The organism is Gluconobacter potus (assembly GCF_015244705.1).
GTDB classification, from domain to species: Bacteria; Pseudomonadota; Alphaproteobacteria; order Acetobacterales; family Acetobacteraceae; genus Gluconobacter; species Gluconobacter potus.
In genome coordinates this window covers 1-57,458 of the sequence record NZ_JABCQF010000011.1, presented here as the reverse complement: position 1 = coordinate 57,458, position 57,458 = coordinate 1, and the positions used below count along the sequence as shown (strand labels likewise).

At 57.5% G+C, this 57,458-nt stretch carries 53 protein-coding genes, 1 tRNA gene and 2 pseudogenes (1 of these 56 running past the window's edge); 22 read left to right on the top strand and 34 right to left on the bottom strand.

Going from position 1 to position 57,458, the window contains the following annotated elements:
* The 7 genes from HKD31_RS13085 to HKD31_RS13055 form a co-directional block, all read right to left on the bottom strand.
* A protein-coding gene (locus tag HKD31_RS13085; RefSeq protein WP_194265466.1) for a TonB-dependent siderophore receptor crosses the window boundary here: on the bottom strand, positions 1-702 show its start. It extends 1,512 nt beyond the left edge of the window; the window shows 702 of its 2,214 coding nt (coding positions 1-702); it begins with the start codon at positions 700-702; its stop codon lies beyond the left edge, outside the window.
* 230 nt (positions 703-932) lie between these two features.
* The gene (locus tag HKD31_RS13080; protein ID WP_194265465.1) at positions 933-1,712 is read right to left on the bottom strand and encodes an AraC family transcriptional regulator; all 780 of its coding nucleotides are present in this window, start codon (positions 1,710-1,712) and stop codon (positions 933-935) included.
* A gap of 200 nt (positions 1,713-1,912) precedes the next feature.
* Entirely contained in the window at positions 1,913-2,233 is a 321-nt protein-coding gene (locus HKD31_RS13075; protein ID WP_194265464.1) for an antibiotic biosynthesis monooxygenase family protein, read from the bottom strand.
* A gap of 16 nt (positions 2,234-2,249) precedes the next feature.
* Entirely contained in the window at positions 2,250-3,059 is an 810-nt protein-coding gene (locus tag HKD31_RS13070; protein WP_194265463.1) for a heme ABC transporter ATP-binding protein, read from the bottom strand.
* Positions 3,056-4,084 (bottom strand): FecCD family ABC transporter permease, encoded by a 1,029-nt coding sequence (locus tag HKD31_RS13065; RefSeq protein ID WP_194265462.1) that lies wholly within the window; start codon positions 4,082-4,084, stop codon positions 3,056-3,058. Before HKD31_RS13065 ends, HKD31_RS13070 begins: the two co-directional genes overlap by 4 nt.
* Positions 4,081-5,013, bottom strand: a complete 933-nt coding sequence (locus HKD31_RS13060; RefSeq protein WP_194265461.1) for a heme/hemin ABC transporter substrate-binding protein — start codon at positions 5,011-5,013, stop codon at positions 4,081-4,083. Before HKD31_RS13060 ends, HKD31_RS13065 begins: the two co-directional genes overlap by 4 nt.
* The gene (locus tag HKD31_RS13055; RefSeq protein ID WP_194265460.1) at positions 5,013-5,345 is read right to left on the bottom strand and encodes an antibiotic biosynthesis monooxygenase family protein; all 333 of its coding nucleotides are present in this window, start codon (positions 5,343-5,345) and stop codon (positions 5,013-5,015) included. Before HKD31_RS13055 ends, HKD31_RS13060 begins: the two co-directional genes overlap by 1 nt.
* A 212-nt stretch (positions 5,346-5,557) precedes the next feature.
* Here HKD31_RS13055 and HKD31_RS13050 point away from each other — a divergent pair.
* Positions 5,558-6,283, top strand: a pseudogene (locus tag HKD31_RS13050) (transposase); the annotation flags it as partial.
* A gap of 211 nt (positions 6,284-6,494) precedes the next feature.
* Here the strand turns inward: HKD31_RS13050 and HKD31_RS13045 are convergent.
* The 5 genes from HKD31_RS13045 to HKD31_RS13025 all read right to left on the bottom strand — a co-directional run bounded on the left by HKD31_RS13045 (position 6,495) and on the right by HKD31_RS13025 (position 13,370).
* A complete protein-coding gene (locus tag HKD31_RS13045) occupies positions 6,495-7,784 on the bottom strand; it encodes a Zn-dependent hydrolase (RefSeq protein ID WP_194265459.1) in 1,290 nt (429 codons plus the stop codon).
* 33 nt (positions 7,785-7,817) lie between these two features.
* Positions 7,818-8,243 carry a VOC family protein gene (locus tag HKD31_RS13040; RefSeq protein WP_194265458.1) on the bottom strand — a complete coding sequence of 142 codons (426 nt, stop codon included), beginning with the start codon at positions 8,241-8,243 and terminating at the stop codon, positions 7,818-7,820.
* 141 nt (positions 8,244-8,384) lie between these two features.
* Complete coding sequence (locus HKD31_RS13035) at positions 8,385-9,701, bottom strand: CapA family protein (RefSeq protein WP_194265457.1); 1,317 nt, start codon at positions 9,699-9,701, stop codon at positions 8,385-8,387.
* A 21-nt stretch (positions 9,702-9,722) separates the two neighbouring features.
* Positions 9,723-11,018, bottom strand: coding sequence for an MFS transporter (locus tag HKD31_RS13030; RefSeq protein ID WP_194265456.1), 1,296 nt, complete (start codon positions 11,016-11,018; stop codon positions 9,723-9,725).
* Between the two features lie 84 nt (positions 11,019-11,102).
* Entirely contained in the window at positions 11,103-13,370 is a 2,268-nt protein-coding gene (locus HKD31_RS13025; protein ID WP_194265734.1) for a TonB-dependent receptor, read from the bottom strand.
* Between the two features lie 420 nt (positions 13,371-13,790).
* On the opposite strand from HKD31_RS13025, the gene HKD31_RS13020 reads away from it, so the two are divergent.
* The 3 genes from HKD31_RS13020 to HKD31_RS13010 all read left to right on the top strand — a co-directional run bounded on the left by HKD31_RS13020 (position 13,791) and on the right by HKD31_RS13010 (position 17,074).
* The gene (locus HKD31_RS13020; RefSeq protein WP_370543929.1) at positions 13,791-15,191 is read left to right on the top strand and encodes an amidohydrolase; all 1,401 of its coding nucleotides are present in this window, start codon (positions 13,791-13,793) and stop codon (positions 15,189-15,191) included.
* Between the two features lie 97 nt (positions 15,192-15,288).
* Entirely contained in the window at positions 15,289-16,158 is an 870-nt protein-coding gene (locus HKD31_RS13015) for a LysR family transcriptional regulator (protein ID WP_062493673.1), read from the top strand.
* 34 nt (positions 16,159-16,192) lie between these two features.
* Positions 16,193-17,074 (top strand): LysR family transcriptional regulator, encoded by an 882-nt coding sequence (locus tag HKD31_RS13010; RefSeq protein WP_062493663.1) that lies wholly within the window; start codon positions 16,193-16,195, stop codon positions 17,072-17,074.
* A gap of 35 nt (positions 17,075-17,109) precedes the next feature.
* Here HKD31_RS13010 and HKD31_RS13005 read toward each other — a convergent pair whose 3' ends face one another.
* From HKD31_RS13005 to HKD31_RS12985, 5 genes and pseudogenes are all read right to left on the bottom strand, one after another.
* Positions 17,110-17,868: an IclR family transcriptional regulator gene (locus tag HKD31_RS13005; protein WP_194265453.1), complete on the bottom strand. Its 759-nt coding sequence runs from the start codon at positions 17,866-17,868 to the stop codon at positions 17,110-17,112.
* 201 nt (positions 17,869-18,069) lie between these two features.
* The gene (locus HKD31_RS13000) at positions 18,070-20,289 is read right to left on the bottom strand and encodes a pyrroloquinoline quinone-dependent dehydrogenase (RefSeq protein ID WP_194265452.1); all 2,220 of its coding nucleotides are present in this window, start codon (positions 20,287-20,289) and stop codon (positions 18,070-18,072) included.
* On the bottom strand, positions 20,289-20,693 hold the full coding sequence (locus HKD31_RS12995) for a glycerol dehydrogenase (RefSeq protein WP_370543928.1): 405 nt from the start codon (positions 20,691-20,693) through the stop codon (positions 20,289-20,291). The genes HKD31_RS13000 and HKD31_RS12995 overlap by 1 nt, the downstream gene beginning before the upstream one ends.
* A 126-nt stretch (positions 20,694-20,819) precedes the next feature.
* Positions 20,820-22,184: pseudogene (locus tag HKD31_RS12990) on the bottom strand (carbohydrate porin); the annotation flags it as partial.
* 622 nt (positions 22,185-22,806) lie between these two features.
* Positions 22,807-25,227 (bottom strand): membrane-bound PQQ-dependent dehydrogenase, glucose/quinate/shikimate family, encoded by a 2,421-nt coding sequence (locus HKD31_RS12985; protein ID WP_194265451.1) that lies wholly within the window; start codon positions 25,225-25,227, stop codon positions 22,807-22,809.
* A 619-nt stretch (positions 25,228-25,846) separates the two neighbouring features.
* Between HKD31_RS12985 and HKD31_RS12980 the strand changes: the two genes are divergently transcribed.
* The 8 genes from HKD31_RS12980 to HKD31_RS12945 all read left to right on the top strand — a co-directional run bounded on the left by HKD31_RS12980 (position 25,847) and on the right by HKD31_RS12945 (position 37,971).
* Positions 25,847-27,370 carry a DHA2 family efflux MFS transporter permease subunit gene (locus tag HKD31_RS12980; protein ID WP_194265450.1) on the top strand — a complete coding sequence of 508 codons (1,524 nt, stop codon included), beginning with the start codon at positions 25,847-25,849 and terminating at the stop codon, positions 27,368-27,370.
* Between the two features lie 120 nt (positions 27,371-27,490).
* Positions 27,491-28,557, top strand: a protein-coding gene (locus HKD31_RS12975; RefSeq protein ID WP_194265449.1) for an IS630 family transposase whose coding sequence is annotated in 2 segments (ribosomal slippage) — positions 27,491-27,977 and positions 27,977-28,557 — 1,068 coding nt in all. Because the reading frame shifts where the segments join, the coding sequence is not laid out codon by codon here.
* A 210-nt stretch (positions 28,558-28,767) separates the two neighbouring features.
* The gene (locus tag HKD31_RS12970; RefSeq protein WP_228120710.1) at positions 28,768-29,439 is read left to right on the top strand and encodes a TetR/AcrR family transcriptional regulator; all 672 of its coding nucleotides are present in this window, start codon (positions 28,768-28,770) and stop codon (positions 29,437-29,439) included.
* Entirely contained in the window at positions 29,436-30,530 is a 1,095-nt protein-coding gene (locus tag HKD31_RS12965; RefSeq protein WP_228120708.1) for an efflux RND transporter periplasmic adaptor subunit, read from the top strand. The genes HKD31_RS12970 and HKD31_RS12965 overlap by 4 nt, the downstream gene beginning before the upstream one ends.
* On the top strand, positions 30,508-33,618 hold the full coding sequence (locus HKD31_RS12960; RefSeq protein ID WP_194265448.1) for an efflux RND transporter permease subunit: 3,111 nt from the start codon (positions 30,508-30,510) through the stop codon (positions 33,616-33,618). The genes HKD31_RS12965 and HKD31_RS12960 overlap by 23 nt, the downstream gene beginning before the upstream one ends.
* Positions 33,615-35,051 carry an efflux transporter outer membrane subunit gene (locus HKD31_RS12955; protein ID WP_194265447.1) on the top strand — a complete coding sequence of 479 codons (1,437 nt, stop codon included), beginning with the start codon at positions 33,615-33,617 and terminating at the stop codon, positions 35,049-35,051. Before HKD31_RS12960 ends, HKD31_RS12955 begins: the two co-directional genes overlap by 4 nt.
* On the top strand, positions 35,048-36,964 hold the full coding sequence (locus HKD31_RS12950; RefSeq protein ID WP_194265446.1) for an esterase/lipase family protein: 1,917 nt from the start codon (positions 35,048-35,050) through the stop codon (positions 36,962-36,964). The genes HKD31_RS12955 and HKD31_RS12950 overlap by 4 nt, the downstream gene beginning before the upstream one ends.
* Positions 36,961-37,971, top strand: a complete 1,011-nt coding sequence (locus HKD31_RS12945; protein ID WP_194265445.1) for an Lnb N-terminal periplasmic domain-containing protein — start codon at positions 36,961-36,963, stop codon at positions 37,969-37,971. The genes HKD31_RS12950 and HKD31_RS12945 overlap by 4 nt, the downstream gene beginning before the upstream one ends.
* Positions 37,972-38,004: 33 nt before the next feature.
* Here the strand turns inward: HKD31_RS12945 and HKD31_RS12940 are convergent, their stop codons facing one another.
* Both HKD31_RS12940 and HKD31_RS12935 read right to left on the bottom strand, forming a co-directional pair.
* Positions 38,005-39,177 (bottom strand): low temperature requirement protein A, encoded by a 1,173-nt coding sequence (locus HKD31_RS12940; RefSeq protein WP_194265444.1) that lies wholly within the window; start codon positions 39,175-39,177, stop codon positions 38,005-38,007.
* 104 nt (positions 39,178-39,281) lie between these two features.
* Positions 39,282-40,145 carry an N-formylglutamate amidohydrolase gene (locus HKD31_RS12935; RefSeq protein WP_338085582.1) on the bottom strand — a complete coding sequence of 288 codons (864 nt, stop codon included), beginning with the start codon at positions 40,143-40,145 and terminating at the stop codon, positions 39,282-39,284.
* 108 nt (positions 40,146-40,253) lie between these two features.
* Between HKD31_RS12935 and HKD31_RS12930 the strand changes: the two genes are divergently transcribed.
* Positions 40,254-40,328: transfer RNA gene (locus HKD31_RS12930), tRNA-Val, on the top strand.
* 191 nt (positions 40,329-40,519) lie between these two features.
* Here HKD31_RS12930 and HKD31_RS12925 read toward each other — a convergent pair.
* From HKD31_RS12925 to HKD31_RS12885, 9 genes are all read right to left on the bottom strand, one after another.
* Positions 40,520-41,623, bottom strand: a complete 1,104-nt coding sequence (locus HKD31_RS12925; protein WP_194265442.1) for a tyrosine-type recombinase/integrase — start codon at positions 41,621-41,623, stop codon at positions 40,520-40,522.
* A 186-nt stretch (positions 41,624-41,809) separates the two neighbouring features.
* Complete coding sequence (locus HKD31_RS12920; protein WP_194265441.1) at positions 41,810-42,052, bottom strand: hypothetical protein; 243 nt, start codon at positions 42,050-42,052, stop codon at positions 41,810-41,812.
* On the bottom strand, positions 42,024-42,626 hold the full coding sequence (locus tag HKD31_RS12915; protein ID WP_194265440.1) for a Rha family transcriptional regulator: 603 nt from the start codon (positions 42,624-42,626) through the stop codon (positions 42,024-42,026). The genes HKD31_RS12920 and HKD31_RS12915 overlap by 29 nt, the downstream gene beginning before the upstream one ends.
* Positions 42,623-42,910 carry a hypothetical protein gene (locus HKD31_RS12910; protein ID WP_194265439.1) on the bottom strand — a complete coding sequence of 96 codons (288 nt, stop codon included), beginning with the start codon at positions 42,908-42,910 and terminating at the stop codon, positions 42,623-42,625. Before HKD31_RS12910 ends, HKD31_RS12915 begins: the two co-directional genes overlap by 4 nt.
* On the bottom strand, positions 42,907-44,040 hold the full coding sequence (locus tag HKD31_RS12905; RefSeq protein ID WP_194265438.1) for a hypothetical protein: 1,134 nt from the start codon (positions 44,038-44,040) through the stop codon (positions 42,907-42,909). The genes HKD31_RS12910 and HKD31_RS12905 overlap by 4 nt, the downstream gene beginning before the upstream one ends.
* 42 nt (positions 44,041-44,082) lie before the next feature.
* A complete protein-coding gene (locus tag HKD31_RS12900) occupies positions 44,083-44,340 on the bottom strand; it encodes a glycosyltransferase family protein (protein ID WP_194265437.1) in 258 nt (85 codons plus the stop codon).
* A gap of 262 nt (positions 44,341-44,602) precedes the next feature.
* Positions 44,603-44,953, bottom strand: a complete 351-nt coding sequence (locus HKD31_RS12895; protein ID WP_172493346.1) for a hypothetical protein — start codon at positions 44,951-44,953, stop codon at positions 44,603-44,605.
* The gene (locus HKD31_RS12890; protein WP_228120705.1) at positions 44,950-45,633 is read right to left on the bottom strand and encodes a phage antirepressor KilAC domain-containing protein; all 684 of its coding nucleotides are present in this window, start codon (positions 45,631-45,633) and stop codon (positions 44,950-44,952) included. The genes HKD31_RS12895 and HKD31_RS12890 overlap by 4 nt, the downstream gene beginning before the upstream one ends.
* Before the next feature lie 81 nt (positions 45,634-45,714).
* Positions 45,715-45,897 (bottom strand): Arc family DNA-binding protein, encoded by a 183-nt coding sequence (locus HKD31_RS12885; protein WP_194265435.1) that lies wholly within the window; start codon positions 45,895-45,897, stop codon positions 45,715-45,717.
* Positions 45,898-45,991: 94 nt separating this feature from the next.
* Between HKD31_RS12885 and HKD31_RS12880 the strand changes: the two genes are divergently transcribed.
* The 3 genes from HKD31_RS12880 (at position 45,992) to HKD31_RS16370 (ending at position 48,347) form a co-directional block, all read left to right on the top strand.
* Positions 45,992-46,450, top strand: a complete 459-nt coding sequence (locus HKD31_RS12880) for an Arc family DNA-binding protein (RefSeq protein WP_194265434.1) — start codon at positions 45,992-45,994, stop codon at positions 46,448-46,450.
* Between the two features lie 130 nt (positions 46,451-46,580).
* Complete coding sequence (locus HKD31_RS12875) at positions 46,581-47,444, top strand: DUF4238 domain-containing protein (protein WP_194265433.1); 864 nt, start codon at positions 46,581-46,583, stop codon at positions 47,442-47,444.
* A 684-nt stretch (positions 47,445-48,128) separates the two neighbouring features.
* Positions 48,129-48,347 (top strand): KTSC domain-containing protein, encoded by a 219-nt coding sequence (locus HKD31_RS16370; RefSeq protein WP_194265432.1) that lies wholly within the window; start codon positions 48,129-48,131, stop codon positions 48,345-48,347.
* A gap of 54 nt (positions 48,348-48,401) precedes the next feature.
* Here HKD31_RS16370 and HKD31_RS12865 read toward each other — a convergent pair whose 3' ends face one another.
* The 5 genes from HKD31_RS12865 to HKD31_RS12845 form a co-directional block, all read right to left on the bottom strand.
* Positions 48,402-49,046: a hypothetical protein gene (locus HKD31_RS12865; protein WP_194265431.1), complete on the bottom strand. Its 645-nt coding sequence runs from the start codon at positions 49,044-49,046 to the stop codon at positions 48,402-48,404.
* Between the two features lie 472 nt (positions 49,047-49,518).
* Complete coding sequence (locus HKD31_RS12860) at positions 49,519-50,082, bottom strand: hypothetical protein (protein WP_194265430.1); 564 nt, start codon at positions 50,080-50,082, stop codon at positions 49,519-49,521.
* A gap of 207 nt (positions 50,083-50,289) precedes the next feature.
* Positions 50,290-50,619, bottom strand: coding sequence for a hypothetical protein (locus tag HKD31_RS12855; protein WP_194265735.1), 330 nt, complete (start codon positions 50,617-50,619; stop codon positions 50,290-50,292).
* Positions 50,620-50,806: 187 nt separating this feature from the next.
* Positions 50,807-51,091: a hypothetical protein gene (locus HKD31_RS12850; protein WP_172493339.1), complete on the bottom strand. Its 285-nt coding sequence runs from the start codon at positions 51,089-51,091 to the stop codon at positions 50,807-50,809.
* Between the two features lie 84 nt (positions 51,092-51,175).
* Complete coding sequence (locus HKD31_RS12845; RefSeq protein WP_194265428.1) at positions 51,176-51,832, bottom strand: XRE family transcriptional regulator; 657 nt, start codon at positions 51,830-51,832, stop codon at positions 51,176-51,178.
* Between the two features lie 83 nt (positions 51,833-51,915).
* Here HKD31_RS12845 and HKD31_RS12840 point away from each other — a divergent pair, with 83 nt between their 5' ends.
* Positions 51,916-52,137: a helix-turn-helix domain-containing protein gene (locus HKD31_RS12840; RefSeq protein WP_194265427.1), complete on the top strand. Its 222-nt coding sequence runs from the start codon at positions 51,916-51,918 to the stop codon at positions 52,135-52,137.
* Here HKD31_RS12840 and HKD31_RS12835 read toward each other — a convergent pair.
* Positions 52,131-52,406: a hypothetical protein gene (locus tag HKD31_RS12835; RefSeq protein ID WP_194265426.1), complete on the bottom strand. Its 276-nt coding sequence runs from the start codon at positions 52,404-52,406 to the stop codon at positions 52,131-52,133. The genes HKD31_RS12840 and HKD31_RS12835 overlap by 7 nt on opposite strands.
* Positions 52,407-52,528: 122 nt before the next feature.
* Here HKD31_RS12835 and HKD31_RS12830 point away from each other — a divergent pair, with 122 nt between their 5' ends.
* From HKD31_RS12830 to HKD31_RS12810, 5 genes are all read left to right on the top strand, one after another.
* Entirely contained in the window at positions 52,529-52,822 is a 294-nt protein-coding gene (locus HKD31_RS12830; RefSeq protein WP_194265425.1) for a hypothetical protein, read from the top strand.
* A gap of 118 nt (positions 52,823-52,940) precedes the next feature.
* Positions 52,941-53,807: a helix-turn-helix domain-containing protein gene (locus HKD31_RS12825; protein WP_194265424.1), complete on the top strand. Its 867-nt coding sequence runs from the start codon at positions 52,941-52,943 to the stop codon at positions 53,805-53,807.
* A complete protein-coding gene (locus HKD31_RS12820; protein WP_194265423.1) occupies positions 53,804-54,373 on the top strand; it encodes a hypothetical protein in 570 nt (189 codons plus the stop codon). Before HKD31_RS12825 ends, HKD31_RS12820 begins: the two co-directional genes overlap by 4 nt.
* Positions 54,370-55,878, top strand: a complete 1,509-nt coding sequence (locus HKD31_RS12815) for a replicative DNA helicase (protein ID WP_194265422.1) — start codon at positions 54,370-54,372, stop codon at positions 55,876-55,878. The genes HKD31_RS12820 and HKD31_RS12815 overlap by 4 nt, the downstream gene beginning before the upstream one ends.
* Positions 55,879-56,473: 595 nt before the next feature.
* Positions 56,474-57,379, top strand: a complete 906-nt coding sequence (locus tag HKD31_RS12810; RefSeq protein ID WP_194265421.1) for a sulfotransferase family 2 domain-containing protein — start codon at positions 56,474-56,476, stop codon at positions 57,377-57,379.
* Positions 57,380-57,458 lie beyond the last annotated feature (79 nt).

Here is a 57,458-nt window from a genome sequence, read left to right as displayed (position 1 = left end):
GTTGATGGTGCCGTACACACGATAGCGGACCATTCCATCATCCGTCGCAAAGCCCCCCACATCCGCATCGACACGATAGAGATCGAACATACCGCCCGTCGCATTTACGCCGCCATAAAACCGCTGATCCGTCGGCAGCTTGCTGGACAGCGCGGTAAGGCCGCCAGGGCTGGACTGACCGTAAAGCGCGGATGCCGGCCCCTTCAGAAGCTCGACGCGATCCAGACGGAACGTGTCAGTCTGAGCCACCGCGAAACCTGTCGGACTGTCCTGAAATTTCAGGCCATCTAGAAAAGTCGGGACCGTGAAGCCACGCAGATCGAAAAGATCATAGCGCGTCCCTTCTCCGCCGCGCGTATCGGCCGTCACGCCTGCGGCATACCGGACAGCCTGATTGAGGGTCAGCACGCCGCGCGCATCCATTTCGTCGCGGGTAATCACCGTTACCGACTGGGCCGTCTCGATCAGGGGCGTGTTCGACTTGGTTGCGGAGGACGCAACGGTCGAGGCCAGATGCCCGCGAACCCTGACCTGTTCGACGTCTTTTGTATGTGTTTCCACGGATTTGTGTGCGACGTGGCCAACTGCTGTTTTCCCGGTTTGCCGGTCCGTGTCGGCTTTCCTGTCCTGATCGGCAGCAAACGCCGTATCGCTCAGAACGATCGAAAAAAGCGCCGTGTAGATGATCCTGTTACGCTGCATACCCCACCCATGTGTCGTTACCGGCTTCTGCACCCAGAGGGTCGGCGGTCTGTCTTTTGTATTGAGAATGACTCTTAGTTGCGCTCCTAACCACATTCGTAGGTCGCATCAACCGACGCGACGGCCATTGGCCCGAACGCGAACAAACTCTGCCTGATCGCCGAGGATGGAAGTCGCTGCGGTGTTGCCTGAATGGGAGCGGATGGGAGATTGGGGCTGAGAAAAGCCAGTTACAGGGGCGGCGTCAGCGTGCCTACGCGCACCATACGGGGCGAGACGCCGAAGGTTCGATGGAACATCGTGCTGAAACTGCTGGGGTTCTCGTAACCGAGGTCGAATGCGACTTCGGAAATCGACTGTCCCGCGGCAATGCGGGAAGCCGCCTCGACCACCCGGACACGCCGGCGCCAGGCGGCGAACCCCATGCCCATTTCCTGCTGGAAAAGTCGGGTAAAGGTCCGCCGGGCCATGCCCGCTTCCCGCGCCCAGTGGTCGATGTCGTGGCAGTCTCCGGGCTGGGCGGCAATCGCCTCACAGACGCGAAGGAGGCGCGGATCGGAAGGAAACAGCAACCGGTCCGCAATTGGGGGCGCGCGCCTGATTTCACCGACAAGAAGCCGCGCAATAGACGTCATGCGCTCATCCATGGAGAACTCGTAGCGCATGGCGATGATCTCATCCACGAGCCCCCGCATGAGGGATGAGGCGTCGAACATCTTGCACGGAAGGTCTTCGGCTTCCGGCAGTGTCGGATCAACGTAAATGACCTGGAATGCCAGATCGGTCCGGCAGTTTGCCTGATGAAGCGTGTTAGCGGGGATCCACATCCCCTGCCCTGACCCGAGTACGAAACTGCGCCCCAGCGTACTGATGGTCACCGTTCCGCCGAGAAACAGCGAAAGCTGGGAGCGGTCATGCGTGTGATATCCGTCGACGAAACCGCCCAGATAACGGTCTGCAAACCCCACGACCGGCGGCGGACGGTCCGGCAGATCGGCCGTCCGCTTCATGGTGCGATGACCCAGTTCATGTTTCTTCAAAAGAGACCCAGCAAAATGATCCTGCCCGATGTTCCGTGCGTCGGCGCCAACACATCAGAATGATGCGTCATAGAACACTGACGGACATTCCGCGTCCATTTTTTGAAGAACCTGAGCGGGATTGGTGAGACTGCAGCCTCACCAATCCCGCTCCATCCGAAGAGCTCCTCTCAGGCCGGGATGTTCTGAAGGACCAGAAAGCCTTCAAAAACAGGGGACCCAACCATCAGCGTCCGTCCCTGCCCAGCGCCCGTATGCGCCTGTCGGAACTGTTCGGACTGGGTCCATCCCACGAAGGCGTCATGGGAGGCCCAGACTGTGTGGGATGCATAAAGCGTCAGGCCATCCTGCACCGGGCCTTTCAGGAACTGGAAGCTGACGAAGCCGGGCACCGTCTTCAGTAGGATTTCCCGATCCAGCCATCGTTTTTCAAAAGCTTCGGCATCGTCCTGGGCCACCCTGAAGCGGTTCATCGCAATATACTGGTGCATCTGTTTTCCTCTTTGCTCAGTTGAAAATGATATCGTGCGGCAGGATGTAGGGCTTGCCCGTTCGCTCATGGGTTTGGACGCGCCCCTCTTCCAGCCCGAACACCGTCTGGGCCAGAGTGTCTGTCAGAACGTCCTGTGGCGGTCCCTGCGCATGAATGGTGCCCTGATGCACGACCACGATCCTGTCGGCACAGGCCACGGCCCAATTGAGGTCATGCAGGACCAGTACGACCCCGCCACCCCTGCGGGCATGCTTACGGGCGAGATCAAGCACCAGATGCTGACGCGCCGGATCCTGCGCGGAAATCGGCTCGTCGAGCAGCAGAAATCCCGGCGCATTCCCCTTGTCTGACACCGCGGCCTCAAGCTGCATCAGGACGCGGGCCAGATGGGCACGCTGGTGCTCGCCGCCGGAAAGATCCATGACATCGCGATCCGCAAAGTGCTCCAGCCCCACACGACCGAGCAGGTCTTCCGCCAGCATTGTGCGCTCCTGACCGGTCAGACGTGGCGCCGAGACACGCGCCCCCATCACAACGAGATCCTGCAATGTGAAACGTGCTCGCAGAACAGTCTCCTGTGTCAGCATGGCCCGCATCGCCGCGAGGCGTGCCGGAGCAAGGTGGTTCAACTCCGTACCCTGCAACGTCACCGTTCCGCTCGTTGGCGACAGCAATCCGCTGGCAATCCGGAGCAGCGTGCTTTTCCCTGCGCCATTCGGTCCGACAATGGCCGTCACCTGTCCCGCCTCGAAGCGAAGCGAAGCCCCGTGCAGGATCGTTTTCCCACCCGCGCGCCAGACGACATCCTGAAGAGCAAGGCTCATGAGACCACCTCGCGTCCGTGGGCTCCGGACAGCAGCCAGACGAAGACCGGCGTTCCCAGAACAGCCGTCACGATCCCCACTGGCACGTCAGCGGGGATGGCAATCACGCGCGCTAGCGTATCGGCCACGATCATGAGGCTTGCCCCTAAAAGCGCACTTCCCGGCAGAACGAGGCGATGATCCGGGCCCGTCACCAGCCGGACAAGATGCGGCACGATGACGCCCACGAACCCGATCGCCCCCACGAAGGACACCGTTGGCCCGACGGCACAGGCTACCGCCACCATGGCCAGACGCTTGATCCGTTCGACCGGATACCCGATCAGGTGGGCATCGCTTTCGCCCAGCAGCAGGGCATTGAGCGGCGTGGCCAGACGTGCCGTCACGGCAGCCGCAACGCACAGGAACGGACATAACAGCCCGATGCGGGACCATGTCGCACCGGCGAAGCTACCCATGGTCCAGAATGTCAGGTCACGCAGGGCCGTATCGTTGGCACGGAAAATAAGAATACCCGTCAGCGCCCCGGAGAACGCCCCGAGCGCCACGCCAGCCAGAAGGATCGTGCTGACGGAGGTCACGCCCCCGCGCGTCGCAAACAGATACAGTAGATAGGCAGCGGCAAAGCTGCCGCACATCCCCGCAGCAGGAATGGCCCAGACACCCCATGTACCCGAAACAAGCCATGGTCCCCCCAGAACGATCATGCAGGCCGTCGCCAGTGCCGCACCCGATGACACGCCAATCAGCCCCGGATCGGCCAGGGGATTGCGGAAAAGCCCCTGCATGACCGCTCCAGCAACCGCCAGCGCCGCCCCGGTCAGGCCCGACATCACCACCCGTGGCCCGCGGATGCGAAGCAGCACGATCCGGTCTACCCGGATGTCAGAATCCGTTGTTCCATGCCAGAAAGCCGACAGGTGCACGCCCGTCGCACCGATATTCAGCGCGGCGATGACGGCCAGCAGCAGCAATGGTATGAGAGCGATCAGAAAGATCAGGGCCTGACGCCGGGATGATGTCATACGGGATGACCCGCCGTTTCAATCAGGCGCGCCAGATCAAGCGCAGCCAGGGGCGTACGCGGCCCAAATCCAAGAAGACGCTCCCCCTCCATGGCAATGATCGCCCGGTTCTTGCCTGCAGGGGTCAACTGGAACCCCGGATCAGCCAGAAGCTCATTCCGGATCGCATCCCCACCCTGTTGCATCGTCAGGATTACATCCGGCCGGAGCGCAACAAGGTTTTCCTGATCCACGATCTTGTAGCCCCGCATGCCCGCTCCGGCATTGATCGCCCCCGCAAGACCGATCACGGCATCCGCAGCCGTTCCTGCCCCAGCGGCCATGGGACGGTTGTTGGTCATGCGCATCACGAACAGCACACGCCTCATCTGCGGATGGGCCGCGCGCCATAAGGCGAGGCTCCGGAACTGGTCCGAAATTGTGCCGCACAGGCGCTCACCTTCAGGCTTCGCATCAACGATTTCGGCCAGAAAACGGGTGCGTCCCTCGATCGCTTCCGGCGAGTGCGTTGCATCCACGAACACGACCGGCACGCCCGAAGCTGCAAGCTGATCCATCGCAGCGGCCGGACCGGAATCATTCATGGCCAGAATCAGGTCCGGCCTGAGAGACAGAACCCCTTCGGCGGAAATCGCCCGCATGTAGCCTAGGTTTTTCTTTTCCCGCTGCGCCTGTTCCGGCCATGTAGACGTCAGATCAACGCCAATGATGCTTTGCGAGCGTCCAAACGCATAAAGCGTTTCCGTAATAGTACCACCGATACAGGCGATCCGCTGTGCCGCCGGGATCACAACATGACGCCCGCGGCAGTCCGTTATTGTCCGCACAGAGGCCGCATGAGTTGTTTCAGGCAGAATACCGGCCGCCACGCTCATGGCGACGAGGGACAGGCCCAGCTTTCGCCGGGAAAGAGCGGAATTCTGAGTCATCACGCGGCCTGCTCCATCCCTTCGACAGTCCGGAGCACTTCAGAGGCACTGAACGCCCGTTGCCCGATCGTCAAATGCTCGCCCTTGCCGGCGTTCTTATGCGCTGTCTGGAACAGGTCCGATCCACCACGCCATGCCTCGAAGGCCTCGCGCGACGCCCAGAACGCATGGGAAATGTAAGCCACAGGGTTAGGATAGGCGCTGCCTTTCAGGAACGGGATCATGAGGCAACCCGGGGCAGTGTTGAGAAGCACCTCCCGATCCAGCCAGCGGCGCCGGAAATCGGGGTGCCAGTCCAGCCGCACTTTGAAACGGTTCACAACAACAAACATCTGGCTCTCCTCGCTTCCGGGATATGGTCCAATCCGATGTGACAAGGCTGCCATATGTGAAAATGAGAATCAATCTCAACTTAACCGAAGGTATCACCTTGGCATCTTGTTGCGACACATTTTCAAAAAGAACGTGAGGGTTCGAAAAACCCGTTGGTTTTGTGTGCGTCTCTGTAATTCTATTTTCCCTGCGTGGATTAGGGATAGATGACATGAAGCAGCCGGGTTTCTTTGATGTTGAAGAGCGGCTTGCACGGTTGAGTGGGCCTGGTGATCAGTTCGAAGTCTTTTCCCGGACTGTGGATTTTGAGGTGTTTCGACCTGATCAGGAGAAGGCTCTTGCCTATTCGGATGGACGCAAAGGTGGCCGTCCGCCGTTTGATCCGGTGTTGATGTTCAAAACCCTGGTGATCCAGACACTGAACAAGCTCTCCGACGAGCGGAGGGAAGACCTGATCAATGACCGTCTGTCTTTTATGCGCTTCTTTGGTCTGGGTCTGTCGGATCAGGTGCCCGATGCCAAAACGATCTGGCTGTTTCGTGAGCGGCTGACGCAGGCCGGTGCGATTGAAAGACTGTTCAACCGCTTCAATACCACATTACGGAACGCCGCTTATCTACCGATGTCGGGGCAGATCCTGGACGCAACGCTGGCGGCGCCAAAGCAGCGCAATACAAACGCTGAGAAGACGGATCTCCGGGAAGGACGGATCCCACAAGACTGGCAGGACAAACCCTCAAAGCTGTCTCATAAGGACAGGCATGCGCGCGGGACGCTGAAGTTCACCAAAGCAAAGCGACAGGATGATGGAACATTTCCGGCAACGGATCTTACCCTCTCGTCCTTTGGCTATAAATCCCATGCCTCCATCGACCGGAAGTTCAGGCTGATCCTTCAATGGAATGCGACAGATGCCACCTCTAATGATGGTGCGAGATTCAGCCAGAACCATTGATGCCTGCCCGTTGCAGCCGAAAATCAGGCCGCAAAAATTTCAATCAACGGTTCTTCGATCCGTCCAGGTTCTGGATTAGATCCTTTGTCAACACTGCCTCACTTCTGCCCCTACAAAGTTAGGAGCAGGATTTCCTGCGACAGGCAGTGCATGCGACATTACATCAAGCGCTGCCCCGCCGAGATGTCCCGTTTCAGGATGCCCGCTTGCGCAGAAGTCTTTCCAGCAGGCTGGCACCCAGAAGAAAGTCTTCCATTTCCATGCTTTCGTCTGGGTTATGGCTGCCATTCTCGTTTCGGACGAACAGCATTTCAGTCGGAACGCCCTGCCCTGCGAATGTTGCCGCGTCATGCCCGGCCCCGCTGGCCATTGAAACGACCGCGATACCCATTTCCGCTGCCAGCTCTTTCACCTGCGCCTGAATCGTTTCATCCATGACAGCCGGCGTGCTCTGGGTACGCGGGCCCAGGTCAACACGGACTGAGAACTCTGCTTCCACCCGACGGGCCTGCTCGATGACCCGTGTGTTCATGCGTTCCAGCAGAGCTTCGTCACGTGAACGGATATCGATGACCAGATCGAGTTTGCCCGGAACGGCAGCAAAATTGGCCTGTGCCGGATCCGTCTGGCACACCCCGAACGTCAGGGTCATTTCCTCGCCGGCGGCTTCAACCGTTTTCCAGTCTTCATGAAGCGCCATCATCATGCTCGCACCGGCCATGACAGCATCCGAGCGGAAACGCCGCGGCGTCGCGCCAGAATGGGCGTACTGGCCGTGAATGACTGCGGAGCGATATCGGGTACTGCCGCAAATTCCGGTCACGACCCCAACGGGAACATCCGCCTCAAGCAATACTGGCCCCTGCTCGATATGGAGTTCCACAAAGCAGTCGATTTTTGCCGGGTCCAGAACGGGCGCCTTGCCACACAGTTCGGGATGTGCACCGCAGGCCAGCATATGATCGCGCAGTGTCACGCCATCATCACTACGCGGTGTCTCAAGGGCTTCTGCAGGCAGCAGGCCAAAAGCCGTGCGGCTGCCCAGATAGGACACCGGGAACCAGACGCTTTCTTCCGCACGGGTCACGATCAGCGTCGTATCGCGCTCAGGCTGGAACGCCGCTCTGGCCCAGGCGCAAAGGATCAGAAGCCCTGCGATCGCCCCTGCTGCACCGTCAAAATTGCCACCGCACGGGACCGTATCCACATGTGATCCGGTCATGACCACAGGCAGATCACGGTTGCGGCCCGGAAGCGTGATGAACAGGTTCGATGCCCAGTCCCTGCGGATTTCCAACCCATGCTCTCTGGCGATGTCTTCAAACAGGGCGTGTGCCCGGTTCTCGCCCTCGCCATAGGATGGGCGGGTCATTCCCCGCCCGTCAAAGCCGATATCATGCAGGCGATCGAACACCCGGTTTGCCAGTTCCGGATCAAGAACAGGGGCAGCAGCCGTATTGGAAGAGGTCAGGGAACTGGACACGGAAACTCCTTTTAGAACCGGATGGGTAGAGACTTACTGCTTGGTAAAAAGCTGCTTCATGTCGGCCAGCGCCTTGAATTCCAGCGCATTGCCTGCCGGGTCACAGAAGAACATCGTCGCCTGTTCACCGGGCAGTCCTTCAAAACGGATCTGCGGCTCCAGCCCGAAGGTAATGCCGTGACGACGGACGCGCTCCGCGAGGGCTTTCCAGTCATCCATGTCCAGTACGACGCCAAAATGGGGAATCGGCACGTTGTGTCCGTCCACCGCCCCGCTTCCAGCGTCACCTTTATGGCATGCGTCGGGAACAAGATGGGTTACGATCTGATGGCCGTACAGGTCGAAATCAATCCAGCTGTTCGTGCTACGTCCTTCCGGGCAACCCAGAACTTCACCATAGAAGACACGGGCAGCATCAAGGTCGTCGACCGGAAATGCAATGTGAAACGGATTAGGCATCTCTACACCAGAAATTAAGAAGGAATATCAGAATAACATGCAGAAACCGGCATATTATAGAACGAATATATGTCTTCTGATGAAAGCAAAGGTTACCTTTGCGGATGATCTCTTGCGACTCTCCGCAAAGGTGGGGGCATATCAGTCCTGTTTCAGGACAAGTTTTCCCTTTTCACGCGTGAAGCGAACGCCATAGGGCTCACAGAGGATCTCGAAGCGAGACAGGATGCTCTCACCTTCTTCCCCTTCAGCGAGAAAAGGCAGGCCGCGCGTATGGGCGCTTTTGCCCAATCCAAGCGAGACGGGATGAATTTCCATGGAGGACAATGTTCCGTCTTCTGCGAATTCGCAGATCGGCAGCAGGGTTTCCCAGAAGCGCCGATCGGCCGGGAAGCCCTTCGTGTCATTCAGGGTCCGGGTCTTGTAGACCTGATGCGGCGTCACATCCGTGCTGACCTTGTAGAAGGTATAGGAATCCTCCGGCAGCATATCGACAAGTTCGTTCTGACCAATGAAATTACCGAGGCTATAGAAGATCGGTTTGCCCTTGTAGAGTTCCATTCCCTTCAGAAGATGCTGGCCGTGGCAGACCACGATGTCAGCCCCCTGATCGATGGCATCCCGGGCAAAGGCTTCCAGAAACTCGCCCGGCTTTTCCCAACTGATGGTTCCATCGGCGTCATACCCGACTTCATGGGTATGAACACTGACGATGACCACGTCAGAGACAACCCGGGCTTCACGGACCCAGCGCCCGATTTCCTCCAGATCCCGCGCATTCGGGGCGGTGGTGATGCGGGTTTCACTGCCCTCGACAAAACGGGTTCCATCCAGCGTCAGCGTGTCTTCCGGAGCGGGATAGCCGAAGCCCAGCTTGATCTGCTCCTGCTTGATTTTCTCCAGACCAAGACCTGCCGAAATTGTCTGCAGAACCGAAAGCTCTTCCGGCTTTACCTGATACGTCGTGCTGAAATGCAGCGGATTGAGACCGGGGCGTCCCTGCATGCTCCGGGTCTGATCGGCAGCTTCCTGTCCGCGCGCGAATGTCGAACAGCACGACAGCATCGAGACCGTGCCTCTGGGATGGCTGAAATAGGCCGGACGACGCGCTTCCTCGAGGGTCAGCCCCACACCGGAATACAGGATTTCGCGCTTTCTCAGTTCTTCGATTGCAATGCGAAGACCGGAAATGCCGTAATCAAGACAGTGATTGGTAGCGGCTGCGAACAGGTCGAAACCTGCGGTGCGGAGTTCATCCAGGATCCAGGGATGGGCGCTGAAATGAGATCCGCCATGATCAAGGGCGGGATCGCCCTGATAGTCGCTTGGCATGATCTCAAGATTTGTGAAGGACGCATCGCAATCCCGGATCATGTCAAACAGCGGGGCGCAGACCGGATCGATATCCGTGTTCAGCCGACGCAGGACAATGCTGTCGCCCGTGAGGCAGACTTTCATATACAGGTCTTTCAACTACAGTTACAGAATTTCAGAAGGAATAGAGGGGCCGGAAGGGGCCGTGATCCTGCGTGTCACGGACCAAAGGATGACGGCCCCGACCGCGACCGTGATGGCCATGCACACCATCCCGGCTGAGAGGGTTCCTGTAAGGGATGTCAGTTTTCCGACGACCATGGGGCTGATGACGCCGCCCCAAAGTCCGATGGCGTTGATCAGCGCAAACCCGCCGGTTGCAGCGCTTCCCTGGAACACATTGGCGGCCATCGCCCAGAAGACGACGTAGGATGCGTAGATCCCGGCCGTAGCTCCTGCCAGAACGATCATCTTCAGGATAAAAATATCCGGAATGATGGTTGTCAGCAGAAAGCACAGGCTGGCCAGAAGCGCCGGAGCGTAACAGTGGAAGCTCCGTTCCTTCAGCCTGTCCGAACGGGCACTCCAATAGGCCATCGAAGCGACGGAAATCACGTAGGGAAACGAGGAGTACAGCCCGACCGCCAGGGACGAATGAACGCCGGATTCATGAATGATAGACGGCAGCCAGAAATTCAGCATGTACATTCCGGCCATGAGTGCGAAGAAGCCGAGCCCCAGGAAATAGATCGCCGGGTCCCGGATGACAGCGGAAAATTCCACATGGCGTACGTTCTGCCGGACGCTCCATGCCTCGATTGTCTTGCGTTCCTGTACCGACAGCCATGCAGCGTCCTTTGGTGCGGTGGGAAGGACGAAAGCGACGATGACGCCGAGCACGATGGACGGTAGCCCTTCGAGAAGAAACATCCAGCGCCACCCCGCCAGACCGGCGACCTGATCGAAGTGAGACAGGATCAGCTCCGAGATCGGGCCGATAATTATCCCGGCCAGAGGCAGTGAGAGTTGGTGCCAGAAAATGACGGCCGACATCCGGTTCTCAGGATACCAGCGAGCCAGATAATAAGTGCAGGTCGGGGCAAAACCTGCTTCGAACACGCCCAGCAGAAAACGCAGGACATAAAAGCTGTCGCGGCTGTGAATGAAGCCAGTCGCCGCCGATGTCATGCCCCACAAGACCATGATTCTGGCAAATGTCTTGGGTGCCCCCACCCGCGATGACCAGAGGCTGATCGGAATTTCGAACAGGACCAGGCCGACGAAGAAAATCCCGGCCGCAAATCCGAACTGTGCCGCAGTTAGGTCCACATCCTGGGAGATATGGCTGCGTGCAAACCCCAGATTGGTTCGGTCGATACTATCCATCAGGTAGATCACAATGATCCACGACATGATCCGCCAGTTCAGGCGATGGTAAAGTCTGGTCTGTATCTCGTTCATCAATACCCTCTCTCCTGCGGCACCGGGGCGCTTCCTGTAGGAAAATATTCCGGCACGTTAAAATGGTTCCGGAATATTCCGTAATCAGAAATCATAGGAAAAACGGCCGCCCACAAATCTTGGCTGTCCGGAAATGCCCATGTTGACCGTTGTCGCAAGCGTACGGCTGACGATGTAGTCGCGGTTGAGAATGTTCGTGGCGTAAGCCGTAACAGCCCAGCGTCCCTTGACCGGCTTGAAGGTCACACTGCCGTTCATGAGGAAATATGCAGGCAGCAGGTAGGTTCCGGTTCCACGCGGGACAGTATCCTGTGCACCACGATATGAGTAATCCCCCTGAAGCGTGACGGTATATTTCCTGAAAACGGGTTTCGTTTCATAGGAAATACTTCCGTTCAGCGTCAGTTTAGGGATACCCATATCTGCGCCGTTATAGCTGTCAGTTATCGACTTGTACTGTCCGGTCTTGGCGTAATAGGCGGTCACGGCCTGCACGTTCAGGACCTGGAAGTCATCATAGGTTCCGCGCTGATACCCTACGTTCTGAGAGATTGTCAGGCCGCGGAAAGGATGGGCGCTGATCGAGAGTTCCGTTCCGAAGATATGCGAACGGGGCACATTGACATAGGAACCGACCGTCCCCCAGCCGGGAACCAGAATATAGGAGAAATACTGCTGGTCGTGGTAGGAATCCCAGAATGCCGCGCCATTGATCCGAAGACGGTGATTGAAGAATTCACTCTTGAAGCCGACTTCGTAAGCCATCAGCCATTCAGGTTTGAAGCCCGCAGCCTGCTGTTCCGTCAACGTCGTGTTGGCCGTAAAGCCACCCGGTTTCACGCCACGCCGGATATCGGCATATAGCATTGCATTCTGCATCACCTGATAGTTGATGCCGACCTTGCCCGAGAACTGGTTTGTCAGGGCGCCGTGATTGGCGAAAACCTGACTGTAGGTCTTTGCCAGCGTCACAGGGTTGTAGCGGTAGACGGCGTCGTCGAGAAACTGGCGGTCGTCACTCTGATGCTCCAGACCGAAGATCAGGTGCAGTTTGGGCGTCAGGGCGTATTTCAGGTTCACGAACTGTGAAAAATTCTGCTGTGGCTGCACATGGGTGCTGTCCTGAAAGTAATACTTTCCGGAGCGATCCGTGTAATCGAACCAGTTCTCGCCCGAGGCCCGAACGCGGTTGTAGTACATGCCCGCCACCCATTCGAGCCGGTTGTGGAGCGCCATGCCCGAAAGGCGTACTTCCTGCGAGAACACATTCATGCTTCCCGTCAGATAGCTGTCACCGGAACGATAGGCTTCCGCGTCCCGATCGATATATTCATGGCGCTGCTGCTGCTGGAACGAGGAGATCGTTGCCAGGTGCGCCCAGCCCAGATCCCGGTCCGCGTTGAGATTGATGCCCCACTGCATGTCGTTATAGGACGGCTTGCTGTTAGGGGAGATCCCGAGAATCTTGGCGTACTGGGGATTGAGATTCCAGCCCGTCGCATAGATGTCCTGATCGCGCGGGAGGATGTTGTTGCTGTCGGACAGGACGAAACCGGCCTGCGCTTCCGAAGAATCCTGCGACCAGTTGGCGGTCAGTTTGATGTTCGTTTTATCGTCGGGCTGCCAGGCCAGTTTGCCGCGTAGCGCGCCCTCATTGGCGCGCCCGATCGACTCACCGTTGACCCGGTTGTAGCGGAAGGCCCCGCCCTGCAGCATCTGCCCGGCAAGACGAAACTGGAGCCGGTCCGTGATCGGTGCGGACACATAGAAATTCGTCTTGCTGCGCGCGTAGCTCGCGATGTCTTCCGATGCACCGTAATGAAGGGTTTTGGTCGGATCATTGGTCGTGATGCGGACTTCGCCGCCCGTGTCGGCAATGCCATGCTCAAAACCGACCGGGCCGGGCTCGACACCGACGGAGGCCACGTCGAACATCTGGCCGGAACTCATCGCCGTGATGGTGTACGGTACGTCATCGAAATAGGTCATGACCGAGGACATGTTGTTCTGGGTATAATCCTGCATACCGATGCCGCGCAGGTAATAGTCCGGAACGTTCGAACCGCCCTCAGTCTGGATCGTGAGGTTCGGCACCAGATTCTGGATATCCTCGACGGTCGTGACGTGATGCGTCACGAGGTCTTCAGCGGTCAGATTGGTGATGTTGCCAGCGCGGTGCTGATCGGCTCCGAACCCGAACGCCCGACGCTTCGTCGTGACGCTGATGACTTCGGGATGATCCTGCTTTGCCACCGCATGATGTACGGGTGCGACATGAGCATCCGCATGTCTGGACGGGACTGTCCGACGGGCTTTGTCGTTTTTTGAAGTAGCGGCATATGCCCCTGCCATCGAAAGGCATCCCGTACAGACAGACAGCATCAGGAAGCCGCGGAATGCGTTTTTCATAACAGAACCCTGCCGTTCAGCCCGAACCATAATCATCCTGAACTCCTGCTCATAAACCGATCATCCCGCAGACCGGCAAACCTTATGTTTCATATTCAGAACATATTTCGGTTTCAGGACATAGCTGTTCCTGTTTGATTCAAAAGATAATAAAACTATCTCATGAGATGCTTACAGTGAGATAAATCAGCAGATATCCTTAAATTTCAGGGATCGAGATTTCCATAGAAGATGAAAAAAACATTTTGTTGCTGGTTTTCATCAGGAGATGTCGTTAAATTTTTACAGGAATGATCGCCTTCAACAATATTCCAGATTCGTTCCAAATGGATCCTTGTCCAACCTCAGGAATGCTTCATGCCAATACGAAACACGGAAAAGATCTGGGATCATGTCGACACCCTGGCGGATGAAGCCATTGCCCTGAGCGATAACGTATGGGCCGTTCCCGAACTCTGTTACGAAGAGCATCACTCCTGTGCGCTGCACACGCGGATGCTGTCTGATCATGGCTTTGTCCTTACCTCCCATGTTGCAGGCATCTCGACGGCTGTGATGGGCGAAAGCGGAGAGGATGGCCCGGTCATTGCTTTTCTGGGGGAATACGATGCCCTGCCCGGTCTCGCGGCGGCTGCAGGCTCCTTCGATCATACTCCGACGACCGAAAACGGCCATGGATGCGGACACAACCTGCTTGGCGCTGCATCCCTTCTGGCCGCTGTTGCTGTTCGGGACTGGCTTGCGGTCATGCAGATCCCTGGCCGCGTCCGGTATTATGGATGCCCGGCAGAGGAAGGCGGAGCGGGAAAAGGTTTCATGGTCAGAGGTGGGGCATTCACAGGAGTGGATGCCGCGATTTCATGGCACCCATCCCCGTTCTGCGGGGTTCTCCCACCGTCTTCCCTGGCAAATGTCCGGATGGATTTCACATTTACCGGCCGTTCGGCTCACGCAGCGGCCGCACCACATCTGGGGCGGTCAGCACTGGATGCGGTCGAACTGATGAGCGTGGGCGTTAACTATCTGCGTGAGCACATGCTTCCCACCTCGCGCATTCATTACGCTTACATCAATGCCGGTGGGACTGCGCCCAATGTCGTGCAGTCTGAAACGACAGTCCGTTATTCCGTTCGGGCAGAAGGTCTTTCCGAAATGCTGGCACTGGCCGAGCGGGTACGGCAGGTGGCTCAGGGAGCGGCCCTGATGAGCGGAACTCAGGTTCGGAGCATTGTAACCGGAGGCGTTGCGAACCTGCTCCCCTGCCCGCCCCTTGAAAAAGTGATGCAGGAAAGTTTCGAGCAACTCGGGCCACCACCTTTCAGCGCCGAAGATCAGGTTTTCGCCGCAAGGATACAGGAGACCCTGTCAGCGGAGGATATTGAGTCCGCTCTTCAGCAGGTGGGATGCTCCGCATGTGATGCGTCGCTGTCCGACTTTGTCCTGCCTGCTGGAAGCCGGTTTTCCCTGGGCTCCACGGATGTCGGGGATGTCAGCTGGACCGTCCCGACGGTTCAGGCTCTGGGAGCAACCTGCGCCATCGGGACTCCCCTCCACTCATGGCAGATGACGGCTCAGGGTGTTTCCCCGGTAGCACATAAGGGCATGATCCATGTCGCAAAGGCGATGGCCATGACCGCCATTCGATTATTCCGGTCCCCGGATGTCTTGAAAAAGGCTCAGGACGATCACGCACAACGCCTTCTTCGCACTCCTTATGTCTCTCCCATTCCTGCGGATACTTTTCCGCCTCAGGGAAAGTTCTGAAAAAAGAACCGGAGATCCTGTTCTGATATCGTGGCGCTTGCCATACCATGAAGTCCGCGGAAATCATTTCCAAGTCAGAAACGAGAGACAGCGCATCTTGGACACACGCTTTCTGGAAAGCTTCATCGCCATCGTGGAACGAGGTTCCATCGCCGATGCCGCGCGTCAGCTTTCACTCACCCCTGCGGCCGTCTCCCAGCGCATCAAGGCTCTTGAAGACCAGATCAGACAGCCTCTGCTGATCCGTGCCGGCAGGACCGTGACACCGACTGCTGCAGGCCTGGCCATCATTGAGAAGAGCCGACAGCTCATCAAGGGTGTCGAAGAGTTGCGGTCCCTCGCCTTTCAGGAAGAATTTGCCGGCGAACTGAAAATCGGCGCCATTTCCACTGCCCTGACCGGCATCCTTCCCTTCATGCTGAAAAAATTCTTCATCGAGTATCCACAGATCGACCTGCATGTCACACCGGGTCAGTCGATCAAGCTGTATCATGAGGTCCTGGAAGGACAACTGGACTGCGCAATTATCGTTGAGCCTCCTTTCGGTATTCCCAAGACATGCGGCTGGAAAAGGCTTCTGTCGGAGCCTCTGATAGTTCTGGTTCCGGAAAACTGCGCTGAAACGGATCCTCTGAAGATCCTTAAAAATAATGTTTTCCTCCGGTATGACCGCAATCAGTGGGGCGGTCGTGTCGCCGATACCTTCCTCAAGGACAACAGGATTTTCCCCAAGGAACAGCTGGAGCTTGATTCCCTTGAAGCCATCGCTCTGATGGTCAGCCAGGGCATTGGCATTTCCCTGCTTCCGGACTGGCTCCCGCCATGGCCGGAAGGGCTCAAAGTCCGGAAGATTCCTGTCTCCAGTACACCACCCCAGCGCCATATCGGCCTGCACTGGCTGCACGCCTCACCGCACGCCCATCTCATCAAGACCATGGAGCCATTCCTCACCCTCAAGAAGGCCTGAAGGCTCTCACTTTCCCCATTCCGGATAACCGTTCATGGACACACGCTTCCTTGAAAGTCTGCTCATTGTTATCGAGCAGGGCTCCATCGCAGGAGCCGCACGCCAGCAGCACCTGACCCCCGCAACCGTGGCGCAGCGGCTTCGGACACTGGAAGAGGAGATCGGCTGCTCCCTTGTCCAGCGGAACGGACGCCATGTGCGTCCGACCGAACATGGCCTGGCTATTCTTGAGCAAAGCCGTCGGATCGTCACTTCCGTCCGTGAACTCTGCGTGATTGCGACAAGCGACACTCCGGTCGGAAAACTCAGGCTGGGGGCCATTTCCAGTGCCGCAAACGGCCTTCTGCCTCCTTACCTGAAGCGCTTTTTCGAATGTTTTCCTGAAATCGAATTGCACATCATGCCGGGGTCGTCTTCCGCGCTTTACAATGCCGTTCTGGATGGGGCACTGGATGCGGCCTTCATCGTCGAGCCGCCATTCAACATTCCGGAAACCTATGTCTGGGAGACGCTGCGCTCAGAGCCGCTCATCGTTCTTGTTCCCGGCGATGTAACGGAGACCGACCCGCACGAAATCCTGCGGAACTATCCCTTCATCCGTTATGACCGCAACCAGTGGGGTGGACGCCTGGCGGATGACTATCTGAAACGTACCGGAATCTGGCCTCATGAACGGCTGGAACTGGACGCACTCGATGCCATCACGACCCTCGTCAATCAAGGAACCGGCGTCTCACTGATTCCGGACTGGGCCCTCCCCTGGCCGGACGGCTTCCATCTGAAAAAAGTCTCACTCCCTGCTCCGGCACCGTGCAGGAAACTGGGATTTCTTTCCCAAAGGAATACTCCCAGAAGACGCCTGATTAACCGCCTCCTCGATATCCTCCAGTCTCCACTCGGGTCTGCCAGCATGTGAAGGTCATTACGTGCGAAGGCGATCCCGGAGCCCTGTCAGATCGTTTTTCCAAACACGCTTCTGGAACCTTCCAGGTTGGCACTTGCGACATGCTTCATCATCATCCAGGCAAGCTGGATCAGGCGTTGCCGGGGTAGTTCCGCCGCCGGTCCTGACAGGGCAATGCTTGAACGGACTTCACCACTGCTTTCCCGCCAGGGAATGGCAACGGCATTGATACCAGGCCGATAGGATTCAAGATCCAGGGCATATCCCTTGACCCGGACATTCTCGATTTCCAGAAGAATGTTTTTGCTCAGGGCATTTGCGCGCGTGGCAAGCACACGTTTCCCCAGCCCCGGCACAAACGCCAGAAACACCAACCCGACCGAGGAGCCTTCGAGCTTTTCCCGGTCATGCAGACGGGACGCGGCGAAGAGCGGGTCCTTCAGATCCACGATATCGACGTAAGCAGCCTTGTCTCCGCTGGGAACCGCAAAATAGACCGTGGCGCCACTCTCCCGGGCGATCTGCTCCAGAACAGGCCGCATCTTGTCGCGAAAAACGTAGTCATTCCCCACGATGCGGGAAAGATTGAGGATACGTCCTCCAAGATAATAATTCATGTCCCCCAGACGGCGGTGAACATAACCAAGCTGCTCCAGCGTCTGAAGAATGTTGTGGGCCGTCGTCTTGCCCAGACCGGAGATGATGGCCAGATCCCGTAGTCGCGCGGCACCACCCTGATGCGCAATGATTTCAAGCAGAGCTACGGCGCGTTCGATGGATTGAATCAGTTTTGGAGTTTTCGACATAGAACCTTTTCTCTTGAATGGCCGAAATGATCGAAACGCAGCCTGATAGCCCTGTTTAGCCGAAATGCTTTCTCCGACGGATCAGGAAAACATTTGGCCGCTTTGCTCGCAGGCAAAACGGCCATTTTCATGTCCCCCACCAGGCAGGGTTCGCGCCTCGACGTTTCCCGGAGACCGCACTTCATGCGGCCCCCGTTTTTTTCAGTTCGTTCCCTTGGGAAGGGCGAAAACAACCATCTGGTCAGAGATCGGCGTCATCATGAAGTGGTGACCACCAGCCATGATCGCAACATACTGCCGTCCGTTGGCTTCATAAGTCATCGGATTGGCCTGACCGCCGCCCGGAAGAACATGCGACCACAGGACCTTGCCTGTCCGCTCGTCGATGGCCCGGATCAGGTTGTCGGTTGCCGCACCGATGAAGACCAGACCACCCTTGGTAATGACGGCACCGCCATTGTTAGGTGTTCCGATTTCCCAGGGCAGTCCTGTCGGCAGTCCCCACGGACCGTTGGCACGCGCAGTTCCCAGCGGATGCTGCCATAGAACCTTCTGCCCATGCTTCATGTCGATGGCGGTGATCATCCCGTAAGGCGGCTTGTGGCACAGCATGCGGGTGAACGGGTCCCAGAAAGGTGCAATCGTGATCGCATAGGGCGTCCCTTCCATCGGACCATTGCCTTCCGCCGAGGCTCCGGCACCGGGCTTGTAATGCACGGCATCAATCGGCATCAGCTTCAGGCTGTCCGCCTTGCGACGGGTGATGAGCTGGGCATACATCGGGGACGCATTCCAGTTGGCGATCAGGATGCCCGTTTCCGGATCATAGGCCATGGAGCCCCAGTCGCTGCCGCCATTGTTGCCCGGATACATGATCCACGGCTTGTCCAGGCTGGGCGGCGTGAACTCACCCACATAATGCGCGCTGCGAAACTTGATACGGCAGTAGAGCTGATCCAGCGGGGACATGCCCCACATATCCTTTTCCTGAAGCTCCGGCATGCGCAGGGCAGGCATCCCGACGGACCAGGGCTGCGTGGGTGCACGCGTATCGCCCGGAACATTCCCTGCCGGAGCCGGCCGCTCCTCCACGGGAAGGATGGACTTGCCCGTCCTGCGGTCCAGAACGAAGGTCTGCCCACGCTTGGTCGGTACGATGATGGCTGGAACCGTCTGCCCGTCAGGCGTCGGCATGTCCATCATCGTGACCTGCGAGCCCATGTCGTAGTCCCAGACGTCCTTGCGGGTCGTCTGGTAAACCCAGCGCGGAGATCCGGTCTTGACGTCCAGTGCGACAATTGACGTGGAAACGGCATTTTCCTCAGGGCTGCGATATCCACTGAAATAGTCGCCGGCCGAGTTCCCGGTCGGAACATAGACCAGTCCCAGCGCGTTATCGCCTGTCAGAGCGGCCCAGGAATTGGGCGTGCCACGGCTGTAATGGTTGTTGCCGGTCGGCTGCGAATGGTCATCGGGGCGCTTGACGTCCCAAGCCCAAACGAACTTTCCGCTCTCCACATCATAGCCGCGCACGACCCCGGATGGCGCCCACCGGCGCTGACCATCCAGAACCTCGTGATTGACGACAACCACACCATTCACGACCATTGGCGGAACCGTCATGGCCACGAAGCCCGGCACGGACTCACCCAGCCCCTGCATCAGGTTGACCTGCCCGCCATGACCGAAAGTGGGGCAAAATTCACCGGTCGCCGCGTCCACTTCGACCAGCCGCATGTCCAGCGTGCCTTCGATAATACGGTTGTGACACGGCTCGCCTTCAGGCACCTGCGATGATGTGAAATACGTCACGCCCTTACACGCCGCTGTGTAGGGAATGGACTCATATTTCACATTCAGATCGCGGCGCCAGATCTGCTTACCCGTTGTCGGGTCGAGCTTTATGATGTCGTTCTGTGCCGAACACATGTAGAGACCGTCGCCAACCTTGATCGGTGTCGTCTCGGCTGCCCATTTGTTGGCTTGCCCAGGTCGCGGATAGCTGCCCGTGTGATAGGTGAACGCCACTTCAAGCTGGGAGACATTCTCTGGCGTGATCTGGTCCAGAGGCGAATAGCGCGTCTGGTTGTCATCATGTCCGTATGTCGCCCAATCCTCACGCGCCGGACTGGCGCTCTGCTGCGGCACCATGGCCGGCAGTGCCGACGCATCAATGGAATCCATATCCGGCAGATTGGCGGCATTCACGCCCGGGGCCTGCGGCGCATAAGCGGACGGGCCTGCAAAATAGCTCGGGTCTGGCGGCGCATCCCGTGCCGGTTCGTCGGCTTTGCCCGCCCCCGGAATTGAAGCGGAGGGCGGACCGCCTGCTCCGGCAGGAGCGAACTGTGCATGGGCCGCAAATGGCAGCGCAGTCAGCGCCAGAGAGGCCACTGTAGCGAAAAGATATGGCCGACGCATCAGACGGCTCCCTTGCTGGAAAAACGTACTTCCTGACGGCGCAGGACCGGAATGGACAGGGCGACAAGAACGCCCAGAAGGGTCGGCCCAAAAGCGCGCGGAAGAAGATCGATCGGGCTGAAACCCACTTCCCACAGGGACCACACCCATGTGTAGGCCAATGCGCCGAGATACAGGAACGCACCCATCGTGCGCCCCAGGATCATGAGAATGCCTCCGGCAGCCAGAAGCAGCCCGCAGAGCGCATAGTAAAAAGAGCCGCCCAACATGGCGAGATCTACTCCGCCGATGACAAAGGCCACACCGACGAGGGTGATAACGAGACCAAGAAGCAGAACGAGCCACTCCACAAAAGTCGCATTATGAAAGTGCCGGAACATTACATTCCAGGATGAATTAACCATGAACCTTTCCTTTCCCGGATGGGAATTAGTGATTACATGCAAGTGGATTAAATAAGAGCTCCCGAGATACCTCACTAAGGCGTGATATAACTTGGTGTTCTTATAATAGTTACTTTGAGTTTTGCTTCAAAGTGTGATTCCGGTTTCAAAGTCCAGTATTAATGGATTTTTGTATTTATTGGTTCCTCCCGTGCTCCAGATGTACTGGGCACCTGGACGGATCAGCAGCCAGGGCGTCGGACGCCAGCCATAATTGAGTTCGATCGAGTGCTCGCCGGAAGGCTTGTAAATTCCTGTAGCCCCCGTGCCCTGCAGTTCACGAACCCAGCTCGTAAGTTTCGGGCTGACCCAGAGCATCTTCATGCCAAGGCTAACCGTGTCGTTCGGTCGCGTGGGGAATGTCCCTTTGCGTGTCAGACCCCAGTCAACGAAATACGGCGCAACAGACGTCCGTGGATCGCCCCACGTAAACGACGCGAAAAAAGATGTTCCACGGTTCGGATCATTCCCGTCACGCTCCAGCATCCGGTCGAACTGGAACCAGCCGCCAAAACGCCCGCGCACCTTGGAAACCGGCGCAGAAACCAGGTACTGCTCCGGGATCCCGAAAGTCCCAAGTTGCGAATAGACGTTCTTGACCTCGGAAGAGTCCCAGTAGCCACCAATTTTCACGTTGGTCTGAAGCGGCCCGCTGTAATCGTCTTTTCCACCCTGATGCCAGACAAGCTGGAACGGAAGAAACGTTCCCGTCGCGCCATGCAGGTTCATTTTCCAGCCGTTATGCGTATTGCCGATCGTAGGGTCGACGGAATAGGCCCCGAACTGAATGGAGTAATGGTCATTTCCCGCCGGATAGAATTTGACCCATGCGCCCGGATGGGCGGTTGGATAATAACTGTATCCGGAGTTGTAAGCGATTGACTGGGGCATGCCGCAGATCGCATTACTTTCGAATTGGCAATAGTTGTTCATGCCCCAGTACATGGACCATGATTCGAAATCCGTTTCGGCGTTCATTTCACCGACATCCGTGGTCACATACCGGTTCCAGGGCATTTCCCAGGACAGGAGGGACAGACGTACGGTCGGAGAACCGTAGATTTCCTGCGGACTATCCAGCGCCGGCAGTTTTGCCCCAAGCCCGAGACCGGCACGTGACGTTACGGTAAGGTGGAACAAACCGATCGAGAATCCCGTCAGTTTCTTGAGATCGAAGTCCACATTGACCCCGACCTCATGCGCGTAACGGACATTTTTCGAAGCTCCCCCCATCGGGTTCCCTGCACTATCCTGAAAATAATGCCCCCCGATGTTGATGCCCTTTTTCGTCAGCCACGTCCGCCACCCGGCCCAGTCTCCCGTCATCGTGCTCTGGGTCAGCCAGTCATGAAAACTGTCGGGGAAAAAGCTGTTCTCCGTCGTATCGGAGGTAGTGGCCATACGTGTGCTACCGTCGGCATCCGGTGCAGTCTTCACAAGTAACGGTCGTGGATTCACTGTTCTGACAGGAGAATTTTTCGCAGAAGACACATGAGAATTTACACGACCATGAACGTTCCCTGTCTGAATGACGGGAATCTTGGAAATATCCTGTGCTTTCAGCCCGCAAGGAATCCATAGAAGTATTAAGGTACTTACATAAAGGACCCCTTTTTTACGACCAGGATCGTTAGAGTGGTTTGACATATATTTAAAGGCTCCCTGCGCGCCTCCCATTCTTCAGAAAAGAAGTCGCAAACCCTAGAAATCAAAAAACCGGACCAAACAAAATAGCTCACCCGATGACAAAAACCGGACTGAAATCCATTAGGAATGGACTTCAATCCCAATGGAACCCTAATCTATTGTTTTAAATGGAATTATTTATCGTCTGACCATTCATGAAACCGGCAGAAAGCTGCCCCTCACTTGTCCGTGTAGAAAACGGATCAAACGCCAGTTTTTGGCGGCCGCAAGCACTGATTTTCGTATTCGGATGGACGACAATTCCGGAGCAGAGCAAGGCGCTGTTTAGCCTGCTGTAAAGTTTCAGAACCTGTGGTTCTGAATACACGCCCAATATGAAATGGAGCGACAGGGTTTCCATCTCGGAAAACCCTGTCGCCGGGATGTCTCAGTTGGCCTGAGCTGTCTGCCCGTCATCCAGGGCATAGGCGAGAATATAATCGCCCGTCCGCGTTCCCATTCCCGCATGTCCGCCGGCAGCAATCACGATATACTGCTTGCCGTTGATCATGTAGGACATTGGATTGGCCTGACCGCCCGCCGGAAGACGTGCTCTCCAGACCACTTTGCCTGTGCTTTCATCAACAGCGCGCAGATAGTCGTCCGCCGTTGCGCCCAGGAAGACGAGACCGCCTCCGGTCACCATCGTGCCACCAATGTTAAACATGCCGGTTGGCAGGGGCAGATTGGTATGCGTGCCAAACGGGCCGGTATCGCGCGTCGTGCCGATCGGATGCTGCCAGACGATTTTCCGGCTGACGAGATCGATCGCGGTCAGCGTGCCCCACGGTGGTGCGTCACAGGGAACCATAAGCGGGTTCAGCCAGGGGTGGACGTAGCCAACATACGGCGTACCGTACTGAGGACCATACACACCGCCCTTCACATGCGGTTCGTTTCCGCTGCCATCCCACGGGGGCACAAAACCCGCCTTCTCGACGGCGTCACGCGGCGCCATACGCAGCATGAAGGGGATATAGTTGGCCGTGGAAATGACCAGCTTGTTCACCGGATCGACAGACGCACCATTCCAGTCCACGACACCGTCAAACGCCGGGTAAACGATGGTTTCCTTCAACTGTGGGGGCGTGAACTGCCCCTGATAGGCCGCCTTGCGGAACTGGATGCGGCACATCATCTGATCGATCGGCGTTGCGCCCCACAGATGCTTCTCTGTCAGATCTTTTGGCGAGACAGAAGGAAGACCGACCGAATAAGGCTGCGTCGGTGTGGTCCAGTCTCCGGGAACAGCGCCCTGGGGGGTCTTCTTTTCCGCAACCTCGGCAACGGGCTTGCCCGTCTCGCGGTTGAGCATGAAGAATTCGCCACGCTTGGTTGTCTGGACCAGAGCAGGGATTGTTGAACCATCAGGTCCGGGCAGATCGATCAGCGATGGCCCCACCGGGACGTCCATATCCCACACGTCATGATGGACGGTCTGGAAATGCCAGCGCAGTTCGCCGGTCTTCGCATCCAGCGCGATGATCGAACTGCTGAACTTGTCATCGAACGGACGACGATGCCCACCGAAGTAGTCCGGCGGCGCGTTGCCGGTCGGCAGATAGACCAGGCCCAGCTTGGGGTCGGCTGTATAGACACCCCAGGCATTGGGCGTGTCGCGGGTCAGTTCATCATTGGGTCCTGGCGTCCAGGTCTGCGGATTGTGGCCCACATCCCAGGCCCAGACGATCTTGCCGGTAATGGGATCAAACGCACGGACAGCGCCTGACGGCTCGAACGTGGCCTGATTGTCGAAGATCCAGCCACCGGTGATGACACGATCACTGATGATCATGGGCGGCGACGTGACGAAGTGGAAACCGTCGGGGACATGACCCAGATACTGCGTCAGCGAGATGAAACCGTGTTCCCCGAAATCCTCGCAGGGCTTACCCGTTTTAGCATTCAGAGCCATCATCCGGGCATCGAGAACCGGGGCAATGATACGCTCCGGGCACTCTGCGCTCGCCCCTTCAGGAGCCTTGTAATAGGAGACGCCACGGCAGGCGAGATAGACGTCCGGGCCGGTATTGGCCTTGGGATCGTATTTCCATTTGATCTTGCCCGTTGCCGCATCAATGGCTTCAACCCAGCTGTGACCGGTGCAGACATAGAGCGTGTCGTCGACCTTGATGGGCGTATTCTCGAAGTTGAACTCATGCCCACCATCGGTGCCCCCCTGATCTTCACCAGCCCGCATGGTGTCACCCGTGTGCATGCTCCAGGCAAGCTTCAGGTTCTTCACGTTCCCGGCGTTGATCTGCTTGAGCGGAGAAAAACGATCCTGGCCCTGAGTGCGGCCATAATACTGCCAGTCCTGATCCGGAACGGAGGTATCAGATCCGCCGTCGGAGCCGGACGCCAGCTGTGCGGCCCCGGAGATACCGTTTGGCTGCAATGCTGCGACAACCAGGGTCAGGAACGTTGCCGCGGTGACACCACCAACAGTGAGTGTCGCAGCACGGGAAACGGGAAACAGCCTGCCCCGGAACCAGGGCAGAAGAACAAGAAGTCCAAGAACGATGAATGCGACAAGGCGCGGTTCAAGTTCCCAGAACGTCAGATGGACTTCCGCCAGTGACCAGACCAGTGTTCCGAAAATTGTAACTGCCACGACCCAGAGCGCAAGACTGCGACGTGTCCAGGCCAGCGCGGCACTTGCCGCCAAGGCAAGACCAGCGATCAGGTAATAGAATGTTCCACCGAGAGAAATAAGTTCTATTCCACCGATGATGAGCGTCAGGCTCACAATGAATATCAAGCCACTTATAGCCCATGGCCTTGATCCCGTAGGGGTTTCGCTCGACATTTTACCTCCAATGTGAACGTTTTTATTTTGAATTCAGAAACCGGATTTGCGTTATTTATTTTAATTTTTACTCCATACCTGGTTCCCCAATGCCCCACATCCGTGGATGTTCATGTCTTCTGACGAAACGCCTGAGATGGTTTCTGAAAGGGATTTGCAAGTGTGAAGATGTCTTCATTTCTCTGCAGACCATAAAATACGGAAAAGAACAGGCTTCATTAATATTAAATAGAAACAGGTATTTCTGTATTATTTTTCGAATTAAAGTAAGTCATTTTACAAAATATACTCCATCGTCAAAGGACATTATTTCCATTAATGGCAAACAATAAATGAACACCATCAATCGATTGTGAGTATCTGTTTTGTGATGCTTGCTCACGGAACCAGAACAGATGTCTGCAAGAGACTTACTCTGACGAACGGAAAGATCAGCTCTTCTGATCCGGATGCTGGCCAGAGCGACGGTTGATCAATCATGACGGGTGTGGTCCGTTAGCGCTGATCCGGGCTGACCGAAGCGGGTGACAGGCCGCAGCCCAATGACAGGTAACGCGTCCGGGCAGTCGTGATCCTTATGGAAAAACGCTGCTGACGTTTTGAAATTATGGAATTTTTCGTGCAATCCGTCTCCGCTGATCTCCCATCCCGCTATACGCCTTCGACGCGCCTCCGCGTTTTTGCCGGTCTGATCCTGACCATGATCATGGCGGCGCTCGATCAGAGCATTGTCTCCACGGCCCTTCCTACGGTCGTTAGCGATCTGGGCGGTCTAGCCCACATGTCATGGGTGGTGACGGCCTTCATGCTGACCTCGACGATTGCTACGCCCCTGTACGGCAAGCTTTCCGACATGTTCGGCAGACGCCCCCTGCTCGGATTCAGTATCGGGGCCTTTCTGCTGGCCTCGCTTCTGTGCGGTGTTGCCCAGAGCATGTGGCAGCTGATCCTGTTCCGGGGATTTCAGGGGATCGGAGCCGGCGGGTTGATGACCCTGTCCCAGACCGTGATCGGTGACATGGTCACGCCGCAGCAGCGTGGCCGGTATCAGGGTCTCTTTACCGGCGCTTTCGCCGTCAGCAGCGTGACCGGTCCATTTCTTGGCGGCGTGCTGACCAGTGCCCTTTCATGGCGCTGGGTCTTTCTGGTCAACCTGCCTGTCGGACTTCTCGCCTTTACGCTGATCATGCTGAGCCTGCCCTCTGGTGGCGCTGAAAAAAGGCCGCGTATTGATTATCTGGGGGCCGGGCTTCTGGCGATTGCGACAGCCGGCTTTCTGCTCCTGTTCAATTCCCTCGGAACCGCCCTGTCCTGGACATCCCCCCTCACCCTGCTTCTGCTGACAGGAAGCACGGTGGTTTTCCTGCTGTTTCTCTGGCAGGAACGGCGCGCACCTGAACCTCTCGTCAGTCTTGGTCTTCTGCGGATTGCGGATTTTTCCGTCTGCGTGGCGGCTACGGGGATCATGTCTTTTGCCATGATGGGGTCGATGATTTTCCTGCCGCTGTATTATCAGCTCGTCCTGGGGGAAACTCCCGCGACTTCAGGCCTGATGATGCTGCCGCAGGTCGGCACCATGATGATCAGTTCGATCCTGGGCGGTTATGTCTCATCGAGGACGCAGCGTTACGAACTCCTGCTCGTGATTGGTGTCGGTATCGAGTTTCTGGCCCTCGCCCTGATTGCGCTGTGTGCCCGTCATGGTGCGCCCGCGTTCTCGTTCCTTCTGAGCCTTGGATGCCTGGGAGTCGGGATGGGCATTGGCATGCCCAATGCGACGGTCATCATCCAGAACTCCGTTCCAGGAAACATGCTGGGGATCGCCACAGCCATGATGGCATTCATCCGCTCCTTGGGCGGATCGCTTGGCGTGGCGCTTTCAGGGGGCGTGATGGCCCTGATGCTGCGAAACAGCCTGAATGCCCTGCCCGAAAAGATCGATGTGCCCACATTTCTGGAAAACGGCATGGCAGCCATCCAGACGCTCTCTCCCGCCCTGCATGATCAGGTGAAGGCCGCCTACAAGACGTCGATCAGCGCGAGCCTGACTGTCAGTAGCAGCTTCATGTTCCTCGCTTTTATGCTGATCGTGGGACTGATGGCGCGCAAGAAACTGAACCCTGGAAACGACCAGACCGCATAGGCTTCAGGTCTGCTCCTCCCCCTGCGGCAGAGACTGATACCAAGGGCTACTGTCTTTGACTCATCTGTGAAGTGACGCGAAGGGCCTGTTCTGATTCTGTTGTGAGAGGGAGGATCGGGAATGGCTGGTGCGATTGCCTTACGGACGGATTATACGGCTTCTGCGTTACGGGGTCTGGCCTCTCGTATGCGGGATGCGAATGTTGCACGGCGCCTTTTGTCTCTGGCTGCGGTGCGCGACGGTGCCAGCCGGGGCGAAGCGGCGCGGATCGGCGGCATGGACCGGCAAACCCTGCGGGACTGGGTGCACCGGTTCAATGCTGCGGGGCCGGATGGCTTGCGGGACCAATGGCGCAACGGGTCGGTCTGCCGCCTGACAGCGGACCAACTGGCAGAATTATCGGCGCTGGTCACGACAGGGCCTGACCGTGCCCGGGACGGTGTGGTGCGCTGGCGTCGGGTCGATCTTCAGCGGGTCATCGAAGAGCGTTTTGGCGTCTCCTATCACGAACGCCATGTCTCCGCCCTGTTGAAGCGGCTCGGGTTCAGCCACGTCAGCGCGCGTCCGCGTCACCCCGGACAGGATCGGTCCGTCATGGACGCGTTTAAAAAAACTTCCCCACGATCCTGAGCGCCCACACCGGGCATCTGCCCAGAGGCAGGCGGATTGAACTCTGGTGGCAGGACGAGGCCCGCATCGGGCAGAAAAACGGTCTTGTCCGGCAATGGGCGCGGCGTGGCACCCGACCACGCCAGCCTGCCGATCAACGCTATGAGAATGCCTGGCTGTTCGGCGCCATCTGCCCCGCACTCGGCAAGGCGGCAGGCCTGGTGTTGCCGTTTACCGGCACGGCCAGCATGCAACTGCATATCGAGGAAATCTCACGCCGCGTCGCACGCGGAGCGCATGCCGTCGTCCTGCTCGATCGCGCCGGCTGGCATACGACACCCAAACTCAGACTGCCGCGCAACGTCAGCCTGATCTTCCTGCCGTCCCGCGCGCCCGAACTGAACCCGGTCGAGAATATCTGGCAGTTCCTACGCGCCAACTGGCTGTCCAACACCGTATTCAGCGGCATCGAACACATCATCGAAGCCGCATGTACCGCATGGAACAACCTCACCGCCCTGCCACAGACCATCCGATCCATCGGTCTCAGAAACTGGGCTCATATAGGTCAAAGGTGATAGCCCTTGGTATGACAGAAGCCGCCCGGTTCCCGGATTTTCTTAACGCGGAAGAAACATGTCGCCGCGATACTGCAGCGGTTCTTTCGATCGGGCTGACATAAAAATTCCACAGGCCTGCAAGGATCACACTCTTGCGAGACTGAACCGTCTCGTCTACTGACAGCAGACCATCCTGACGCCACTCAGACACCCGCAAGGAGACATGGCATGGCTACGAAACGTTATGGAGGACGGCCTGATACCAGGATGTCCGAAGAACTTGATGCCCTGATCCTCCAGACGGCCGTGCATCTGTTCGGCGAAAAAGGATATGCCGCGACCTCCATGGAGCAGATCGCCGCCGTCGCGCAGGTGGGCAAACAGACCATCTACCGGCGTCATGCCTCCAAGGAGATCCTGTTCAAGACGGTCATCACCGAACTCGGACAGAGCCTTCTCGGAGCCGCGGCTCCTCCCGAAGACATGGTCTCCGCCGACCCTCTTCTGGCCCTGCGCCAGACCATGCGCATGCTGATCGATCTCGTGCTGCAACCCGATACCATCGCGCTGAGCCGAACCTTCATCGCCGAAGGATGGCGTTTTCCCGATCTGGTCGAACATGCGGGGGCCCATGTCTTCGAACCGCTGGAAAAGCTTACGTTCAAGCTTCTGGGTGAGGTCGAAAAAGCCGGTCTGCTGAACAGGACCTGTGGGTGCGAGGAGACATCCCGGATGCTCTCCGCCCTTCTTCTGAGCTGGCCCCACCAGCAGAGGCTCTTCGGGCGGATGGTTCTCGCAACGCCCCAGGAGCGCGACCAGTATCTTGAGCAGACCTGGAACGCCGTCATGAGCGGAATCCTCGTCTCCCCCCAGGCCAGCACGGCGGAGACGTCCCGATGAGAGCTTCTGCCGGCAGATTGCCCGTCATGCTGGGCAGCAGCCTTCTGCTTGTTCTGGCAGGCTGTCACAAGAAAGAACCGGCTCCAGACATCCGTCCCGTCCGTTCCATGGTGGTGCAGCCCGTTGACAGCACAGCCGGCGAGCCCCTGACGGGTCAGGTTGCACCCCACCGCACCGTGACCCTGTCGTTCCGCCTGCCAGGCAAGATCGTTGAACGCAGCGTCAGCGTCGGCAGTGCCGTTCATGCCGGACAGGTCGTAGCCCGCTTGGACGAAGTGGGCGCGACGCAGACCCTGCAAGCCGCGACCGCAGACGTGGAAGCCGCAAAGGCCGACCTCATCCAGATGGAAGCGCTCCGTAAACGCGCTGTTGCCCTTCTCCCGGTGCAGGCCATTTCCCGCAACGAGTATGACGACGTGATCCGCCGCTACCATACGGCGCAGAGCACCCTTCAGTCCGCTCAGGCCCGCATGCGGATTGCACAGGAAGGTGTGGAGCACACGCAGCTGACGGCGGATTCTGATGGAATCATCACGGACCGCCTGGCTGAAGTCGGGGAAGTCGTTGCTGCAGGCCAGCCGGTCCTGCGCATGGCGCAGAGTGGCGAGCGTGACATCCAGTTCGACATCCCGGCCTCCCTCGTGCGCGCAACCGGCCTGATGGGACGGACATTTTCGGTCTGCCTGGACGCCGAGCCCCGGCTCTGTACGACGGCAAATCTTTATGAACTCGCACCCGATGCTGATCCCCTGACCCGGACCTACCGGGCCAAGGCGCTTCTGCAGTCCCCGCCTGTGGACATGACTTTAGGATCGGTCGTGGTCGGTCGCATGACGCTGACGGACCGTCGGGAAATCCGCCTGCCCCCTTCGGCCCTTACGGCACAGGACGGCAAGCCCGCCGTCTGGGTTGTCGCTGCCGACACATCGACCGTTGCCCTGAGACAGATCGAAATTGCCAGCTACACCGCCACGGATGTGCTCGTCTCATCCGGACTGAACGCCGGGGACCGCGTCGTCACGGCCGGTGTGCAGGCGCTCTATCCGAACCAGAAGGTCACGCTGCTGAATGACGCCGATGTCCGCCCCTGAGTCTCCGGCCCCCGGTGGTGTGAACCTGTCGCGCTGGTCGATCAACCATCGCGCGCTCGTTCTTTTCTTCATGATCCTGATCGGTGTGGCGGGCTTCAGGTCCTATTTCGCCCTGGGGCGTAACGAGGACCCTCCGTTCACCGTCAAGACCATGGTCGTGCAGGCCATGCTTCCCGGTGCCTCCGTCGAGGAAACGGCCCATCTCCTGACAGATCCCATCGAAAAGAAGCTGCAGGAAACGCCTTACTTCGACTACGTCAAAAGCTACACGGTCGCGGGAAAAACCACGATTCTGCTCAATCTGCAGTCGGGGACACCCAAGACGAAGGTTCCGGATATCTGGTACCAGGTCCGCAAGAAGGTAGGCGACCTCAAGGTCTTCCTGCCCTCCACAACCGCGGGTCCGTTCTTCAATGACGAGTTCGGCGATACATTCGGCATCATCTATGCCTTCACGGCACAGGGTTTTTCCCATCGTGACCTGAGGGATTACGTCGAAACGGTCCGCGACGAACTGCTGCACGTCCCCGATGTCGCCAAGATCGAGACGCTGGGCGCGCAGGACGAGAAGATCTATGTCGATCTGTCCAGCCACCATCTGTCCCGGCTGGGGATCAACAGTGCGATGATCGCATCGTCGCTTCTGGCGCAGAACGTCCTCATGCCTTCCGGCACGCTCGATACCGGAACGGAGCAGATCCGGATCCAGCCCACCGGGCAGTTCAATTCGGTGCAGGACATCGAGAACGTCACGGTCTATGCGGGAAGCCGCAAGATCCGCCTGGGAGACATTGCCACTGTTACCCGCTCCTATTCCGATCCTCCGCAGACCATGTTCCGCGTGAACGGACAGGACGCCATCGGTCTGGCGATTTCCATGAGTTCCGGCGGCAACGTCCTTGCGATGGAAAAGAACATTTCCGCCACGATGACGAAGCTGCATGCGCGGATGCCTGTCGGGATTGAGGCCCATCTCGTCGCCAACCAGCCCAAGGTCGTGAAAGACGCTGTTGGTGACTTCACGGAAGCCCTTTTCGAGGCCATCGCCATCGTGCTGGGCATCAGCTTCCTCAGCCTTGGCGGCCGCGCGGGAACTGTGGTGGCCTTCTGCATCCCCTTCGTCCTCGCCGTCGTCTTCACCTGCATGGAAATCTTCGGGATCGACCTTCAGCGTGTCTCTCTGGGCGCGCTGATCATCGCGCTTGGCCTGCTCGTGGATGATGCCATGATCACCGTCGAAAGCATGGTCAGCAAGCTGGAGGAAGGCTGGACCCGTGCACGGGCCGCGACCTTCGCCTATACATCCACGGCCTTCCCCATGCTGACGGGCACACTGGTGACGATCGCGGGCTTCGTGCCGGTCGGTTTCGCGCACAGCATTGCGGGCGAATACACGTTCTCGCTGTTTGCCGTGGTGGGCATCGCGCTGGTCGTCTCTTGGTTCGTGGCCGTTCTGGTCGCGCCGCTGATTGGGATCACGATCCTGCGCGAACATCCCGAAGCGACGACCGGAACCGCAACGCCCCGTCCGCCCGGACGGATCCTGACCACGTTCCGGCGTTTCCTGCTGCTGTCGATGCATCATCCGCGGGTAACGGTTTTTGCCAGCCTCGGCGCGCTCGCTGTAGCCCTGCTCCTGCTGCCGCTTGTGCCAAAGCAGTTCTTCCCGGCCTCGGACCGTCCAGAACTGCTCGTCAACCTATCGCTGCGACAGGGATCTTCAATCACGGCAACGGCGGATGTCTCCCGCAAGCTGGACGCCCTGCTGCGCAACGATCCCGATATCGACCACTGGAGTTCCTATGTCGGTCGTGGCGCCATCCGCTTCTATCTGTCGATTGACGAACAGCTTCCCAACGATTTCTTCACCCAGACCGTAATCGTCGCCAAGGATGCCGCGGCGCGCGAACGTGTCCGCCATCGTCTCGATGAAGCCCTGAGCCGACAGTTCCCGGACATCGTGCATGGCCTGTTCGCCCTGGAACTCGGACCGCCCGTGGGCTGGCCCGTGCAGTATCGCATCAGCGGCCGCGATCCCGACAGGGTCCGCGACTATGCGCAGCAGGTCGCACGCATCATGGACGAGAGCCATAATCTGCGCCTGATCAACTTCGACTGGGGCGACCCGGCACGGAAACTGAGGATCGATGTCCGTCAGGAAGACGCCCGGCGACTGGGGCTCTCCTCGTCCGCCATTGCCATGGCCATCAACTCCACGGTCACCGGCATGACCGTCACGCAGTTACGTGACAGCATCTATCTCGTCGATGTTGTCCTGCGGGCCAACAAGGACGAACGCCTGTCGATCGAACAGCTGCGAAATCTCGATATCCGCCTCCCGAACGACCTGACCGTTCCCCTGTCTTCGGTAGCGACAGTCTCGTATGTGGAAGACTATCCCCTGATCTGGCGCCGTGACCGCCTGCCGACCATGACGGTCCAGGCGCAGCTCCAGAACAACATACAGCCCGATGCCGCGGTCTCCGCACTGGCTTCCAGAATGGCCGCGTTCAATGCCAGCCTGCCGCCCGGCTATCATCTTGCAGTCGGCGGAACGGTCGAGGAAAGCGCGAAGTCCCAGGGGTCCGTGGTCGCGGTCATGCCGGTCATGCTCCTGATCATGATGGCGGTGCTGATGATCCAGCTTCAGAGTTTCAAGCGTCTGGCGCTGGTCCTGAGTGTTGCGCCGTTCGGCCTGATCGGTGTTGTCGCCTCCCTCCTGATCTCGCAGCATCCGATGGGCTTCATCGCCATGCTCGGTCTTGTGGCGCTGGTCGGGATGATCATCCGCAACTCGGTCATTCTCGTTCACCAGATCGAGATCGAGCAGCAGGCCGGCAAGTCGGAATGGGACGCGGTGGTCGATGCCGCCATGATCCGGTTCCGGCCCATCATGCTGACGGCCGTGGCCGCCATCCTCGGCATGCTCCCGATCGCATCGAGCGTCTTCTGGGGGCCGATGGCCGATGTCATCATGGGTGGCCTGGCCGTTGCCACGGTCCTGACCCTGATCTTCCTGCCGTCGCTTTACGTCATCTGGTTCCGTGTCCGCGAACCCACCCCCGATCCGGCAGAAGGAGCCGCATGATGCGCAGATGGCTTCTCTTTGCCCCGCTGCTTCTGGCGGGATGTTCCTGGCTGGCACCGGATTACAAACGCCCCGCGATGCCCCTTCCCGCAACATGGCCGGGAGCCGCCGCCGTGGTGCGCGATGACCGGACATGGTGGCACAGCTATGGCGATCCGGTTCTCGACCAGATCGTCCAGACTGCCCTGCGGGACAGTGACGATATTGCCCTGGCCGGCAACCGTCTGATGCAGGCCAGAGCCCAGTACGGCTATGCCTTCGCCAACCAGCTCCCCATGCTGTCGATTGCGGGAGCCGATGCCTACGGACAGTTCGCGAACGGACGGGTCAGCGCCCTGAACCAGAGCCTCCATTTTCCGAACAAGACTAGCAATCTCGGGTTTGTCGGCGGAATGCTCACTTATGAACTCGATCTGTGGGGCAAGAACGCCAGTCTCAGCAACGCGGCGAAAGCCGGGGTTCACGCTGGTGTCTATGCGATGGATGCAGCACGGCTCTCTGTCGTCGCGGGTGTTGCAAAACTCTATTTCAGCCTGCGCGCGCTGGATGAGGACGTGGCCCTTCTGAAACAGACGGCCCAGACACAGGACGATCTCCTGGCGCTGGTCCAGCGGCAATACGACGTGGGTGCCACGGATGCCCTCACCCTTGAGAGCGTGAGGGAACGGCGCGATACCGTCCACGAACTCCTGCCGGACATGGAAGACCAGCGCGACAGGGCCGAAAGCGCTCTCGCGGTCCTGATCGGCCAGTCCCCGCAGGGCATCATCCAGAACGAACTTCCCCGCGGCCGGAATATCGGGGACATGACCGTCCCGGAAGCGACCCCGTCCCTTCTGCCCTCGGAACTGCTTGAGCGCCGGCCCGATATCGCCATGCACGAACAGATGCTGATGGCGAGCAATTTCAATATCGGCTTCGCACGGGCGGCCTACTTCCCGTCGATCTCCCTGGCCTCCCTTGCGGGCGTGAATAACGTCGATATCGATAACCTGTACCGGGCTACGGGTCGCGCATGGACACTGGGGGCGGCCATGGCGGCGCCGGTTCTGGATTTCGGACGCACGGAAAGTGGCGTCCGGCTCGCAAAAGCCGGGAAGAACGAGCAGGTGATCCTCTACCAGCAGTCCATCCGCTCCGCCTTCAAGGAAGTGCGGGACGCCATTCTGGCGCAGAAGACCGCCGCAGACCGCGAAGGCGACACCACCTCCCGGGTAGCGTCGGACGAGCACCGTCTGCACCTTACGACGCTGCGGCTTGAAAATGGCTACGCCAGCCGGATCGACCTCCTGACCGCACAGGCCATCGTCCAGCAGGCACGGCTCGCACAGGTCTCGGCAAGGATCCAGCGGCTGAACGCCTCGGTCGATCTCTACAAGGCGACCGGCGGCGGATTTCATGTCCCTGCCCGGCAGGCAGCAGTTCGCCCATGAAAAAGGCCCTGTTTTCTCTTGTCGCGCTCCTCTGTCTGGAAGGCTGTGCCTCTCCCATCTCCGTCCGGCAGCTTTCCCTGACATCCGCCTATCAGGACCGGAACCAGAGCGCCCTTGCGGGAGGTCGCCTCACCAATCTGACGCGCACGGTCCTGCAACGCGAGAACCTGCTTCCCCTGTGGAACGCCCATCCTGCTCAGGCGCTGCTTGCCCTGCAGGACCGGACCCGGAAACATTTCTATACCAGCACGCTGGACGATCAGCTTTTCGCCCTGGCGGAGCTGAACTACCTGCAGGGACGGCGCCATCAGGACCGCGCGGCTTATATGGCTGCCGCGCTTTATGCCTATGCCTATATCAATCCGGACGCCCCTGCAGACGAGCGCCCCAGCCCTTACGATCCCCACCTGCGGCAGGCCTGCGACCTGTACATGTTCGGCCTGACCGAGGCTCTGGGAACACCGGTCAATCTGGTCTCACAGGAATGGCGCCTCTCCTCCGGTCCCGTGACCCTTTACGTCGACCCCGGACAGCTCCGATGGCATGGACATGATGTCACCGATATCCGTCCCGTCTCCCGCCTTGCGGTCAGTGGGATTGAAAACACCTATCGCCAGAAAGGCCTGGGCGAACCCGTAGGAGCACTGCCCCGTCTGACCGCGCAGGAAAACAAATCCTTCCAGATTGCCAATTCGCTGCGCGTACCGATGAACCTGATGCTGGTCATGAGCGCTCCCCGGCAGCAGATCCTTTCGGACCATGTCTCGGCCAGCCTTCGGCTGACCCCCATTGATCAGACCATCGTAGGACAGACGGCGCCGCTCCAGTTCGACCAGACGACCGCCCGTGCCGAAAGCCTGAATGACGCGATGGACTGGTCCGTCGAATATCGCGGTTTCCTCGACGGGCGCCTGTTCAACAAAGGCGATCACCCGCAACTGCTGACCATCGAGCCTCATCAGTATGGGCACCGGCCGGTTGTGCTCGTGCATGGCACGGCGTCCAGCGCGGCGCGATGGGCGAGCATGGTCAATGACCTGATGGAAGACACAACCATCAGAAATCATTATGAATTCTGGTTCTTTTCCTACGCGACGGGAAACCCCATTCCCTATTCCGCGCTTCAGCTTCGCCAAGCGCTGGAAAAAGCCGTGGCCCAGCTTGGTGGCGCGAAGGCAGATCCTGCCCTGGGAAAAATGACCCTGATTGGACACAGCCAAGGTGGCCTGCTGGCCAAGATGCTGGTTGTGAATGCGGGAGACAGGCTCTGGAACGGCATGATCTCCATTCCGTTGGACCGCCTGAAACTACGCCCGCGCGATGAGACTCTGCTGCACGATGCCCTGTTTCCAACCCCGCTTCCCGAGGCCCGCAGCGTCGTCTTCATTTCCACACCCCAGCATGGAAGCTATGTCGCCGGACTGTCCGTGGCGCAGCTGGTCGGCCGGCTCGTGACGTTCCCTGTCTCGGTTCAGGAGACAGTACGCGCCGTATTCGCGAGCTCGCCGGAAATCCGCAAGCTGAACATGCGTCCCTGGCGTGTCGGCAGTGTATACGGCATGTCTCCACGCAGTTCGTTCATCCGGTCTCTGGCCGCTATTCCCGTCGCTCCTGACGTCGAGAGCCATTCGATCATTCCGGTTCTGGGAGAGGGCCCCCTGAAAACTGCCGATGACGGCGTGGTCATGTACGAAAGCGCCCATATTCCGGATGTGCAGTCGGAACTTGTGGTGCGTCATTCCGGCCATTCGACCCAGTCCAACCCGGTCACAACCGCAGAAGTCCGCCGCATCCTGATCAGGCAGCTTGAAGAGGACGGAACAGTTCCCCCCGAAACCGACAAGGGCGGAAAAGGAACGGTTACCTCTCTGGGCGGCACCTATACTCCCCTTGAACAGGCGCACGGCCAGTGAGCGCGCAGAAACAGTCCCGCTGGCGACGGGCCGGAAAAGCCGCGGGGCTGGCGCTGCTCGTTCTGCTTGTCCTCTTTGGGACGGCGGCGCTTTATTATTCAACGCTTGAGCCGGACGGGCTTCGTATCGCCCTGACCGTTCTTTTCCCGCTTCTTGTTGCTGGCGCGTCCCGTTTGCCGAACAGGCTGGCCTCCAGGACCGGTATTGGCACGCTATTTGGCGCACTCGGCCTCTGGTACGTCACCGACCCGCCCCGCAATGACCGGGAATGGCAGGGGGAATATGCCGTCCCCGCTGATGTCACAATGGATGGAAATCTTGCCCATATCCGGAATATCCGGAACTTCATTTACTGGACCACGCAGGACTACACGCCCCGTTATTACGACGCGACATACAACCTGGGCGACCTCTCATCCGTTGATCTCGTCACATCCTACTGGGCGGGAAATGCCATCGCGCATGTCTTTCTGAGCTTCGGCTTTCGTGATGGACGGCATGTGGCCATGTCCATCGAAACCCGCCGTCAGAAGAAATTCCAGTATTCGACGATTGCCGGTTTCTTCCATCATTACGAGATTTTCTACGTCACGGCCGACGAACGGGACCTCATTGGTGTGCGGACGGATGTCCGGCACGAGCGCGTCTATCTCTACCGTCTTACGCTCTCGGCTTCGGAACGCAGGAGGCTGTTCGAGAGCTATCTGCGGGAAATCCACACGCTGGTCCAACACCCGGCATGGTATAATACCCTGACTGACAACTGCACAACGGGCATCCTGACCCGGGCGCAGGCCAGACTGCGCTACCGGCTGGACTGGCGGGTTCTGCTCAGCGGATACACCGCGTCGCTGGCCTATGATCTCGGGCTTCTCGATACCAGGATTCCGTTTCCAGAACTCAAGGCCCAGAGCCGTATCCAGCGCCCCGCCAATGCCTCGCCGGATGCGGATTATTCAGAGGAAATCCGCAGCAAACCTCATGAGATAAATGACCCGGCGGACTGACTTCTGTCATGCCCGCCAATGTCCCTCCGGTTCTCAGGCGTCCCTCCTTTTTCCCCGCTCGACGCACCAGGCCACCGCCAGAAGCATGAGGGTGCCAATCGAACAGAGGATCAGGGGTGATAATGCGGCACCCGCAAAAAACAGGATCACAAATCCACCCAGTCCCACCAGATGCCAGACAGACCACCTGGACGTCACAATCCATCCGTAAATACAGCTTCCGGAAAGATAGAGGATCGGCCCCGCGATCATGACAGAAAGCGCGGGGCCTGACACGGCCTCAAGGGGATTTTCCAGAAGGATATCCATACCCACAGCCGTCACGATAATGCCGGCGATGAGGATGGCATGAATATAATGAAAATACGCTCCCAGTCGGCCGGGGTCGGAAGAATGCTTGATGGCATGTTCGGCCTGCCTGATCGAGGTGCCGAAATAAAGCCACCACATGGCGACCGTACACAGGAAGCTCACACAGAACCCAAGTAAAACCGGCGCTGTCCACTGCTCTGCCCGCGCCATGGACAATCCGGAAGCCATGATGGTCTCGCCCAGCGCCACCATGACGAAAAGCTGACATCGCTCCACGAGATGGCTGCCCGAAATCGTCCAGTCGGACGTACGTGACCGCCCGAGAAACGGAAGCCAGAAGCCGAGCATGGGAGAGACGTATTCGCACAGAACTGCCATGCTCCAGAACACGAGACGCAGGTTGGAAGAGTAAAATGCACCAATGATCCAGAATGTACTGCTGATCAGGTTCCAGACAAGAATCCGCTGATAATTCGGGAGGAGCGCATGGTTGCGGGGCAATCTGCACACCACAAAGGCTGACCTCCCCGTCTGCATGACCGTGTAGCAGAGGGCAAAACTCAGCCCTCTTGCTCCGAATGCCTCCGGGGCAGCCGCGCCACATAAGAGAGCAAGCGCCATGGATGCAAACAGGACACAACGTAACGAGGCAGAGCGTGGGTCGAACCAGTTGGTGATCCAACCCGTATACTGCCATCCCAGCCAGGCCGCGAACCACAGAACAAGCGTCTGGAGGAAGCCCATCCCACCAAGATGATGCAGCAGCCCGTGACTGATCTGGGTAACAAGGAAAACATAAATCAGATCGAAGAACAGTTCTTCGGTCGTAACCTCAACCTGCCCGCTCTCAGGCTGCCTGAGAAACGAATAGCCTGCCCTGTTCTGAAAAATCACTGCAACATCCTGCCTGCAAGCATAAACCCAGCCCTTAAACTATAGATCAATGGCAGGCTTGTCCTCTGTAACTCACGGGAAAGAAGAACAAGGGTACATCCGCACTACGGAGACGATTCAGCCGCAAGTTCTGCTTCCGGGCCCGGAGACTGCGCCAGAACTCCGCTGCCAATCCATGCCGTCAGCCCCGCAAGGAGAGACTGCATGTTGCGCTGCGTCTGTTCAAACCCGGCGCCAGGCTTGAGCGTCGCGGTATTCAGATAAAGGGATCGGCAGATCTCCAGTTGGACGGCATGAATATTCTGATTGGGGCGCCCGTAATGCTGCGTAATATACCCGCCGGCATAGGGAACATTCCGACGAACGGAATACCCCAGGCTTCCGAGCATGTTTTCAATCATGTCCGGCAGACCGGGAACGCAGCTTCGGCCATGGACGTCCCCCAGCACGATATCGCACGATCGCGCATAAGGCAGTCTGGGCATGGAATGTGCTTCCAGAAGAATGGCATAGCCGAAACGCGCCCTCATTTCGCTCAGGAGCGCCGCAAGAGCCTCGTGATAGGGCAGCCATGCCGCGGCAATCCGGTCCTTTATCTCCGAGAGATGAAGGGGCTGTCCGTAAACCTGCCGTCCCTGCGACACATAGCGCGGAATAACCCCGAACCCCGCCTTGACCTTGGCCGTGAGCAGGACCTCGTCATCGGGCGGTGGCGGATCAAACATTTCCGCATCCACTTCGCGCCAGTCGCGATTCACATCGCACCATACACGGGGAAACTCGGCGCAGATCAGCGTCGCGCCGAAATCAGGTGCGTTTTCAAACAACCGATCCACAAACCGGTCTTCGCTCTGCTGCAGTTCATGAAAGGAGAGCGAGGCACTGTCGAGAAAATCCGATGGATAATTCCGTCCGGAATGCGGAGACGAGACAAGCAGAGGAATCGCAGTATTCCGCGGTCGATTCACTCTGAAGGACGTCAGTGGCACAGGAAGTTGCATATTTTTTTCATATTTAGTCCCACAGGGGGTTGCAAGGTTTTCCGGACACAGCTAGAAACCGCCTCACCGGACCGGGGGCGCATAGCTCAGCGGTAGAGCACTACCTTGACATGGTAGGGGTCACAGGTTCAATCCCTGTTGCGCCCACCACTCGGTCCGGTAAGAAACCCCTTGAAAATTAAGCATCTTTTCTGCGACGCCGCTATCGATTTGTCAGATCGCGCGCTTCGGACAATGTCGCCTCATGACGGGGGAAGCCACTCCTTCGCGAGCAATTCGGTGCAAAATCCGTGCACCCTTCACGGCATCGTGGCCGCTCATGCGAATCGACCGAGGATGGCTCAGCCACCGATTCCGAGCCATTCCATGATCTCATCCCGATAAGCGTCCGGCATCACCTTGGCGTAGCGCGTCACCGTTGTGATGTTGCCCCATCCCCCGTCAGCCTTGAGACGCATCAGATCCTTGTGCAAACAGTATTGCCAGCTCGCCCATGTGTGGCGGGCATCATGCGGGGTGATGTCCGGGACGAATACGCTCTTCGGTTTCTCCTGCCCCTTGGGTGTCCATACGCGCATGTGCCCCGGCAGACCCGCTTTGCGACACGCCACTGACCATCCGGACTTGATCTGGCCGCCGCTGGTCCGCCCGTTTTCCGAATAGGCCTCCCCGATCTCCCTGCCCTTCCCATTTCTCGACTTCCGAGCACGAACAGGACGAAACACGCGGCCATCCCGGTTCGGGAGAGAAGCCAGTGATTCGCAGACACGGGGTGGCAGATCGATATGCCGCTCGTTCCCCTGCTTCTGCCAGACGACAGCCCGTTTCCCCTTCAGGTCGACGCAGGCCCAGTCCAGTTCGAGAGCCTCTGACATGCGGGCACCGGTTCCGAACAGGAAGACCAGCAACGGCTTCAGGTGCGGTGCCGCGTTATCGATCAGGTCCGTCACCTGCTCGGGCCTGAGATAAACCGTCCGGCTCATCGGAATACGCGGCTTGTCGAAGGCCGGACGCTCGCACCACCTCCGGATAGCGGCAAATTCTAGGACAGAGCGCAAAGGCGTGAGAACGGACCTGACTTTTGTGGCAGGACTGGCCTCGGCACCATCGCGCAGAATGTGCCGATAAGCCTGATCGAGCGCGGTCTGGTCGATATCTGCCAGGCGCGTGGTGCCGAAATGGTCCAGCAGACGGCGAAGATAGGCCTTTGTCGCTTCGGAACGCGGCTCTGCCTCGACATAGGCAGCGACCGCATGAGCGAAGGTTACGACGGCCCGCTTGCCATAGATGCTTTCCTGCCAGAGTTCGGCTTCGCGCTTCGCCCTGTATTCTTCCGCCTGGTGGGGGTCAGAAGTTCCTGAGCTTTCATAAACGCTCTGTCCTTTGACGGTTCCGCGAACGTAGTAGGTTTCCGACCGGCCGCGTTTGAAGAGTTTGAGGGGCATTCCAGGCTCAGTAGCAGGCGTTTGAAATCCGCCGGGTAAAAGATGATTCGGTGACCCCAACGACGATGCGTCGGACCACCATGAAATTCCTTCACGCGCCTCAAGTGCGCATGGAGCTTTGTGCGCCCAACACGGCCTTTGAGACGCGTCAGAACGTCCTGAAGGGTCAGGGTTTCTTCGAGAGGCTCACTCATTGCTTGCTCCTTTCCCGACAAGAACCGCATCCTCGGCAGCCGTGATGGCTGCGTAAGGCGTGGCGCTCTGCGCAATGTGCCGCTGAACCAGCGGGATAATTTCTGCTGACCAGAGGAGCATCTGCCGGGAGCGACGGCCCTTGATCGGCGCATCTTCCAGCCGACTGTATGCCCGGCCCGCTTCTGTTGCCGTCCAGGGATTGTCGTCACTGGCGGAGCGATCCTGCAACCCCATGGCGAGAAGCGTCCTGTTCAGCCATTGGGCGGACTGCCACCCTTCCCGCTGCGCCAAGATCGCTGACGGTGAAGAATGCTTTCTGCGCCGGGCTTTCAATCCGCTGGATGTCCATCACCTCAAGGGGGTTAACCCCATGCAGACGCTTGACAGCATGCGAGGCGTGAATGGCGGCCTGCGCATCGTCCAGCTTCATCAGCTTCGCGATCCGGCGCATATCCGCAAAGGTACGCCCCATCCCGGCCAGTTTCGGCTGAGGAACTGACGAGACCGCAACCGGGCTGCCCCCGGTTTCCAGCTCCATCCAGCGCCGGACGACCTTGAGCCGGAGATCCGAACGGTATCCGGCAACGAGCGTGATGGTCAGGTCCTTGGGGAGATTGTAGCAGCGGTATTCCTGGCCATTCTGCTCGTTTCGATAGGTCTCCTCAAAGTTGAGGAGACCCTCTCCAACGTCGTTCAGCATCTTCTCGATGTCGCGGACGACGTTATCATGACGCTTCCCCGTCACCTCCGCGATCTCGCGGCTGGACATGGTGAGCGATTGGGTCTGTGCGAAAACATCCGTGTTCATGCTTCAACTCCCATGGCGGTCATGTGCTTCTCGCGAGCCAGTTCGGTCCGCCGGGAAGCCGCTGTCTCGATGAACTCATTCAGGAATGTCCGGACCTGCACGACTGAGTAGCCGCGCCGTTCCCAGTTTGTGCCCAGATCGGTCATGGTCTTCCGCGCTGCGGCGAGAAAATCTGCGTCGGTCGCGTGCCGGGCCTGTTCTGCCACGAGCCTGCCCTGCATCCCGGCTGTGAGCGCAGGAAAGTCCAGGCGCGGCAGGCATTCAGAGATATGCCGCAGGCTCATGCCGCACCGGCCGTCTTGCGGACGAGATCGCGGATCAGCGTAGCGAGCAGAGGACGTTCGATCTCCGGGCTGTCTTCGGGCAGCATGACGTCCCAGCTGCCATTCATGAAGACATCGTAGGCCGCTGCCTTTGCTTTCAAACCAGCTTCGGTCTTCGCAGGAATTTTCTGGAGCCTGGCCGCCAACTCATCACGTTCAACACCAATCGTGGCGTTGATCTCCTCGTCCCCCTCATCCCATGCAAGCGCATTGATCGCGTCCTGCCAGGCCTTCTCCACACGGCAGAAATCCTTGCAGACCTGGAGAAGCTCGGCGTCGATATGATTGTCGGCCCAAATGACGCGCAACGGACCAGTACCCCTCATGGGGGTCTTGACGGCACGCGCACTCAGCCACCATTCGCGCCTGGCCAGGTCTTCCACGCGGGTCGGAATACCAAAGGCCGGACCACGCGTGATAATCATCTCCTGAACCACGGAGCGGAGAGCGTGAGGTTTGATGGCATCGAGCTTTTGCAGCAGGGCAGCATCGCCCTGCCCTTGCTGAGCGTAGATTTCTACAAGACCCTGCGGCGTCAGACGGAAGGCATGCTTCTTCTCGATCGCCAGTTCGACCAGATACTCCTCGTAATGGGGCATCCAGTCCGGTGTTTCTCCCGGTGTCACGCAGAAGGCATCCGCGCCGAGTGAGTCGAGATCCTGCCCGAAGATTCCGGCTGACAGACCGAGCAGACGCACCAGCCGCTCGGTGTTGTTCATGGCATCCGTCAGATCGAGGCCGGCTGGCCCCATGCTGTTCCGCATGTCAGAGATGCACACCATGAGTTCGACCAGTATGTCGGCCGGGCTCTCGATGTTTGGAGGAGTGTTCAGGATCTCGTCATAGAGATCGGCCTGTTTTTTATCGAGAATGTTGTATTCTTCGTCGCTGATGCTGCCGGGTTCTTCGTACTTCCTGTTGTCTGCTCCGTAACATTCAGCGCAGGCCTTTGCATATTCCCGGCCGATATCGGATGCGAGCCGCGGGCTGCTGCCAGTCAGAGCTGCGTCGAGCTGATCTTCGATGACCGGGCGGACAGCGTCAGAAGCCGTGGTCTGGGCGCAGTTCGGGCGCGTGGTGGTTTCAACCATTTTCAGATTTCCTGTCTTTATTGGCCGTTGAGGCCGGTTTGTTCAGTCTTCGTCGTCAGGTATTTCGCCGAGTGTCATCTCGAAAACGGTGATGAGCCCGACTGCGAATTCCAGGCCATGTCGTTCCTCGGCGATAACAGCCAGATGCGATGTCACGGTGGCGATCGACAGCATCTCGGGCGGCAGGTTGTCGGGCGTGCCGGTTGAGGCCATCCAGCGTGCAAGCTGGTCAATCACATCCGTCACCATAGCCTTGACCAGTTCAGTCCTGCCGCCGCTCGACATGGCTTCGGCGCTCATGACAGCCCCATCGTGAGCCGGGCCATCATGGAAAGCAGCGGGCGGAGAAACACCAGCAGAGCAGCTGGGGCGAGAAAGCTTGCGGCAATGAATGCCAGATCTTCAAACGTGGTCATGAGACCTCCGTGGGTGCAGTCACCCCGTATGGTAACCATAACGGTCACCATTAAGTCAATATATAAAGTCCCCGTATAGGTGACTTTCTTTGACGGGAAGGCGCGGAGCCTCTCTCACCCCTTCCCGCCTGTGCTGTGTGGAAGTGCTATCCAGCCGCCCGGAAGTCATCGAGCACGGACTGAACCAGCTCGAACCCCTCGCCCAGACCGTCCGGCCACAAGGCCTGCACGGCTTTCAGCTTGGCGTTCCGGCCCGAGGCCGTCCTGGCCGGCAGAGCTGCGATCTCGTCCATGAGCCGGACGTTCTCGCCTGCCAGACTGTCCGCATCCAGCGTCTGCCCACCGTCATACAGCCGGTCCCAGTCCGCATTCGTCGTGCAGAACCGATCGCACTTGGCAATCAGCGCCGCGTCTGGATTGGGCTGGGCCTGCTCGATCTGGTCCAGAGCCATGAGAGATGGCGGGACGACCGATCCCGAAGAGACATGTGCCATCATGCCGCCTCTCCCTCATCTCCGGTCCGAAGATGCGCGCCGGGCACAAGCCGGGCCAGCTTGACCAGACCCTGGGCCGTGATGCGGACTTGATCGGCCGCCTTCTCCGTGCCGTCCGGACGGACGATGATCGTGGTCTTGTGCGTCAGGTCGCCGGCGTTGATGCGCTTCTGATAGGCCTGCCGGTTCGCGCTTCCGGCCCGCTTGTAGGTCCACTCGTTAGTGTCCATCCAGCGGAACAGCGTCTGCGGACCGACCTGGAGTTCCTTGGCCGCCTCCGTGCCGTTGAACGTGCCTTCCAGCCCGGCAATGCGATCCAGCGCATCCGCCTTCGGCTGAACCAGGGCAAGCTGGACCTTCTGCTTCTCGACCACGCTCTGAAGTCCGGCCAGCGCCCGCAGCGCGAGCTGCTCAGGCGTTTCAGGCGGCGCGATGGTGGCGGCTTCCAGCTCCATCCAGCGACGCACGATCTTCAGGCGAAGGTCAGAACGGTATCCGGCGATGAGAGTGTAGGTCAGATCGCGGGGGAGATTGTAGCATTTCCGCTCGGTGTTATCGGCCCCGAGATAGCTGCCCTCAAATTTGAGGACAGCTTCTCCGACGTCCTTCAACATTTTTTCAATGTCTCGAACGACATTGTCGTGGCGTTTCCCTGTCAGCCCTGCAATCTCGCGGCTCGACATGCTCAGAGGTAGGATTTCGTTTCCACTGGAAACGGGCAATCCTTTCATGTTACCTGTCAACATAACAGTGTAATCCTTAATTCACTGATGAAAGGCATCGGACTTGCTTCCTACGGCGGGGTCCGGTGCCTTTTCTTTTTCTCGTAGCTCTCGCATAATCGCCGAGAACTCCTTGTTCATGCTTCGATCATGTCGTCTGGCGCGATCCTCAAGATACTGACGGGTCGCCTCGTCCATGCGAAACGTGATCGTTGATGTCGTCACTCTTCTCCTTCCGTGAAGTCACTATGACTTCATACTCGTGAAGTCAGAATGAAGTCAACTGGAATGCGCGAGCATTCTGAATTATCCTTGAATCATGTCTGACGAATCTCGATCCACTTTCACTCTTAGAACGTCGCGCGAACTGCTCGATCGCCTTAAGGCGGCGGCAGAAGAGCATTCACATTCAATGAACGCGGAGATCGTGCAGAGGCTGAACTGGACACTGGAAGGCGGCAGATCTGGATTTGATCTTCAATCGCCAAATTTTGTTTTTGGCCTTATTAGAGGGGGCGTCGAAAATCCCCCGGAAGAAGCTATTGAAATAACGGTTAATCCTGAAGAAGCAGACTTAATTGCAATGTACAGGAGTATGAGTTACGAGGCCAAAAGAGCTGTGTATTCCATGTCAGACATTGTTGCCGACAAAACTGCCTCCATAAATGATAAGATGACTGACGAAATTGATAGTTGGGGCGCATCTCGGGATTTAACTCGTCCTGAGGCCATTCGTCGCCTCATTCAGAAGGGTCTGAAATCTGATAAGTCCCCTTAACGATCGCTTTCAAACTTTATCGTGTTACGGGTCATGAATAAACCTGCCCATCAAGTAGTACCTTAAGATAAACTATTCAGAAAAAAAATCGACAGAGCCAAGGGATGGCGGTGAAGCTAATGGACCTTCTATGAACTCTCCCAATCCTCCAGTGAGACATCATTATATTCCTGAGTTTTATCTGAAGAACTGGTGCCAGAGGCAGGAAGATAACCGTTTGGTTGAGTACAAACGGCCCGGACCCGGACAGCCTGTGCATTCAGCATTTAAATACCCAAAACAAGTCGGATTTGAAAAGGATCTTTATACTATCCCAGAGTTTGACCCTGATCTCCGCACTTGGATTGAAGATCAATTTATGGGGCAGGTGGATAGTTATGCCGCCCAGATTCAGCAGGTAATGATTCAAGGAAAATCAACTCTCAGCCATGAAGATCAGGTCCACTGGGCACGCTTCATGATTTCCTTAATCCACCGGAATCCAGAAAAAGTTGATTTCCTACGAAACAGTTGGAAGAAAATTTACTCTGAAGGGCAAAATGCATTTCGCCCACCTCTTCCAGAAGGTCTCCGTGATATTTCAGAGGATATCTACACGAAAATGGAAGCAGGTGAATTTGTAAGGCTCTTTACCAGAATAATAGACAATGAGAAGGTAGGAACAACGCTCCTCAATATGAGCTGGCATGTATTAGATATTCATAAAGGCGATCTTTTGACATCCGATCGCCCTATATTTAGATCAAAAAGTCTCACAGAAAAACATGCTTTTATGGCTTTATCCCTTAATCCGAAACGTCTTCTATTATTGGTTAATAGAAGAAATACATTTGACAAAATTATATCTCACTGGGACAAAATAGCATCTGATTACAATAACGCAATTGTAAGACAATCGTGTAATTATGTTTATGGCTCTCATATAAATCATAAGCGCTTTATCGAAAATCGGTTGGGATATGGCTCTCCGCAGTTTATAGGGGGTTCCCATTAAGAGTAGTGTTTCAACTGGTCTTGTACATTTAATCCAAAGCCCCAATAAGCGCCGCTCCCAGAGAAGCATGGGGCCGAGCGCCTAATGCCTGCAGTTCACACACGAGCTGATTGTACTCTTTCTGAACGTCTGCACCGCCCTCTGCTGAGGGAGCTAACGCAATCACCTGCTCACCGATAAGCGAAATCTGCTTCTCACGCACCTTCCCCTCTTCGAGAGGCAAAACACTGCTGCCATCTACGACATAAGCCAGGGTGTACGGATGATCTCATCCCTATGGTTAAATCCTTGTCTTAGTTATCTTTTTTAGAGCCAAATAAACATCAAAAAATGCGGCGAAATCCATTACGGAATTATGCGCAATTCATATTTCTTGACTCGAATCTAATGTCACTGATTGGGTTACATTAGAGGAGAGAATTCATGCCATATTTTAAAAGCAACACGCATTTCGTCCAAAATAACCATGTTAATTTTGATGCTTCTAATGCCCGTAGCCCTGGAGTTCCGTCGCCTGATGGGGGAATATATCGATGCACTGGATGCGGCCATGAAATTGGGATCGCTAAGGGGCACGTCTTACCTCCTCAAAACCATCATCAACACAACAATTATTTGACCCCTATCCGCTGGCAGTTGGTAGCCGCCGCGATCGAAAAAGGCTCTCCTTGAGGGAGCCTTCCAATGCCGACACACACGCACAATTTCGTTGCATCTGAAGCGATCTCTCACGCGACATACAATGATACATCACGCGTTCTGACGATCACGTTTCGCGACGGCTGGAAGAGTTACGCTTACTACAACGTACCACCGTCAGTGTGGATTGAGTTCATACATGCCTCATCAGCAGGCCGTTACGTTCAATATCATATCAAACCATACTACAGCCTACGAAGGTGACCGGCATCTGCGGCCACCCATACAAAAAGAAACCCGGCCGGAGCCGGGCGCGGGTTAGGGATTAAACCGAGGCGGAAGACGCGAAGGGATGAAAATTTGTATCCATGATTCTGCCCCTTCAGGAATATCTCCCGCACTAATCCCTGCCAATTTCGGCAGCCCATTCTTTTTAGTGTCTATCATTTGGGATTCTATACCCATGTTACTGAACAGGCGCGTATAATTGAATGCATCATCCATATCCTTGGACGCAAGAACTAACGAATTCACTTCTATTGTCGAAAAATTATATAACTTAAAAACCTTAACTCCAGCATCATTTAATGAATTTGCAATTGAATTGGCGTAATATAAAGCCTCAGGATCTCCATTTGGTATTCGAAAAACTACATTTCTCGGATTCTCTTTTGCAAAATCCCGAAGGGATTTATACTGTTTTTCATTGAGTTCACGCCACTTTATGGAGTTTTTCACTATTTCACTTTGCAACCTTGCTTCCGAAGCATTTTTTTCTGCAATAGCAATTTTCTTATCATTTTCGGCATCTAGGATAGACTGGCAAGCAAATGTTAATCCTGCTCCAAGTCCGGTTAAAACTCCAAATATAACCGAAGATATCGTTACAATCTTAATAAGGGATTGTGCTAGTTCTGGAGAAATAGTGATAAGGTTTGTTAACATGCTCATAGCCTTAATCATCGTTGCGTTTTTCGCTCTGATCGGAACTGCATGGGTTTCGGCTGTGATATGGCATGCAAACCGAAAAAGATTTGACCTCAAATCTTAGAATAAAAGATGTTGTCTCTTTTCCGTATCCGGGTTCTAACAAGACAGTTCATGAGAACTAAGCCTTCGGGTTCGCCTGATAGCTCCGCACGACAAGCGCCTGGACCACCAATGCTTGCACGCCCGCCTGATCGTGACTATCCGGCGGCGGAAGCACGGCGGGGGTCCGAAAGGCTGGATCCCCGCTCTTCGGCCGGAAGTCTCCCCTATTTGCCCCCATACTTCCAAGTCCACTTCCAATGACGCGGCCGGTGATGCAAGTGTCTGAAAGCTTCGGCGCATGTTTCATCATGTGGCTGAATATTCCAGCCTAAAGCTAGCTGCGCAACCACTTTGGTAACTTCAGAATATTTTCTAGAGCGTCGCTGGATTTCCGTCCCCCCAGCTATCGAAACCGCCCCGCCAAAAACTGCCACTTCCAGTCTGCCCCATAACCCGCTGGTTCGAGAGAACTATGAGCGGAGAAGCATCCTTTGAGCTTCTCTTCGATAGTCGCTCTACGCTTCGCGCACTCCACCTTGCGAACGTCAGTCATAAGAGTGCCGAGATAGATCTCGATGCCGGCCTTATTGGCGAGCTTGCGCATCTTGTTGAGATCGCGCTCCAGTTTGTCGCCATAACGGTCGCGCTCGTCGCAGATCTTCAGTTCAATGATCGCAAACGGCTTTCCATCACGATAAAGGGCCGCGTCTGCTCGTTGTGAGCCAAAGGTATCGATCACGCTCTGGGTAATCGGAAAGCCGAGTTCTCGCAGGATGAGGTCGTAACGCCGCTCAACATGACACTGCAGCCTGAACTCATCATGCAGTCCGATCGCGATCTGCCCGCCCAGGAAGATCTCCGGAATCTCGTTGTCATTCCTGATGCCGGAGATGTCGCGGTACTTTTTGACGGCTGCGGCGCCGTAGTTGGCGATGCTCTGGCTGTAATCCGCGTTTTCACTCGTCATTGTACCTCCCCTGCTTCGTTCTTGCCGGCCTCGCGCTGATTGCAAAACCACAATCAGCCGACATTCCGGTAATTTGACGTAACCACAACAGAGTCATCCCGAAAATGATCTCACCCCTTGGAGAGGCACATTTCTGTGGATTAATCGCGCGGTTAATTCCCGGAGCAATCACTGCTCAGGTCTGAGCAGTCCCCCGCCCTGGCGGTCTCAGCCTTTGAGCTTGTCCATGATGCGCGCGAGGATCGTGGCACTGGACGGGCCGCCTATCCCGATGATGAGGAGGCTGATGCAGAATGAGTTTGCAAAGCCCAGCCATTCACTCGCCATGGCCGCGGGAATGGATGCCAGCGCGATGATAAAGGCGTTACGTTGGGAGCGCCTCTGCTGGGCGTGTTCCTCTACAATCTTTGCTGCGGTCTGATCGGCGGCGGCCCGTTCCATCGCGTGACGATGAGCCTGCTCCTGCTCGTCCCGAGCATGGCGCCAGTGTCGCTCCTCATCGATCGTATCGAGGACGCGATCCTTGACGTCTGGCATGCCGCGCCGAACGTAATCTTCGAGCATTTCTGCTGAGCTGTAGGGGCTGCTAGAGGCCTCTATAGTCGCCGAGATCCTCGCGATGAGAATGTCTGGCGAGGCTGTCAGATCAATTCCGAGAGCTGCCTGGAGGAGTTCCACATTCTCATGTGGCACAGGAACATTGTTGTTCCCGGTTTTCCCAGGCTTAGGCGTAACGGGAGGTTTTGCCATTGGTCCTGGTGAGTGCGCGCATTTCGAAGATGCGGCCTTCACCGCGGATACGGTCCTGCATCAGGTTCTGTCGATCCTGAGCGAACCCTCCGGAAAACGACATGCCACGGACCGCATACGTCACAGGCTTTGTATCAACCTGCGGGTTGGGGTCCAGAGCGCGCGAGGCCCCGATAATCGTGTTTCTCAGGGTTTCACTCCGAAAAAGACCTGCCGCGGCTGAAGCAACATGGCGCTTTACCAGTCTCTCCATTTTCATGACGGGCCTCCCTTTGATCAGATCAGAGATATAATCCTCTGTGCGTTCAATGTCACCAATTTGTTCCCCTGCGTACAGAAGAGTTTAGGTCCAGGACCACTTTCCAACGACCTTGCCGATAATGGCGAGAGCAGCAGCCGGACGCTCATAGGGGCTGTAACGCTTGCTGGTGGCGCTGACCCGGACTGTTGCAGGCATGCTCCCCACGAGAGGCTCTAACTGCCTCAGTGCGATCCCTGCCCCATCCCAGAGCAGATAAACGCCGGCCGGTGACGGCACCTTGTGGGCAAAATCGATCAGCACGCGGTCAGTCGGCAGATAATCGGGTGTCATGGCATCGTCAGAGACGCGGACGAAGCCGAGTTCCGCGCCTTCGCCGGCATGAGCCCGCACCATCTCATGCGGGAGCGTCCAGTGGGCCAGAACCGTCAGCTTTTCAACGGGGGATTTTCCGTCCGCTTCGGCAAGATCGTATTCCGGAATGGAGATGCTGGGATGGAGTGCCGGCGGAAGCCCGCTCTGGGGTGCAGGAGCCAGGCGCCAGTCCCCTTCCATGAGTTCCGGCCAGGTCACGCCCAAATGTGGCGCCAGACGTTCCGCCCATTCGCGGGACATCTTCCGCTCGCCTTTCCGGAGCTTGAAAATCTGCTGCTTCGACGTGTCCGCCCGCCGCCCCAGTTCCGGGTCGGTCAGGCGTGCACGGGCCATGAAATCGGCCAATCTGGTCGGATGATCAGTCATGACACGATTGGTAACCACTTCCGGTGACCGTGTCGGTAACTAATTTATTGACCGAACAGTCCCCGGCATGGTTGTGTGTGTCCATGACCCTAGACGAATATCTGAAAAAGCACGAACTGACCGATGCGGAATTCGCTCGGCAGTCCGGCATCAACCTGCGCAAGATTGTTGGGGACTGGCGGCGGGGAACGCGTCGTCCGGACGCTGAAAACATGCGCAAGATCCTTGTTTACACCAGCGGGCGTGTGACGCCGAATGATTTCATCCTGTCGAAGGATATGATCCAGCGATACCTGGGTCAGTAATGGTCGGGGGCGGCTCCCATTTCCTGCAGCCTGCTCAACAGGTCGAGCAGGGTTTCGACGGTCTGGGCTGTTGGCCTGATCGGCGGAACCGGCAGGAGTGTGGGCGACAGGATGATGCCGCTGAGCCGCGTCGTAAGACGTGCGGCCGGAATATACTCGTAGATGCCGGCCTGGGCTCTGAGCTGGGCAAGTCCAAGCAAAGTTGCGTCGATACAGGCGAGCAGCTTTTCCGCCCCCGATCTCTGATCTGTTCTTTCTTCACGCTCCACCTCTGCTCCTTCTGTGCGGTTTCAACGGGTCTGAACATTCCCAAAACTGCAGGAGGCCAAGGCCAATGTTGTGGAGCATCTCGTCCAAAGGCACGAAACCGCCGGTTCAGAGTGAAGCGGCCATGAGCGAAACCGTTCTCGAAGACTATGCGTCCCTCGTTTCCCAGACTGTCGAAAGCCGGCGGAAAGGGCGTGGTCTCAAAGCCGCGATTTACGACGCATCGCGTATTCTCGGGCTGACGGAACGGCGTGTTCGTGCCTGCCTTTATCGCGAAATCCGCTCGGTCAAAGCCGCTGAATGGCTGTCTGTCCGTGCGCGTTTTGCGGCTCATCTGGAAGCTGAGGAACGTCGCTACGTTGCCGAGGCTGAACTGCTGCGCGCCCGCATCAAGGCGCTCAGGAAAGAGGCTGCATGATCTGGAAATGGTTCTGCCGGAAGATGGCGTTCTACTGGAAGTGGGTTGCCCGCTGCCGTGCCGACAAAGCTGCATTCGCCCTTGAGAGGGCTGAAGCCTGGAACAGGAGAGCTGGCGTATGAGCGTGCAGGCAATGACATGGGCCTGGGCCCAGACGGTCGTCACGGATCCGTTGGCGGTCAGCGTCCTGCTGGCATACGCCAACTTCGCCACGCCCAGTGGAGAGGACTGCTTTCCCTCCACCGAGGTGATCGTTCAGATGACAAAGCTGAGCGAACGTACCGTGCGCAAGAAGGTCGATGATCTGATTGCCGCCGGCGTCATGGAAATGGGCGATCAGGAGATCGTCCGGCTCAAGATCGCACACGCTGGTCGTCGACCGGTCAATTACCGCCTGCGGATGGACATTCTGACGCCTGATGATGTGCCTCCTGCTGACTCCATTTCAGGGGTGCAGATCGTGCAGGAAACAACCGGCAGGGGTGCATCTCACGCCAGTCAGGGGTGCAGCTCAGGTAGCTTAGGGGTGCAGCTCACGTCATTTAGGGGTGCACCAGCTGCACCCAAACCCATATATAACCCAAATAAACCATCCAAGACCCCAAACCCCCTACAGTCCCCCGCTGCTTCCGAAGCCGCTTCGATGACTTTTCGCGAGCAGGACGACGACGGCAAGATCCGGACCGTGAGCCTCGACCTGCCCTCATGGCTTCCGGCCGAGGCGTGGGGCGGATACCTCCAGACCCGCAAGGCGAAGAAGGCTCCCCGAACGGTCCGGGCCATCCAGGGCGTTCTCCGCAAGCTTGAGGCATTCCGGAGCGCCGGCCATGACGTCGAAGCCATTCTCGACACCAGCACCGAGCGCGGCTGGACCGGGGTGTTCGAGCCGAAAGGCAGCTTTCCTGCCAGTGCTACGCCGAAGCGCCAGAGCTTTGGCCGATCGCTCGAGCAGCATTTCGCCTCGCCGGAGTTCGACGGACGATGAGCCAGAGCCTCTCCCTCGCCGTTCGTCCGCATTCCGCGCTTCTGGCCCAGCTCATCGGGCAGCATGATCCGGATCCGCCCCTGTGCCGTCAGGTCCACGAGGAAGCCGTTCAGGCGCTGGCCGACATGCGGCGGTCGATGCGTCCCGGCACACCTGGCGAGATGGGCGCCTGGCTGACGCGGCTGTGCAAGTTCGTGGCTAATCCGCCAGCCAGCGAGACCGATTTCCGCGACGCCGTGGCTGTAATTGCGGAGATCTGTGCCGACCTGCCCCAGGGCGTGTGGGTACGAGAAACCCGGGTATCATGGCTACAGAAAGGCCCGGATGCTTCAGGGCGCATTCCCGGCAAGTTCTGGCCCTACCCGGCCGAGCTGTATGCCCATCTGAGCGGCTATGCCGCGGCAATGGAAGCGCAGTGTCAGGCGATCGAGCGGGTCATCCAGCAGCCGGCTCTTGCGGCCTATGCCACGGCACGCCGGAACTGGGCGGCAGGCGGTCATGAAGGTCCAGCACCGAAGCGTGAGGATTTCATTCCGGAAGCCCGGGATGTGAGGGTTTCCCGATGAGTGAAAATCTCCACGGACTGCTGCAGCCGCCCCAGCCACCTGCGCTGGAAAACATCATGGCCGAGCGCGGCGTTCTCGCGTCCATCATGCTTCGCAACGCCGATTACGACGTTGTGGCCGACATCCTCAGGCCCGAGCATTTCGCCGCCAGATATCGAGGCGAGATTTTCCGGATCTGCGGGGATGTAATCCGATCCGGGAGACTTGCCGATCCCGTGACGATCCGAAACGCCCTCCAGGCCAACGAAGTGGTTTGTGAGTATGGGGTCGAGAAAGCCCTGATCGAGACCATGGAAGGTATGATAGCTGCGCCCCACAGCCTGATCCGAGCCTATGCCCGCGAGATCGTGGACATGGCGACCAGACGGGGCATTCGGGATATCGCAAGCAGCGTCTTGTGGGGCACCAACGAGTTTGAGGGAGACACGGCGTCCTCGATCATCAGCCGCATGCAGGAGCAGCTTCAGGGGCTGGCTGCTGGCACGGACGGCACCCGACAGGCAAGAACTGCGAGTGCGGCCACCGATGCGCTGTTGGCCGAGACAGAAGCATCCTGGAAAGCCGGGAATTACCTGTCCGGTCTCGACTGCGGGTACGAGACGCTGAACAAGCGCATTCGCGGCTTCCGTGCTGGTGCGATGTATGTCATCGCGGGCCGACCAGGCATGGGTAAGTCAGCCCTCGGGATCGGGATTGCAACGCGCATGGCGATTGCGGAGGGCCGTGGGATGTATTGGTCTGGCGAGATGCCAGCCGAGGAACTGATGGGTCGCGTGGTCTCCGCTCGATGCGGCCTGACCCTCGACACGGTGCTGACTGGCATGTTCGACGGCCCCAATGGTCCGGAGCCCGTGTCAGGCACGACCATGCAGCGGATTGTTCAGGCCGGTATGGAAGCCAAGAAGCGTATTCAGCTGGTGATTGATGACCGCGAAGGGCTGAGTGTCCAGCAGATCGCTATCCGTGCGCGACGCATGGCGCGAGAGCCTGAAGGCCTGAAGTTCATCGTCATCGACTACATCGGGCTACTGCGCGGCAGCGATGCCGTGCGCCGCTCGGGAAGCCGGGTGAACGAAGTCACTGAGATCAGCGGCGAGATTGCCCGCATGGCGCGCGAACTGAAAGTTCCCGTCATAGCCCTCTCCCAGCTCAACCGGCAGTCCGAAAACCGGGAAGACCGACGGCCGGGAATGTCCGACATCCGGGAGAGTGGTGCAATCGAGCAGGACGCCCGCTGCATCCTCGGGGTGTATCGCGAGGCGCATGCGCTCCAGTCCCGGATCGGAGCCGACGGCAGCGTAGTCCGGAACACAAACGAGAGCGACGCCGTCTATCAGAAGCGGGCAGCAGAATTCGACGCCAATCTCGAGCGGTCGCGAGGCAAGGGCGAAGTCCTGATCCTCAAGAACCGGGGCAGCAAAGGCGGGATCGTGGATATGTGGTTCGACGGACCAACGACCTGGTTCCGGGATCAGGGGGAAGATGAGAGAGGGCCGGCGTGGTGATTCACGTCCCATCTCTGAACTCTGTAGCTTCTCGGGCGCTTAAAAAGTAAAGGCCGCCAAAAGAGAGATCATGCGTTTCATCATTCCTTCACTTGCCGCACTCTTCCTCGCAGGCTGTTCTGGCAGCCAGCATAGCCAGCCGTCTCGTGAGACAACGGCAGCCTGCATGGAGTATCAGTCCATGATGACTGCTCCCATGCCGCCTGAGGCCATGCGCAGGCTCCAGAAAGCTTGCGCAGCTTCCACCCGGGACAGAGGTGAGTAATACAGACTTTTCTTAAGGACGAAGCCTTAAGAAATCCACGGATGTTGGAACTGCCAGCAGGCAAAAGCATGATGCCGGCTTACCGCACGCCTTTACCAACCTTGAGATGGGTCTGTAAGCCCTGGTTCAGCAGCATGGATACAAATCTTTCAGGTTATTATTCTGGGTTTTGAAATATATTTTATAGTTACCGATAATTTCCATATGTATTTATAATGTTCTTATATGGGAATATATTGTAATAATGGAGTGTTTTGATTTTTAATTCCCTAAAATTCAGCAAATATAACGTTCATGGAACTTTCCACGTCAAAACGATAAGGCGCGGACATGAACGTTGCGGAGCCGAGTGTTCATGCCCCCTCTGGGAATATGAAACCTGCCTGGATGGATCCACTGTGGCAGGATGCCTGGCTCGGGGTTGCATCGCATCTGAGGCGAGATGACCGGATTTTGCTACCAGAAGGAAACTGGCCGGTTGCGGATGTGGCTGAAATACGGACCTATCGCTATGTCATTGATATCGCTGATGCGACGGTTCTGTTTCTTTATAAGGCACGCATTGCAGGCATATCTCACGCCGTTCTCAAAAAGATCTATGCAACTTGGCGACCGGTTTTTGCCAATGAAGTTTTCGCCTGTTTCATGCAGCCTCGCCGCTGGGAACTGTTTCGTTTAAAGGGGCGTCCGGGCCGGCATTATCAGGTCATTCAACAGTATCTGAATGCGCGAAAGCTCCGACGTTGCAGTGAGACGATCTTTTTTACCCATATTCCCAAGACGGCTGGTACGTCTGCATGGGAAGCCATCGCGCGTTCGGTGCCGTCCAAGGTCTATTGCGAAAGTTACGAAGCTCTGGTCCGTCATCCTTTGGTAGCGGCCAATTTCGATCTTGTCGGTGGTCATGTGCCTTTGCAGATCCTGGTTCATTCGGCCGCGCCTAATGATCGTTTTGCAGGCGTATTGCGAGATCCACTTGCGCGCTTCCGTTCAGCATTCCTGCACTCTCGACGCATGAGCGAAGATCCAAGAACTTTCACTGATACCATGCGTCTCATGCGGGAAACCTCTCTGACGGATTTCCTGTCCCATCCCGATGCAAAGATGGAAGTGTGTCAGCAGACCATCATGCTGGGGTTCGCCTTTGATGATGTTTATGGCTCCAAAGTGGAGCAGGAGATTTTCGATCGTGCCCGTGTTGCTGTCGTAAGCTCCCGGCGACTGACGCCTTGCTGAATATTTCTGGTCTGGTTCAGCTATGAAGCATGAACGATTTAAGAGATAGTGACGCGGTACTACCTGCGAGTGTCGCAGG

What these genes read in the sequence shown, in the direction of transcription:
- HKD31_RS13080 (WP_194265465.1), bottom strand. Translation starts at nt 1,712, where the DNA reads ATGAAGCGGACGGCCGATCTGCCGGACCGTCCGCCGCCGGTCGTGGGG.
- HKD31_RS12810 (WP_194265421.1), top strand. Translation starts at nt 56,474, where the DNA reads ATGAACGTTGCGGAGCCGAGTGTTCATGCCCCCTCTGGGAATATGAAA.
- HKD31_RS13070 (WP_194265463.1), bottom strand. Translation starts at nt 3,059, where the DNA reads ATGAGCCTTGCTCTTCAGGATGTCGTCTGGCGCGCGGGTGGGAAAACG.
- HKD31_RS12995 (WP_370543928.1), bottom strand. Translation starts at nt 20,693, where the DNA reads ATGGTTAATTCATCCTGGAATGTAATGTTCCGGCACTTTCATAATGCG.
- HKD31_RS12950 (WP_194265446.1), top strand. Translation starts at nt 35,048, where the DNA reads ATGAAAAAGGCCCTGTTTTCTCTTGTCGCGCTCCTCTGTCTGGAAGGC.
- HKD31_RS13040 (WP_194265458.1), bottom strand. Translation starts at nt 8,243, where the DNA reads ATGCCTAATCCGTTTCACATTGCATTTCCGGTCGACGACCTTGATGCT.
- HKD31_RS12960 (WP_194265448.1), top strand. Translation starts at nt 30,508, where the DNA reads ATGACGCCGATGTCCGCCCCTGAGTCTCCGGCCCCCGGTGGTGTGAAC.
- HKD31_RS12915 (WP_194265440.1), bottom strand. Translation starts at nt 42,626, where the DNA reads ATGAACACGGATGTTTTCGCACAGACCCAATCGCTCACCATGTCCAGC.
- HKD31_RS12910 (WP_194265439.1), bottom strand. Translation starts at nt 42,910, where the DNA reads ATGAGCCTGCGGCATATCTCTGAATGCCTGCCGCGCCTGGACTTTCCT.
- HKD31_RS13010 (WP_062493663.1), top strand. Translation starts at nt 16,193, where the DNA reads ATGGACACACGCTTCCTTGAAAGTCTGCTCATTGTTATCGAGCAGGGC.
- HKD31_RS13055 (WP_194265460.1), bottom strand. Translation starts at nt 5,345, where the DNA reads ATGTTTGTTGTTGTGAACCGTTTCAAAGTGCGGCTGGACTGGCACCCC.
- HKD31_RS13005 (WP_194265453.1), bottom strand. Translation starts at nt 17,868, where the DNA reads ATGTCGAAAACTCCAAAACTGATTCAATCCATCGAACGCGCCGTAGCT.
- HKD31_RS12985 (WP_194265451.1), bottom strand. Translation starts at nt 25,227, where the DNA reads ATGTCGAGCGAAACCCCTACGGGATCAAGGCCATGGGCTATAAGTGGC.
- HKD31_RS12900 (WP_194265437.1), bottom strand. Translation starts at nt 44,340, where the DNA reads ATGAGCGCCGAAGCCATGTCGAGCGGCGGCAGGACTGAACTGGTCAAG.
- HKD31_RS12840 (WP_194265427.1), top strand. Translation starts at nt 51,916, where the DNA reads ATGACCCTAGACGAATATCTGAAAAAGCACGAACTGACCGATGCGGAA.
- HKD31_RS13065 (WP_194265462.1), bottom strand. Translation starts at nt 4,084, where the DNA reads ATGACATCATCCCGGCGTCAGGCCCTGATCTTTCTGATCGCTCTCATA.
- HKD31_RS13035 (WP_194265457.1), bottom strand. Translation starts at nt 9,701, where the DNA reads ATGAAAGTCTGCCTCACGGGCGACAGCATTGTCCTGCGTCGGCTGAAC.
- HKD31_RS12970 (WP_228120710.1), top strand. Translation starts at nt 28,768, where the DNA reads ATGGCTACGAAACGTTATGGAGGACGGCCTGATACCAGGATGTCCGAA.
- HKD31_RS13030 (WP_194265456.1), bottom strand. Translation starts at nt 11,018, where the DNA reads ATGAACGAGATACAGACCAGACTTTACCATCGCCTGAACTGGCGGATC.
- HKD31_RS13025 (WP_194265734.1), bottom strand. Translation starts at nt 13,370, where the DNA reads ATGGCAGGGGCATATGCCGCTACTTCAAAAAACGACAAAGCCCGTCGG.
- HKD31_RS13000 (WP_194265452.1), bottom strand. Translation starts at nt 20,289, where the DNA reads ATGCGTCGGCCATATCTTTTCGCTACAGTGGCCTCTCTGGCGCTGACT.
- HKD31_RS13060 (WP_194265461.1), bottom strand. Translation starts at nt 5,013, where the DNA reads ATGACTCAGAATTCCGCTCTTTCCCGGCGAAAGCTGGGCCTGTCCCTC.
- HKD31_RS12825 (WP_194265424.1), top strand. Translation starts at nt 52,941, where the DNA reads ATGAGCGTGCAGGCAATGACATGGGCCTGGGCCCAGACGGTCGTCACG.
- HKD31_RS12815 (WP_194265422.1), top strand. Translation starts at nt 54,370, where the DNA reads ATGAGTGAAAATCTCCACGGACTGCTGCAGCCGCCCCAGCCACCTGCG.
- HKD31_RS13075 (WP_194265464.1), bottom strand. Translation starts at nt 2,233, where the DNA reads ATGCACCAGTATATTGCGATGAACCGCTTCAGGGTGGCCCAGGACGAT.
- HKD31_RS12850 (WP_172493339.1), bottom strand. Translation starts at nt 51,091, where the DNA reads ATGAAAATGGAGAGACTGGTAAAGCGCCATGTTGCTTCAGCCGCGGCA.
- HKD31_RS12865 (WP_194265431.1), bottom strand. Translation starts at nt 49,046, where the DNA reads ATGATTAAGGCTATGAGCATGTTAACAAACCTTATCACTATTTCTCCA.
- HKD31_RS12955 (WP_194265447.1), top strand. Translation starts at nt 33,615, where the DNA reads ATGATGCGCAGATGGCTTCTCTTTGCCCCGCTGCTTCTGGCGGGATGT.
- HKD31_RS12855 (WP_194265735.1), bottom strand. Translation starts at nt 50,619, where the DNA reads ATGCCAGACGTCAAGGATCGCGTCCTCGATACGATCGATGAGGAGCGA.
- HKD31_RS12920 (WP_194265441.1), bottom strand. Translation starts at nt 42,052, where the DNA reads ATGGGGTTGCAGGATCGCTCCGCCAGTGACGACAATCCCTGGACGGCA.
- HKD31_RS12875 (WP_194265433.1), top strand. Translation starts at nt 46,581, where the DNA reads ATGAACTCTCCCAATCCTCCAGTGAGACATCATTATATTCCTGAGTTT.
- HKD31_RS12845 (WP_194265428.1), bottom strand. Translation starts at nt 51,832, where the DNA reads ATGACTGATCATCCGACCAGATTGGCCGATTTCATGGCCCGTGCACGC.
- HKD31_RS12895 (WP_172493346.1), bottom strand. Translation starts at nt 44,953, where the DNA reads ATGATGGCACATGTCTCTTCGGGATCGGTCGTCCCGCCATCTCTCATG.
- HKD31_RS12925 (WP_194265442.1), bottom strand. Translation starts at nt 41,623, where the DNA reads ATGCCCCTCAAACTCTTCAAACGCGGCCGGTCGGAAACCTACTACGTT.
- HKD31_RS16370 (WP_194265432.1), top strand. Translation starts at nt 48,129, where the DNA reads ATGCCGACACACACGCACAATTTCGTTGCATCTGAAGCGATCTCTCAC.
- HKD31_RS12880 (WP_194265434.1), top strand. Translation starts at nt 45,992, where the DNA reads ATGTCTGACGAATCTCGATCCACTTTCACTCTTAGAACGTCGCGCGAA.
- HKD31_RS12965 (WP_228120708.1), top strand. Translation starts at nt 29,436, where the DNA reads ATGAGAGCTTCTGCCGGCAGATTGCCCGTCATGCTGGGCAGCAGCCTT.
- HKD31_RS12830 (WP_194265425.1), top strand. Translation starts at nt 52,529, where the DNA reads ATGAGCGAAACCGTTCTCGAAGACTATGCGTCCCTCGTTTCCCAGACT.
- HKD31_RS12860 (WP_194265430.1), bottom strand. Translation starts at nt 50,082, where the DNA reads ATGACGAGTGAAAACGCGGATTACAGCCAGAGCATCGCCAACTACGGC.
- HKD31_RS12820 (WP_194265423.1), top strand. Translation starts at nt 53,804, where the DNA reads ATGAGCCAGAGCCTCTCCCTCGCCGTTCGTCCGCATTCCGCGCTTCTG.
- HKD31_RS12890 (WP_228120705.1), bottom strand. Translation starts at nt 45,633, where the DNA reads ATGTCGAGCCGCGAGATTGCAGGGCTGACAGGGAAACGCCACGACAAT.
- HKD31_RS12905 (WP_194265438.1), bottom strand. Translation starts at nt 44,040, where the DNA reads ATGGTTGAAACCACCACGCGCCCGAACTGCGCCCAGACCACGGCTTCT.